Genomic DNA, 53,388 nt, shown 5'->3' with positions numbered 1-53,388 from the left:
GTTCAGTATGGTCCAAATATTTTAGCTTCAGCTATTTACTGTAAAAATCACCATTTTATCCCCTATGAAAGGATTTCTGAATTTTTTGAGGATATTATGGGAATAAAAATCTGTCCTGCTACGATAATTCGAGCAGAAAGAGAATGTTTTCAGAATATAGAGGAATTCGAAAGCGTTATTCGGGAGAAATTAATGATTTCTCCTGTTGTCCATTTTGATGAAACTGGTATGAAGATCGAAGGAAAAAGGCACTGGCTTCATGTAGCTTCTAATGATAAATACACATGTTATTTTCCTCACTCAAAAAGAGGAGCAGAGGCAATAAATGCTATGGGAATTCTTCTGGAGTTTAAGGGAGTAGCAGTTCACGACGGATGGAAACCTTACAACATTTATGACTGTGATCATGCTCTCTGTAATGCTCATTTACAGAGAGAACTTGCTGGAATTGAAGAGAACTATAAACAGCAGTGGGCTAAAGAAATGAATGAACTGCTCACTGAGATGAAAAAGTATACCGACGAATGCAAGGAGCAAGTCAAAGAACTGGATTTTGAGCAAATTAAAGCATTGGAAGAAAGGTTCGATGCTATCATAATTAAAGGAATTGAAGAAAATCCACAATCTCTAAATCCTGAAAAGCAAGGAAAACGTGGAAAGAATCCAAAAACTAAAGCAAGGAATCTGCTGGATAGGTTTATAGAACATAAAGAAAAGATCCTGAGATTCCTGACAGAYTTGAAAGTTCCGTTTGAGAATAATCAAGCAGAAAGAGATATCAGGATGATGAAACTACAGCAGAAGATATCAGGAACTTTCAGAACAACACAAGGAGCGGAAGCTTTCTGCAGAATTAGAGCTTACATCTCTACAATTAGAAAGAACGGATTACCTGTTTTGGAGGGTATTATAGCGGCGCTCAAGGGAGCGCCGTTAACTATACTCTGAATAGTTACGAATGAGCAACAAAACCACCCGTAAATCATAACCATTCTTTAAAATGAACACATTTATTACTTTTAACTGTCATCGTTGGGTAGTTACTATATAAGAAGATGAAAACGCATGAACCAAAACGGAAAGCACATTTCGACCTGCATATGGGACTCAGAAGACGAGGAATATAACATAAGAGTTGTCCCGAACTATTTGGAATTCGTTAACAACATTTTCAATCTGCAAAATTTCGATTTCAGATTCAGCCGATCATCCCAGAGTAAACATTCATTGGTGGTATGAAATGGCTCTCAAAAAATCCGAACTTTACTCTTCTCTCTGGTCCAGTTGTGACGAACTGCGAGGTGGAATGGATGCCAGCCAGTACAAGGACTATGTACTCGTCCTGCTGTTTATCAAATACGTCAGCGACAAATACGCTGGAGTGCCATTTGCCCCTATTACCGTCCCTGAAGGTGCGAGCTTTCAGGATATGGTTGCACTCAAAGGAAAACCGGATATCGGCGATCAGATTAACAAGAAAATAATCGGTCCGCTGGTCAATGCAAACAAGCTGTCTGACATGCCGGACTTCCACGATGCTACCAAGCTTGGCAGCGGTAAGGAACAGGTGGACAGGCTTACCAACCTCATTGCCATTTTCGAGAATCCTGCCCTTGATTTCTCGAAGAACCGTGCCGAAGGTGACGATATCCTGGGCGATGCTTACGAATACCTGATGCGTCACTTTGCAACGGAGAGTGGCAAAAGTAAAGGTCAGTTCTATACTCCTGCCGAGGTCAGCCGTATCATAGCACAGATTCTCGGCATCCGCCAGGCCAATACCACAAATGCCACCACGGCCTATGATCCAACATGTGGTTCCGGTTCGCTGCTTTTGAAGGTCGCAGACGAGGCAAAAACCAAGATAACCATGTACGGCCAGGAAAAAGACGCCGCCACATCCGGCCTTGCCCGCATGAATATGATCTTGCACAACAACCCTGAGGCGCTTATCATGCAGGGTAACACTCTCACAGATCCCAAGTTTAAGGATGGAGAGACGCTCAAGACCTTTGACTACGTTGTTGCCAATCCACCATTCAGCGACAAGCGCTGGAGCACCGGCCTCGATCCACTTCACGATTCTTACGAGCGTTTCAAGCCCTTTGGTGTTCCGCCTTCCAAGCAGGGAGATTATGCTTATCTGCTTCATATTGTTCGTTCGCTCAAAAGTACGGGCAAAGGGGCATGCATCCTGCCACACGGTGTGCTGTTCCGAGGGAATGCAGAGGCTGATATCCGCCGTTCTCTCGTACGCAAAGGCTACATCAAGGGAATCATAGGCTTGCCAGCCAACCTTTTCTACGGCACCGGCATCCCGGCATGTATTATTGTTATCGACAAGGAAGAAGCTCAAAACCGCAAGGGCATTTTTATGATCGATGCTAGTGCGGGTTTTATGAAGGATGGTCCCAAGAACCGCCTCCGTGCCCAGGACATCCACAAGATAGTAGACGTTTTCACCCGGCAGGCTGAGGTCCCGAAATACTCGCGGATGGTCAGCCTGGAGGAGATCGAGAAGAACGAGTTCAACCTCAACCTTCCACGCTATATTGACAGCCAGCAGGCAGAGGATCTTCAGGATATCGAAGGCCATCTGCATGGAGGCATTCCCTGTGTCGATGTCGATGCACTCCAGCGTTACTGGGCTATCTGTCCTCAGCTTCAGCAGACACTGTTTAAAGAGAAAAGCCCTGGTTATCTGGACCTTGCAGTGGACAAGGCAGCCATCAAATCCACCATTTACGAACATCCTGAGTTCGCTGACTTCATCGACGGTATGAATGCACATTTCGCGACCTGGCGTGCGACAACTTCTGCTATGCTTCGGCAGTTACAGACCGGTTGCCACCCAAAGGAAGTCATAGCCGAGCTATCCGAAGACCTGCTCGCCCACTACGCAGACAAGCCGCTCATCAGCCAATATGATGTCTATCAGCACCTGATGGATTACTGGGCTGAAATGATGCAGGACGACTGCTACCTCATCGCTGACGAGGGATGGAAAGCTAAGACTTATCGTATTATCGAGAAGGACAAGAAGGGAAAAGAAAAGGACAAGGGCTGGACCTGCGACCTTGTGCCAAAGCCGCTTATCGTTTCTCGCTACTTTGCCAAAGAACAGGAAGCTATCGATAACCTCACTGCTGAGCTGGAAAGCATCACTGCCAGCATGACAGAGCTGGAAGAGGAACAGGGCGGCGAGGAAGGAGCTTTCTCCGAACTTGACAAGGTGAACAGGGCTAACATCAGCTCCCGCCTGAAGGATATAAAAAGTGACCGGGAAGCAAAGGAAGAAGCCGCTGTGCTCAACGACTGGCTGAAACTCGCCAATGAGGAAGCCGACCTCAAGAAACGCCTCAAGGAAACCGAGGCAGCGCTCGATTCAAAAGCATGCGCTTACTACCCCAGGCTCACCGAGGATGACATCAAGACGCTGGTCGTGGACGACAAATGGCTCTTTGCGCTGGATTCTGCCATCCACGGTGAGATGGACCGGATCAGCCAGTCTCTTACCCAGCGCGTTAAGGAGCTCGCCGAACGCTACGAAACCCCGATGCCGCAGATGACCGACCGCGTGGCCGAACTGGAGGCAAAAGTAAACAGGCACCTGGAGAGTATGGGGTTCAAATTATGAGCAGCAAGACAGGCATTTTACTCACTGATAGTTGTCCTGAGTTCCGATTTAGTCAGCAGTCTACTGACCAATTGCCCGAATCCCCTATCAACCCCGTCGAATTCGACGGGTTTAAAATGCAGACAGAGCTGTGTAATCTCGAACCGGAACAGGAGGAAAGGTTATGAGCGCGGAATGCAGCGCCGGGAACATCCCGTCCGGCTACAAACAGACAGAGGTTGGGATTATACCGGAGGATTGGACACAAAAAACCTTGGGCGAATTCATCTCCCTTCAACGTGGTCATGACCTCACGGAATGTGAACGGAGACCGGGAGAAGTTCCTGTAATGGGGTCAGCCGGACAGAATGGATTCCATGACACACCACTCGTAAAAGGGCCAGGAGTCGTGCTCGGTCGCAGTGGTGCATCATTTGGGCAGGCGCATTACTGCAAGATAGACTTCTGGCCGCACAACACCGCACTATACGTTACAGATTTTCGCGGTAACGACCAACTTTTTGTTTTCTATTTTCTCAAGTCACTCGACTTTAGTAGGCACAATTCAGGGGGTGCCCAACAATCCTTAAACCGGAATTTTATTGCTCCTATTCCGGTAGCGGTGCCTCCACCGGCCGAACAAGAAGCTATCGCCAAAGGATTGAGCGATGCGGATGTCCTCATCGAATCCCTGGAGCAGCTCATCGCCAAGAAACGCCAGATCAAACAAGGCGCCATGCAGGAGTTGCTTACTGGGAAGAGGCGGCTGCCGGGATTTAGTGGAGAATGGGAAACAAAGTTACTTAGAAATACAGCAATTCTCAAAGCTCGAATCGGATGGCAGGGCTTGACAACCGATGAATACCTGGATTCTGGAGATTATTATCTTGTCACAGGAACTGAGTTCAAAGATGGTTATATCGACTGGAGCAATTGTCATTACGTTACTGAATCACGCTACAAGCAGGACAAGAACATCCAGTTGAAAAAACATGACGTTTTAGTGACTAAAGATGGCACCATTGGAAAAGTGGCATTAATTAATCATCTACATAAACCAGCGACTTTGAACAGCGGGGTTTTCGTGATTCGACCAATTGAGGATGCTTTTCATCCCGAGTTTTTCTATTACCTACTCTGCTCGAATATCTTCACGGAATTCCTAGTTCAGCTCAGCGCTGGATCGACAATTAACCATCTCTATCAGAAGGATTTCGTTAACTTCACCTACAAAACGCCAGCTACAATCAAAGAACAAATCTCCATCGCCACCATCCTCTCCGACATGGACTCAGAAATCACCGCGCTGGAAGAAAGGCTTGCCAAGGCCCGCCAGCTCAAGCAGGGCATGATGCAGGAACTGCTTACAGGGAGGATTCGATTGGTATGACCGAGGCGGTGAGCGCAAATGGAGACGTCGATGTTTCGGTAAAAAGTTTTGCGTCGTTGTTCAGAGACGCGAAACGCCCTCTTGCAATTGATACTTATCAGCGCCCCTTTGTATGGGGTACAGATAAGGTGAATCAACTCGTCGCCGATATAGATGAGTATTGCCACAAAACCAATTCATCGAGGATATCTCTCGATTACTATATGGGTGCGATACTGCTGCATGAGGATATAGAAAAAAATAGACTTTTTATTATCGATGGCCAACAGCGACTTACCTCACTCTGTTTGTTGTACCACTTCATTATGGATGGATTGCCAGAAAATCAGGCGCTACACTACCATTCACCGATATCGGTAGCAAATATTAAACAAGCTCAGGAACTCTTTGAGCAGTCCAGCCTGCGACAACATGGAGCTAACTTGTTCAATCATATTTGTTTCACTGTTATCACGGTTCAGTCCGAGGATCTGGCCTTTAACTTTTTTGATACACAGAATAATCGCGGAGTGCCCCTTCAGCCCACTGACTTGCTGAAAGCCTATCACCTGCGAGCAATTAACGGAAGAGACCACATTCTCTTGCAAACTAACTGCGCCGAGCGTTGGGAACGACTGCAAGGTCGTAAACAAATTCTCGGCCACGGGGCAGATTTTGCGCCCACTTTGTTTCATCAATTTCTCTGGCGTGCAAGGCGTTGGACAGGGCAGAAGGAGATCAAACGCGAATCTTACAACGATATTATTGCCGAATTTCAGAATGATGCCATCCGTTCTGAAGCTCCAGATTCTGTGCCCCTTTACACTTCCAGAAGCAATCGGCTTGGATCTACGCTTACCCTCCTGCCACAAAAAGGTTACAGGTTGGAACCACTATCGATTCGCTTGAGCAACGATGCAGCAGAGCTACCGTTTGCCATCCGCCAGCCCATCAGTATGGGCATTGGATTTTTTCTCTATGCGGAAAAATATACTGCTTTAATCAAGCAATTGCTCGAAGACGAGCAACCAGATCCGGAAGTACACGCTTTTCGTAATCTTTACGATCAAGTGATTGCCGACATATCGTTATACCTACGTGAACTGTTTCTGTTGGCCAGTGTGATGTATATTGACCAGTTCGGCCATCACCAGCTCTTCCACTTTGCCCTCTGGCTCGATCATGTGCTGGGTGCTATTCGTCTTGAGAAACAATACATCTTCAAGGAGGCACCACTCATATTCTTGCGCGATTCACCATACAACCTGCTGGATGTCATTACCAGTGCATTTCGCCCCGAAGAAGTTATCGCCTATCTGAAGAAAGATCCGAGGGCTGTGTCGGCCTATGATAAAGAGAACATAGTTACTGGAAAAGGAGTGCAGGGCCGCTACAAAAAGAATGTACTGGTCTACTATGGCTATTATGACAAAATGGATAATCTAAAAGGTAAAGCCCATTGGATAGACGAAAAACTCATAGAGGAGAATCAGGTATGAGCATTCGCTCCGAACTGATAACTTTAAGTGACATTGTCGAGACTAACTCTTTTTTTACCATACCTATTTACCAGCGTATGTATGTCTGGGGCGATGATCAGGTCAGAACTTTATTGTCAGATTTACTCACTGCATACCAGGAAAAAAAAGATATTTTTTACCTCGGCAGCATATTGGTTGTAGAAGGAGATGAGATAGATAATGGGCGGAACTTTGAGCTGATCGACGGTCAGCAACGCCTCACTACACTCTGGATGATGAGTCTTGTCTGGCAGAGAGAACTCAAACAGTTTCAATATCGTCAGGGAAAATATGCCAGGCAATTTCGTGTTACCTTTTCGATTCGTCCAGAGATCAATAAGTTTTTCGCTCAATGGATGGACGACCTTGACACACCGTTGGCAGGAAATCATCTTATAGTGGATACACTGGCAACTATCGAATCTTTCCCAAAGGAACATAAAGACCTTGATCTCGAAGACTTCACTCGCTTTATTTTCGAGAAAGTGCAAATGGTTGTCACTAATGTTCCGGATGAAACCGATCTCAACAAGCTCTTTGAAGTGATCAACAATCGCGGTGTTCAGCTCCATAATCATGAAATCCTGAAAGTCAGAATGCTAAGTGCCCTCGAAAATGCCGCTGAACGTGAGCGTTACTCACTCCTATGGGATGCATGTTCTTACATGCTTAGATATGTGGAAAAGAACTTGAAGGAGATTACAAATCTCAAGATTTCTACACTTTTCGATAACGAAAAAAGCATCAAGGATATGGAAGCTCTTGCCTGTGCCAGCAATGTTCTTGACATGCTCAAACAGCAACAGGCAGATATGATAAGGGAAGAAGCGCTGAGTCTGGAAGAAATTATTTCCATGAAGCAAGCAGTTCAGGAAACAAAGGAAACCAGCCAAGATGAGGAAATTTATGAATCCGATGACGTTCGCAGCATCATTACCTTTCCGATGTTGCTACAGCATACCTTGCGTATCTGGCTACATAAACACGAACAACCTGATCTACCTAAAATTCTGGACAAGGAACTGCTAAGTCTCTTTGAAGATCATTTCCGCTGTGATGGGATCAAGCGTATCGAGGCGGTAACATCATTCATTGAGCTCTTGTGGGAAATTCGTTACTGTTTCGATAAATATATCATCAAATGGGTGGGCAATGGAGAAGAAGAATATCATCTGATCTGCAAACTGCGCCTTAATCCTTCTACATCAAAAGGAAAAACATACTACAGCTTAGTTCGACAGCAGCCTGCAACTAACGAAGGCTTTGCTTTACTGCAAAGCATGCTCTATCACTCTCAGCAGATCACGACACATTACTGGCTAACGCCCCTGCTCGCCTATATTCATGACCATCCAGGAGAGATTGATCAGCATTACGCTTATCTGATGAATCTGGATAATCACATGTTTTGTAGCATTGATGCTGACTCATTAATTGTGCAAAGTTGGAGTTTTCTGAAGCAGCCTTGGAAGCATAATGAACTTATCGATGCCAGCACTGTTTTGGCGCAGCCTCTTGGGGTCAACTTTCCACACTACTGGTTTTACAAGCTGGAATTCGTTCTCTGGTTTAGCAAGCTGACGGAGATCACCGGCGCTCATAAGGGTACATTCCGTATGACTGCCAAGAATTCGGTTGAGCACATCTGGCCTCGGAATCCAGAAACTGGAAAAGATCCCCAGTGGGTAGAAGAATTGGATTGTTTCGGTAACTTGGGGCTTGTCTCCCGCAGTCTTAATTCTGAATACGGGCGAAAACCATACCACGAAAAGAAAGCTCATTTTCAAACAAGGAATAAAGATCGTATTGATTCCTTGAAGATGTTCCTCGTATATGATCAAAACGAAGAATGGACTCCTAAGAGATCTCAAGAACACCAGCAACAGATGATCAAATTGATAGATAATTACCTTAAAAGAGACTTGAAAGGTGATGCCCATGCATAACATCGGCAAGTCTGAGCGCGAAACACAGGACCGAATAATCTCTCTTTTTCGTGACGAACTTAATTATAGCTACCTTGGCAACTGGATTGACCGGGAAAATAACAGCAACATTGAGGAAGGACTACTGACTGTCTACCTGACAGGGAACGGTTATACCCCAAAACAGATCAGTGTGGCACTCCACCTGCTGAAAAACGCAGCGAACCGCCATAACCAGAGCCTCTACAATAACAATAAAGCCGTTTATAGCCTGCTGCGTTATGGAGTCCCTGTAAAGACCGAGGCAGGCAAGGTTACAGAGAGTGTCAACCTCATAAACTGGCAGGAGCCGGAGAAGAACGATTTCGCCATTGCCGAGGAAGTAACTCTCATAGGTAACCGTGAGCGTAGGCCCGATATCGTGCTCTACGTGAACGGCATCGCCATCGGCGTGCTGGAATTGAAGAACAGCCGCGTGAGCATCGGTGACGGCATCCGCCAGAACCTGTCCAACCAGCAGCCTGAGTTCAACAGGTGGTTCTTCAGCACCGTGCAGTTCATCTTCGCAGGCAACGATTCCGAAGGCTTAAAATATGGCACCATCGGCACGCTGGAGAAGTATTTCCTCAAGTGGAAGGAAGACGAAAAGGATGACAGCCGCTTCAAGCTCGACAAATACCTGCTCAAGATGTGCAACAAAAAGCGGCTCATCGAGCTGATGTACGACTTCGTGCTCTTCGACGGCGGTATTAAGAAGCTTCCAAGAGTGCACCAGTATTTCGCTATCAAGGCAGCGCAGAAGCATGTACGGCAGCACAAAGGCGGCATTATCTGGCACACACAGGGCAGCGGAAAAAGCATCGTCATGGTGCTGCTGGCCAAATGGATCCTGGAAAACAACCCCAACGCCCGGGTGGTTATCGTCACCGACCGCGATGAGCTGGACAAACAGATCGAAGGGGTCTTCACCGAAGCTGGCGAGGCTATCAAAAGAACCACCAGCGGCAGCGACCTTATGAGCCAGCTCAGCCAGGCCAGGCCACGCCTGCTATGCTCTCTGGTCCACAAGTTTGGCCGTAAGGGCGTGGACGACTTCGATGCGTTCATCAGGGACCTGAAATCCCAGCCTGGAAAGACCGTGGGCGAGGTTTTCGTCTTCGTAGACGAATGCCACCGCACCCAGAGCGGCAAACTGAACCAGACGATGGAGGCAATCATGCCAGATGCTGTCTTCATCGGTTTTACTGGCACGCCGCTGCTCAAGAAGGATAAGAAGACCAGCCTGGAAGTCTTCGGCGGCTACATACACACCTACAAGTTCAGCGAAGCTGTAGAGGACAACGTGGTGCTCGACCTCGTTTATGAAGCCCGGGACATCGACCAGAATCTCGGTTCCGAGGCAAAGATCGATGCGTGGTTTGATGCTAAGACCCGGGGACTCAATGACTGGCAGAAAGACGAACTGAAGAATCACTGGGGCACCATGCAGAAAGTGCTCAGTTCACGCTCTCGCATGGAACGGGTAGTAAGCGACATCATATTTGACTTCAGTGTTAAGCCACGCCTGTCAAACGAACGCGGTAACGCCATTCTCGTAGCATCCAGCATTCACGAAGCCTGTAAGTACTTCGCTCTGTTCCAAAAAACACCTTTCAAAAGCAAATGCGCCGTGGTGACCTCCTACAACCCACAGTCACAGGACGTAACAAAAGAGGACACAGGCGCAAACACCGAGACAGATAAAGAGTTCATTTACAACACCTACACAGAACTGCTCAAAGATATCGAAACCAATCCAGGCATGACAAAAACAGAGGCTTACGAAGAGCAGGCGAAAACCCTTTTCACCAGAGAACCGGCTAATATGAAGCTGCTCATTGTTGTGGACAAACTGCTTACCGGCTTTGATGCCCCTCCCTGTACCTACCTCTATATAGACAAGTCAATGCAGGACCACGGTCTGTTCCAGGCAATCTGTCGCACTAACCGGCTGGACGGCGAAGACAAGGACTTTGGTTATATCGTGGACTACAAGGACCTGTTTAAAAATCTGGTCAACGACAAGGGTACCGGAGCACTTCAGGTTTATTCTTCCGAGCTTGACTACAGTGCTGGCGGTGCCACCCCTGAGGTTTTAATGCAGGACCGCCTGAAAAAAGGCAAGGAACGCCTTGACAATGCTCTGGAGACTCTGGCCCTGCTGTGTGAACCTGTTGAACCACCAAAGGGAGAGCTGGAACACATTCACTACTTTTGTGGCAATACGGAAATCCCAACTGACCTCCAGGAACACGAACCGCAACGGGCCGCTCTCTACAAAGCTACTGCTTCGCTGGTTCGCACCTACGCCAACATTGCCGATGAACTGGAATCCGCCGGATACAGCAGCTCAGGCATCTCCCGTATCAAGCAGCAGCTGGAACATTATCTGAACATCCGCGAAATCATCCGTAAAGCCAGTGGGGAAAGCCTCGACCTGAAAGCCTACGAGGCGGACATGCGCCATCTAATCGACACCTACATCGAGGCAGCCGAGCCCAGGAAAGTCTCATCCTTTGAAGATATGCCGCTGCTGGACCTGATCGTAAAAACAGGAATCGACAAAGCCATCGCAACCCAGCTCGGCGGATTGAAGGGCAACAAAAACGCCGTGGCAGAAACTATCGAGAACAATGTCCGCAGCAAAATAATCAAGGAGCACCTGAACGATCCGGCCTACTACGAGAAGATGTCAGCCCTGCTGGATGAAATAATAGCTGCCAGGAAGGCCAGAGCCATCGAGTATGAAGAGTATTTAAAAATGATCGCCGATCTGGTAAAGCAGGTGGAAGCCGGACATGAGGACGATATCCTCGAAGTGTTGAAGACAAGCCCTGCACTGAGGGCGCTTTACAACAACCTGCAAAACGACGGGAAAAGGTATGAGGGCCAGGTAGAAGAAAGCGGCGAATACATAGTCCCCGGCGATCAGGTTCTTGACCTGGCACTGAGGCTCGATGAAACCGTAAAGAGAGTCAGATCCGATGACTGGCGCGGTGTTGAACCTCGCGAACGGGTGATTAAGAAAGCTATGTACGACATCCTGAATGATGTATCCGAGGTAGAGCGTATCTTCATAATCATCAAGGCACAAAAGGAATACTGATGACCACGCAGATCGAACTCGGGGATATCACAGTAGACGTGGTGCTCAAGGATATCAAAAACATTCACCTGAGTGTGTATCCGCCCAACGGCAGAGTCAGGATATCCGCTCCCTTGCGAATGGATATAGATACTATTCGCATTTTCGCCATCTCCAGGCTGGGCTGGATCAAGCAGCAGCAGAAAAAATTCCAGGAACAGGAGCGTGAAACTCCTCGTGAGTATCTGGACCTTGAAAGCCATTACGTGTGGGGGAAGCGCTATTTGCTCAAAGTGATCGAAGTCAATGAAGCACCGTCTGTCGAATTAAAACACAGCAAGATGATCCTGCGGGTGCGTTCAGGAACAGATGATAAAAAGAAGCAGGCTATTATTGATGCATGGTATCGCGATCAGCTCAAGAAAGCTGTGCCACCGTTAATTGCCAGGTGGGAACCGCTGCTGGGTGTGAAGGTAGAGCGGTTCTTTGTACAGCGGATGAAAACGAAATGGGGGAGCTGTAACCACAAAGCACGCAATATTAGACTCAATACCGAACTTGCCAAAAAACCAAAAGAATGTCTCGAATACACCGTCGTACATGAAATGGCACATCTGCTGGAGCCGACGCACAATTCTCGCTTTATCACGCTAATGGACCAGTTCATGCCAAAATGGCAATTCTGCAGAGACAAACTGAATCAGTTACCTGTCAGCCATGAGAACTGGATTTATTGATACAATTTCCTGGAATTTTGTTTCAAAATATCTTTTCAAATTCCTAGCTGCAAACATTTTAAATTTTCTTTTTACCTTTTTGAAAAGGATCTTCAGAAAGGCTGGAGGAACCGTCCTATTATAGTCAACACAGAAAATATTTGCACAAACAAAAACTATAGCCCTAAGTAATATCCCTGGAGAGTTCAAATGAAAATATAATCCACTGAAAATATGGAAAACACGGAAATACATCTGCCCGTATTTCCTTTCTTCCGTGTTTTCCATATTTCCATATCTTTCCATATTTCCATGTCTTTCCATATTTCCGTGTCTTTCCATGTTTCTGTGTTTCCCTGTTTCCCTGTTTCCGTGGTTATAGTGTTTTGATTGAATTTTTCCTTACCCATCTGTATTTTAGGGATATACTGTTTAAAAGCGTATAAATTATGTGTTAGCTACAAATGGATTGGACGGAGCGCAGTCCTCAGGACGGTTGCAAATTTTGAGAGAGATAACAAAAACGATTATATCTCAAAATCCTAAATTCTTGTTTTTCCGAAAATGTATTATGTTGTGCTCCTGAATGATAGATAAAGGTGAAAAGAAAATGTTTAGTGTCACAATTGGAAACTACGGAATAGTAAAGATTAACAGACTTCCGGAGAACGCGACTGAATATAATCAAATAATCGATGCAAGAGAAGGAAAAGAATCTTTTATAATTGATAAATCTATTAAAGTGTTCGATGTTAGAAACGGGGAGTTGGATAATGATCTGATACCCGTATCCGAAGAGAAAAACGGACCATCCAGGCCCGAATGGAGATTTATTTCAGATTTTTGTTTTCCTATCTATGATGAAAGTAATAATTATCTGGGATATTATGAGATGGAGAATTTTATAAGAAGTGTTAAAAAATAACTGAAAAAGAGAAGGCAAGGACAAAAATAAGAAATAACTCTGAAAGCAATCTACCCGAAATGCGGAAAAGAGTACTTAAGATTGCAGGCAGGAGAAATGGGATACTATGGAAGCGGATAGGGCTTTACTGTCCTTCTCCTTCCTGTGACTTTATTATAAAAGATTTAGGGAATTGACTGATGAAGAAGATATTCAAACGTAAAGTGAAAATTACCACATCTGGTAGCATCCCGTTTGTGTTCCTATGTAATCTGATAGGACATAACTATAAAACATTTCAAGGTTTTGCAAATGATAAATCAGTTGAATTGATTTGTGTTCGATGTGGAAAAAGGGTTTAATTGTGAAAAATTAAACAGTAATTTCTTTTTTCTTTCCTTTTTGTCCTGTAAACTGGCCTCCGGCTCTGCCCGGATCAGCTGGATATCTGGCTATAATCAATAAGTAAAGACTTTTTCTAATCAGGACAACATCCTATAGAAAATTAAACTCTTTTTATTACTTAATGAGCTCATCCTAAAATAATTTTATTTCTACATCAATAAGACTTTCAGAGCTATTTTCCCAATTAAAAGATTGATTGATTGATTATTCCAGATTAGAGATTTAGGGGCTTAATCCTGAGTTTTAGGATCAGCTTAATGTATATAATTCATATGGAGACTATAATTGCGGATTAAAATGTTGTTTCCGTGAATAAGGAAAGTACCTCTCAGGCATGTAAAGGATTGAATGTCTGTTTTTTATCTTCTCACGTTTTTTGAATACCAGCAGTAGAACATGAGTCAGGGTTAACTGGAGGCAAGTTTTAACTCTATTAACAAAGTTCAATCTAAAAATACATTTAAGTTTATTAATCGAAAGGATTTAATACATTTAAACATAAATTCCAAAGTGATTCGGGGAAATGGGGGTTCAAATTCTGGACATAATGCTAAAACTTCAGGACGCTGCCAGCAGCTTGCAGGACACTGTTAAAAACTTCAATTCAGGCCTGCTTCAGGGCAAAAAGAAAGAGGAAGAGGAAACCTGCCCGCACAGGATAAAACAGACTAAAAATAGAAAAACAATAATTGTCAACTGCAGAGAATGTGAAGCCGGGTCTTCTCTTAACGATTCACACTGCAGAAAGAATATCTTTGAAATCCTGCAAAAGGAAATTCATGCTGACTGTCTTGTACTCTCAAAGCTTTATGAAAGGGACTATGAAGGGAAATCCCTGTCTTTACTTTATACTCTTGCAGGATTCAAGGGAACCATTGTAGCATATAGGAGCACGGAAATTGTTCCTGATACATGTGCCCGGCAGGAGAAGAAAAAGTGTGAGCTGGAGAGAAAAGAAATAATTGCTTCTCTTGCAGAAACCGTGGAAACTGACCCTTTAAAAGCCCGGCTGGAATTAAGGGAGGTCATTGAGGGGGGAATATCCGGAAGAGTTCCTCATGCAACTCCTGTCTGCCTTGCATGCTCTGAAGGTTTCTACCATATCCTGGATGAAATCGAAGAGAAAATTTCCTGCTTTCCCGAAGTCTCTGTTCTTAAAAAGTCCGGTTATTGTCTGGCAACGGGCTGGTCAGGAGAATTAGAGAGTGTGGAAGAAAAGGAAAACCGTGCCGAAAAAAAGATAGAACGCTCTGAAGAAAAATTATGGAAAAAGGCAAAGGGAAAGATAGGAGGGAAAGAGGGAAAGAAAACAGGAAGCCTGATAGAAAACGTTTCAGGAGAAGCAACTCCTGCGTCTCTATCCTGGTTAATTCCGCATATAACTCCATTTACAGATAAGAAGAAAAAGGAGAAGAAGGACAGATTTGCAAATAATCTCTCAAAATCCACATATTTCACATATAATTTTTTTGACTACGAAAGCGAGATCAAATCCCATGTAAGACCACCTTTTTCCAGTTCGAGGATTTACACTGAAGCCCCTGAAAATACAGAATTTCTCGAATGTTATGATATAAACGGCAGGGAGGGAAGAAATCTTGAAGTCTCCATTTACAGCTATACCGACAGGCCTGAAAAGCTTTACATGATCCGGCCTCCCGAATACAATATGCGTCAGGAAGAACTGAGATTGCTTGAAAAAGTCAGGAGAAGAATGATCCTGCACAGACCAAAGGACCTTGCCTTTGCAGACCCGACAGGAGCCAGGGAGTATTTCAAACGCATGGCAAAAGCCCTTCTGGCTGAAGAACTTCTGGAAAGCGGGAAAGCCTGCAGCCCGGATAAACTTGAAAGCTATGCCGACCTTCTTGCAAGGTATACGAACGGGCTCGGGATCGTGGAAGATCTTCTTTCGGATCTCAGGATAACGGACGTGTACATCAATGCCCCTGCTGACACTAACCCTGTGCACGTTGTGATGGAGGGAGAGGAATGTACAAGCAATGTTTTTCTCTCTCAGGACGACCTTGATGCCCTTGTCTCAAGGTTCAGAACTATCAGCGGCAGGCCCTTTGGAGAGGCTGTCCCTGTGCTTGAGCTTAACCTTGAGGCCTTCGGGGTAAGAGTATCCGTAATAGGAGACCCTCTCAGTGCAAACGGGCTTGCGTATGCCTTCCGAAAACACTCCCTAACGCCCTGGACCCTGCCGAAACTGATCAATACAGGCTCGATTTCTCCTTTTGCAGCCGGATTTTTAAGTTTTCTTATGGACGGGCAGGCTTCGGTTCTTGTCGCAGGAGAAGTGGGAGCCGGAAAAACATCTCTCCTATCGGCAATGCTGCTTGAAATCCCGCAGAAGTACAGGATCCTTACAATCGAAGACACGCATGAACTCCCTACAGAAGAGCTCCAGGACCTAGGCTGGAAGGTGCAGGGAATGAGTTCTCACTCTTCTGTCCTGAAGTCAGGGGCGGAAATGAGCCCTGAAACCGCGCTTCGGGCTGCCCTGCGACTTGGGAGCTCGTCTCTGGTGCTGGGAGAAGTAAGGGGACCGGAAGTAAAAGTGCTCTACGAAGCTATGCAGGTAGGAAATGCTGGAAATTCAGTAATCGGAACTATCCACGGCTCATCCGTTGAAAATGTTTATGAGAGAGTCGTACACACCCTTGGGGTCCCTCCTGCTTCTTTCAAAGCAACTGATGCGGTAATAATCTGTTCAGGCATCAGGCTCGGAGGAAGTATGAAAAAGTTAAAGCGGGTTAGCCGGATTGCAGAAGTGACCAGCGCAGTTATGGAAGATCCTGAACCTTCTGAAATCTTCACCGATATCATGCACTACGATGCCTCTCAGGACTGCCTGCTTGCAGGAGAAGTCCTTGAACAGGGGCAGTCCGAACTTATAGGAAAAATTGCCCGGAAATGGGGAATTACCATTGACAGTGCCCTTAAGAATATCGAACTCAGGACGAGAATAAAAGAAAAAATTGCAGCTGAAGGAGTTCACAGCCCATTCCTGCTTGAAGCCGAAGCCGTAAGTGAAGCAAACAATATGTTCTGGCTGTTTTCGGATTCCATCAAATCAGATAAAAGGACTCAGGCAGAGAACAATACTAAAGCAGGCAACAGTAATAAAATAAGTAATAAGACTAAAGCAAGCAACAGGTCTGGCTTTGGAATCGACTCAGATAATCCGGAACCCAGCTCAGGAGCCAATCTCGAAGAGCTGTACAGGCAGTGGGAAACCTGGTTTGGAAATTTTATAAGGGAGCGGACCGAAACAGGAAAACGGCTATCGGAAGGAAAACGGCCATCGGAAGAAAAACGACCATCAGAGGATAGACAACCGTCGGAAGAAAAAAGGCTATTAAAGGAAAAACAACTGTCAGAGAAAAAACAACTATCAGAGGAAAAACAGCTGCCAGAAATAAATACAACTGTGTGAGGGCAGGAAAATGGAAGAAAGCAGCTGGTACGTAAAAGCCTGCAAAACTACAGCAAAGCAGTGGGGATGGACTGTTCCCGATCCCCAGGCTTTTAGCAGGAAATGTGAAAAAAGTGTGAGTCCTGAGTACAGGGATGCCCTCAGATTTACAGGTTTTGACCTGGAAGCTTATGAGACGGTGCTATTTTCTTATGTGGGGACATTTGTAACCTTAATTTTGCTGCTCGGGATAGACCTTTTCCTGCTCCTCTCCAGGAGTTTCGATCCAAAGACTCTTTCCATTATGGGAATCCTGACTCTGATCATTCCGCTGGCAGTTCTCTGCTACCTGAGCGAATATGTGAAAATAAAGGCAGGATTTATGAAAATATCCTCCCTTGGAGACATCCCTGAAATCTTAAGTTATATCATCATGTCAATGAAGCTGGTCCCAAACCTCGAGCATGCCGTGCTGTTTGCAGCCCGAAACTCGGAGAAGCCGCTTGCAACTGATTTGAAAAAACTGACATGGGACCTGAATCTGAGGCTCTACAGCAGCATGGACGATGCCCTTCTCTCTTTTGCCGACCTGTGGGGCAGAAATAGCGAATACTTCAAACGTTCCCTGCATCTGATCAAGAGCTCCACAGCCGAACCCGATGAAGCCCAGAGGGTAATTACTCTGAACAGGGCTCTCGATATCAGTCTTGAAGGCACTGAAAGCCTGATGGAGTCTTTTGCCGAAAAGCTAAAAACCCCAAGCTATGTACTTTATTCGATCTTTATCCTGATCCCACTTGCCCTGGTCGCTCTCCTGCCTGCGGTCACGGTTGTAGGGATGAAACCCGAGATTATAGACCTTGTCCTCCTCTATGACCTTGTTTTTCCCGTCCTTGCAGCAGTCTACTCAGAATATATCCTGATGCAGAGGCCTGCTGCCTTTATCCCCAGGCAGATCCCGGATTCCCATCCTGACCTTGCAGACATAAGGCAGAAAAAGCGATTTGCCATACTATCCGGAGCCCTGGTCTGCGTTCTGACCGCTCCTCTGGGATATCTTCTTCTGGCTTCTGGAAACCCCGGCGGAATAGTGTCTACAACTCCTCTCGGAGGATATCTCCTTCCAGCCCTTCCTTTAGTTGTAGGCGGCACTGCAGGGCTCTCAATTTATCTGTACTTCTCATCTATTCCGTATAAGAAAATAAGAGACCGGATAAAACAGATGGAACAGGAATTTGCAGACTCCCTCTTTGTGCTCGGCAGGAGGATCTCGGAAGGAAAAGCACCTGAAGAAGCCTTTGCCCATACTTCAAGGACTATGGAAGGCTCGAAAATCGGGGAAGCCTACGAGGAAATTTCCATGAACCTGCTCAGCATGAGGACGAATCTCAAAGATGCTATTTTTGACGAAGAATTCGGGGCTTTCAGATATGTTTATTCGGAGAGGATAAGGAACACAATGCTCCTTTTTACGGAAAGCGTCCATAAAAATCACGAAGCTGCTGGAGCTTCAATTGTTAAGCTTGCAGACCACTTAAAAGAACTCAGTGCCGTAGAAGAGCGCATAAGGCGTTCCCTCTATGACGTTACATCAACAATGCGTTCTACTGCTGCAATTTTTGCTCCCCTTATTGCAGGAATTACGCTTGCCCTTTCCGAAGTTATTACAAAAATTTTAAACCAGGTAGCAGAAAGGGTAAGCAGGGTACCCGCAGACCTGTCCGGAATGCCTGTCGAAATCAGTCCCGAAAGTTTTTCCCAGTCTATTCCTCCGGACCAGTTCCTGCTCGCAATTGGAGTTTACGTTATCCTCATCAGTGCTATCCTCACACGCTTCGCAGGAGCCATAGAATATGGGGGAGAACGGGAGCAGCTGAAGTACGATCTCGCCTGCATGCTCCCGATTACAGTCCTTATCTTTGCGGTCTCAGCTGCTGCTTCAAGGATTGTTTTCAGTGGGCTGGTGTGAAATGGAATTAAAGTTTCCAACAGGTGGTCCTTGAGATTTCAAGCTACGACGGTGACGTAGTTCGACTTTTTCATCGTATTACTACTTGCTTTATCTGTTAATGTTAAAGTAACGTCATATACACCAGGACCAGTAATGTGTGCGTTGCATTCATGGCGTGTTTTGAATTGACGTCGTCGCCAAAGTCCCAGAGCCAGGAAATAGGGGCCGGGCCAGTGCTGGTATCAGTAAATAATACAACTAGAGGTGTCGGACCCGAAGTAACGTTTGCAGAGAAATCTGCCAATGGCACACTCGGGTCTGTTACCGTGATATAATTATGTTTTGTTATCATAGACTGTCCGCCAACGTCATATGAGTGAAGTCTAACAGTATATTTTCCCGGTTTGCTGTACGTATGTACAGGAGTCCTGTTACCCGAATATGTTCCATCTCCAAAATTCCATTCCCATCCATACGCATAATCTCCGGTAATAAATAGTACTGTAAGGGGTGCAGTTCCGGATGTCACATTTGAGGTAAAATTATCAGGGTAGATAGGATAATCATCAGCATTGACAATTACATAACCGTGTTTAGATAGTGTATCACTGTCTATCTCATTTCCTACAGTCAATGTAACTATATATCCACCTGATTCATTGTATATATATGTTGGATTTTGAGCTGTCGAAGTGACACCGTCTCCAAAGTCCCAAAGCCATGATGTAGGCGATCCTGTGCTGTTATCGATAAATGACACGGTTTCATTTATGAGAAGTGATCTTGCATAGATGCCAGCTTGATACACCTCTGGAGAAAAAAAATCTGCTACTGGTGCTTGTGGAGGAGTGACAGTAATACAATTTGATTTATTCAGCGTACTACTGCCTTGGGCATTGGTTACTGTAAGACTAACGTCATATGTCCCCGGTTTTGTGAATGTATGTGTAGCTGTTTGAGCATGCTTTGAGTTAATACCGTCTCCGAAGTCCCAATACCAGGATGTGGGAGTTCCACCACTGCTATTATAAGTGAATAATACTGTTAACGGCATATTTCCGGATTTAGATGTTATATTAGTAGAGAAAGAAGCAAAAGGCATTGCAGGTTTGGCTGAGAAATCGTACGTATAGATGCTGCAATAGTACATATTTTCCCTGTCATTACGATAATCTTCCCACACTATCCTGTCACCGTAAATAGCAGGACATGATGCTGATCCGCTGGTAGTAATCTGAGTTTCCTTATTTGTGGAGAGATCATACATGTAGATATCCCAGTTTCCATTGCGATGGTCCTGCCACACTATTCTGTCACCACAGAGAGCAAGATTCCTGCCAGCATAGATAGCATGATGGTCCTCATGTGATCCATTGAAAGTTATCTGAGTCTCCATAGATGTGGAGAGATTATACAAGTATATGTTGTTATTTTCCATGTATACAATCCTATCATCGTAGACTTTAGGATTCGATGCTGATCTATTGGTTGTAACTTGAGTTTCAGTGAAAGTCGATAGATTATACATGTAAATATCACCATATTTCCATCCATAGCGATAGTCCTGCCATACTATCTTGTCACCGTAGATAGCAGGGTTCTTGGTTGATCGGTTAGTTGTAATTCTAGTTTTATTGCAGGTGGATAGATCATACATATAGATGTCCTCATTTCCATCGCTCCAATCTATCCATAATATTTTATCACAATAGATAGCTAAAGAATACTTTGCTCCCTGGTTTTCTAGGTCAGGAATCGAAAGCAAGGTTTTGTTATCAGTAGAGATATTATACAAATAGATATTTTGTCCTCCAGATTCCCATACTATTTTATCGTCATATATAATGGGAGATGAATAAACTGGATCTATGGCGATCTGTTTCTCTTTGCCTGTAAGTAAATCTCGTATGTAGATACTTCCATCGAAGTAGCTATCCAACCATATGATTTTATTTTCATAGATAGCTGGGCAAAAACCTCTCTCGTCGTCTGAAGTAATCCGAACCTCCTGTCCGGCTGATACCATAGTTGAGATTAATAACAAAAATAGAAAAGCTAGAGAAATAGAAAAGCATCTAATTTTCATTTATTTTACCCCCAATATATCATCCATAGAGATCAAACAATTTTGAGCTCCACTATAATAATGATAATTAATTACTGGTTTTAATGTATTTGTATTAATTTATATTACTTTTTTATTTAGTTACATCTTATTAAATTAATGAAATATTCAGTAAATAAATAGTCACCTATGAATCAACAAATTTTCTTGTTAGATTCACACAAATAAAATAATAGAAGGAAGAGTGTACTCCTGATGGATAGTATCCGACTGATGTCGAAATTAATGTCAATTTGCGACTATCGTTTTATTGTGGGCAAAAAGATTAGATGCAGTTGAAGTACGACCTTGCCTATATGTTTCAAATTACAGTTCTCATCTTCAAGTTCTCAGCTGTCGCTTCAAGGGTTATTTTCGAGGGGCTAATGTGAGATTGAATAGTTAACTGGAAAATAACTGGAAAAATGGAGTAAAAAAGCCAAGAAGTAGCTGAAAAAATAAAAACGTAAGCTGAGAGGGTTAATTCCCTCTCTGTTTATCACATCAAATCTAGCATTCAGTCTTCTTTTTACTTTCTTCTATACAGGAACACCACAAGCAGGCCGGTTAATCCGCAAATAGTTCCAAAGCCCGGCGCGCTCATACTTTCTTTCGGACCGGTTTCCTGTCCAGCTTCAAGTCCTTCGCTTCCCATATCAGTTTCATCGACAGCCCTGGTCTCTGATTCAAACTTTACTCCAGTTTCAGTTTCTTCTGAACGGCTTTTTGTCTCTCCTGTAATAGCAAAAGAAGAGAATTCCGGGATTTTGGCTGTGAAGTACAGGAATTTGTCATCTTCTCCTGATTTATCGGTTGATAATTGCTCCCATTTTTTATCACTGTACTGGTTCAGAGTGATAGAGGTCTGATCTATATCTTTTTCCTGCATCCATGACTTTTCAACCCTGAAGCAGACTTCAGAATTTTCAATGTTCTTTGAAGTTGCAATTCCGCCATTTCCAACCCATATATTAAATGATTTGTAGACTTCTTCGGAGGGCAATTCTGAAACTATGGAGGATTTTTCTTTCAGCATCTCGGCAATGGCTGTGGTTTTACCCATAGTCCTCTTTGCATCAAAGCTTGCATATACAACACAGGTTGCATTCTTTTTGAAATCAAATCTCGTCTCTTTTCCGTTGGTAATGAAGACCTGGCAAAGCTCTTTCACCTCAACGTTTTTTGCAGGCTCGGGAGAACCACCGCCACCACCGCTTCCGCCACTGCTGCCGCTGCTCTTGCTGCTGCTTCCCCCACTGTTTGAGTTACTGTCACCGCTCGAGCTGCCTTTCAGTACATTTATTGTAGTAACTTTATAAGAGGTGCCATTTGCATTGGTTATTGTCAGATTAACGAAATACGTTCCCGGAACTGTATATGTATAAACAGGATTTAGATCGCTGGACTCAGGCTTCCCGTCATTATTAAAGTCCCATACCCTTGATACTGCATTCTCGGAAAGGTCACTAAACTGCACAGAAAGGGGGGCGTAACCTTCGGAAACATTCATGCTGAAGTTTACAATCAGGATGTCAAAATCTGGAATAGTCGGATCTTTGACTGTGATATAATTGTATTTTGTTATTATAGACTTGCCGCCGCGGTTATCCATAGATAATGTTACTGTGTATTTACCTGGTTTTTCATATGTGTGTGTTGCATACGGTGTTGCAGAATCGTTAGCATCCACTACATAAGTCTGAACTGTCCCGTCACCAAAATCCCATTCACGCCATATAGGATAATTTGGAAGTTGTGCATCCAGATCATCCAGAAATGTTACTGTTAATGGTGCCTTTCCTGATGTTACATCAGATGAGAAATATGCAGGAGTTGCGGCTTCATCCTTTATTCCCATGAGCACATAACCGTATTTGCTTATCGTATGGCTACCATTAGCATTTTTCACGGTTAAGTTAACAGTATACCCGCCTATTTTTCCGTATGCATGAGTGGGATTCTTCTGTGTTGATATGTTTCCGTCCCCAAAGTCCCAGAACCAAGAAGTCGGCAAGCCTGTACTGTTGTCAAAAAATGAAATAACTTCATTTTCAAAAATTCCCTGATCATTAATTCCATTCAGCACTCGCTCAGCTTCCGGAGAATAAAAATCGGCAACGGAAAACACCATTGCAGAGGGTGATGTGACTGTGATATACCCGGGTCTGGTTACGGAATTGTTACCGGCGGAATTCGTTACCGTTAAAGTAACGTTATATGTTCCCGGACTCGTAAATGTATGAGTCGCATTCATGGCATGTTTGGAATTGATGCCATCCCCGAAGTCCCAGAACCATGAAGTAGGAGTTCCACCAGTGCCGGTAGAGGTAAATAACGCAACCAGAGGTGCAGCTCCGGAAGTTACGTTGGCTGTGAAGTCAGAAACAGGTAATACCGAGTTGTACTTAGCTGTTAATGGTAGATAGTCGTAGTTCTTTTCAGATATTGCATAAGCTGAATCTGCAATACCGTCTCCATTTGCATCAATAGCAGTCTGAGAGAACCCGGTTCCATCCGGCTTTGCCCAGTAATTACCTCCAATATATGGTCCACCAATTATGTTTGTACCTTCAGTGAGTGAGCTGTTCCAGACATATGTGTCTTCATAGTCTCCAAACTTCACATTCACTGTGTTGTTGAAATAATTGTTATAGGCTCCTTTAGATTCTAAAGAACCAGTCACTTTAAGCCCACAGTCTGAGCAGTAGGTTATTTTATTTCCAATTAAATTTGCACCGCCAGTTTCTCCGGCCAATACCCCTACACCACAATTTGTAATTTCGTTGTTTTCGATATCATAAGATAAGCCAGAAACATGTATTCCGACTTCACAGTTGCTTATTTTGTTACCACTAATGGGTGGTACATTTCTTTCATCGTAAACATAGATTCCTGTTGAGCAATTAGAAACTTCATTATTTGTTATTTCATTGTAATCACCACAACAGGCTACATCTATACCATAGCCAGGAGCACCACCTGAAATCCTGTTAGCACCACCTGAAATCCTGTTTTCAGATATAACAATACCAGAACTTTCAGATGTTACAACAACACCCCCATTTTCAATAATGTTGTTTGTTATATGGCACATATTATTCCTGTAATATTGATCATTGCCTAACATTAAATTGACAACCGTAACAGGACCATCTATATTAAAACCAGTTAGGGTTATACCAACATTGCTTAGAATGATAGTTGCCACAGTGCTGTCTGATGGTTCAATAAACACGTTATTTGTTTCTGGTTTAATTGTTAGCCTTGCTTTTGAAACATTTATGTTTTCAACATAAGTTCCAGGTTTTATTATAATTACATCTCCAGCTTCTGCACCATCTATAGCTTCCTGTATTGTAGAAATTTGTCCACTTCCGCTGCCCACTATAATATCTCTTGCCGATACTGTGGATGGTACTCCCATCAGGAACACCAAAGTAAAAACTATAAATAGAGTTTTACCCTTCACTTTATCTCCCCCACATAGATTTTATCTTTCAAAGCTAAAATAGTACATCCTGTACTATCGATATTATTCGACCCACACTATTAAATTACTTTGAATTAATATATTTACATTTCTTTAAATGTAAATTATATAAGATTAATTACACATCCTATAAATAACCAGACATGTCCTCAATAATAATTCTGTAAGTAAATTCCTTCTGACCTTTGCTACTTACCAACTTTGATTCAAAACTAGAGTGGTCGAAGAAAGAGATGTGTAAAAATGTAAAAAAATCAAAGTTGCGCTGGCGCACCCCGCTGCAAGCAACGGGGTATGTTCGCGCCACCGCTCCAAATTCCGTTAAAGGAGATAATATCCCTAAACAATTTAGTTTGAGCAGAAGTTAACAACCAAAAAATGGGATTGATAAATCATATTATCATTAACGGTTACCGGGGAAGTTTTCCATCCCCGCAGCAAGCTAGCGGGGTATTCGACTGAAATAAAGTTAGAAACATGGGAAAGAAGGTAAATAAAAAAGGAAGAACCGAAAAAGAGGAAGAAATCTAGAACAGGAAAATTAAGAAAACATGAGATGAACAGAGAAGAAAGCACACGAAGTGCAGTTCAAACTATCTCTGCTACTTTCTTTTTAGATGCTTTAAAAGCTTCATTTGCCCTTGACTCGGTAAGGCCGGCTCCCATTGCAATTTTAAGGGCGGTCTCATCTGTGATCAGGTTCTCAGGTGCATGGGTATCGGTGTTTACCACAAGAGTTGCGCCGATTTCGAGGGCAAGCCTTGCAACATGCCCGTTAGTCCTGTTGTGTCCGTTCCTTGCAGTGATTTCAAGAAATACATTGTTTTCTGCCGCAGTCTGGACATCTTCTTCGGAGATCAGGCCTGGGTGAGCTAGGATATCTACATACTCACAGGCAACCGAAGCTGCGTTTGTTCCGGGGGCAACAGGCTCGGAGATGGTTTCTCCGTGAACGACCACAATTTCCGCGCCCAGTTCTTTTGCTTTCTTTGCCAGGGGAGCGATTTTTCTCGGAGGGACGTGCGTCAGCTCGACTCCGGGCAGGACGCGGATATCCCATTCATTTTCCAGGTATTTTGCTTTCTTTGCAGCATCAAGAAGCTGTTCGAGGTTTGTATAGTCTGCATGGTCGGTAATTGCGATTGCCTCGTAGCCGTGGATAACGGCCCGCCGGACAAGTTCACTGGGGAGTAGTTCCCCATCACTGAAAATAGTGTGAGTGTGAAGATCAATCAACTGGGATCACCGTGTTTGAAACTCGTTTTTATATGTTATTGTTTGACTTTTTTGACTGCTGAATTATATAGATCACTTAGTTCACTTATTAACCGAACTCCCTAATAAAATTACTCTGGCTTCTCGGATTTTCCAAGCCTTTCTATGACATCTGCAAAAGCAAAATTCGGCTTGACATCAGTTATACTGATCTTTACCTTTTCTCCTACCTCAACTTCCTTTACGAAGACCACAAAGCCTTCAATAAGCACTGCCCCGTCTCCACTTGAGCCGAGATTCTCGATATCCACAACGAATTTATCTCCTTTCCTGAGGGGAGCTGTAAGGAATTTCTTTCCTATAACGTAAATCTCTGCACTCTGCGACCTGGACGCTTGCGGGGAGTAAGCCTTGACGTGGACAAAGTTTTCTCTGACTGTGCTCAGGTAATCGTTGAACATGTCTCCCTGAAAGACCTTAACCACAAACTTCCCATTTGGCTTGAGTATTTTCTTTGCACACTCAAGTGCTGAGGTGGCAAGCTCGATTGACCGCGCGTGGTCGTAAGACCAGTTACCTGACAGGTTGGGAGCTGCATCACAGAGCACCACATCAGCGCCTTTAGCCCCGACAATCTTGATAATCTTCTGTATTGTCGAATCAGCGTTTATGTCGCCCTGAATCGTCTCGACTCCTTCAATAGGGTCTATCCTCTGCAGGTCCACACCAAGAACCTTCCCTCCGGAAAGCTCTTTTGCAACCTGAAGCCACCCGCCCGGAGCCGCACCCAGATCAACAACCGAGTCCCCTCGATTGATAATTTTATGTTTCTCATTGATCTGTTTGAGCTTGAAGGAAGCCCTGGACCGGTATCCATCCTCTTTTGCCTGGTGATAATAATAATCTCTTCTATCTCTTGCCATTGCTACCTTCCCTGCACTGAAAGCTCATATAGCTTGCGCAGAAGTCTCTTAGCTTGCGTAAAAGTCTTTTTATTGACCTTAGGAACGTATAATCCTGATCAGAAAGATATAATTTTCTATTAAATATATAATTTATGATATTTTAACACGCAGGTAATCTCCGATTAACTGATTTATACTGTTCAGGAATCTCTGAAAATGAGACCTTCCTATTTAGGACCCTCCTGCTTAGGACCTTCCTGCTTATATTTTTCACTCCACCTTACATAGCTAAAACCGGCACTCCAGTCAGGTAAGAAAGAACAGCCATCTACCCAAAGGAATACCCTCTCATAACGTTTATAACGGAAACTGATTTTAGATTCGCAGAAGGACGTCTCCACCAGCTTGTCTAATGAGTAGCCGAAAAAAGAGGAAAGAAATAGAGGGCAGGAAGAAGAAGAGACTAAAAAGCAAAAAACAAGATAGAAAAGCAAAAAAAAGCAATAAGAAGTAGTAAAAAGCGATAAAGATAGACGTGAAAAAAGTAGTTCTCACGTGATTTAATTCAGTATTTATTGCATTTCCAACAGGTTTTTCATATCACTTTACTTTCTGGCTTTTATTTTTACCTTTTTTCTTTTTTTGAGGCATACCTTTCTCCTTCGTCGAGAATGACAAAAAATGTTCAATTCAGTGAATAACGTTGCACGGGTTAGAAAAGATCCGAAATATCTTCAATTCAGTCTTCTTAAGCAAAGTTCACTGCTATAACTTATAAATTAGTCCTCCTGAGCTCAGCCTATTGCTACACTTATAACTTAGTCCTCTTGAGCGCAGCGAAAAGGACCGCGTACTCCCGAGGCGCAATTCGGGCGACACAACGCGGATGATTAGGAAATGATGCTTCAGAGCAAATATCTTCTACAGCTCAAAACCGTTCTGAGAATTTCCTCACCACCCGTTTTCTCAACCTTAATATCAGTCGGTTTTTCGATTATCTCAAAGTTCAGAGGGAGGCGCTTCTGGGCTTCCCTTATAAGCTGGGAATCTCCGCTCATGATGACGCAATCTATTCCGGGATTTTCTTCGAGTACTTTATCCAGGGCTTCAAAGACCTTGTCCATATGATGGGCAATGTCCTCTTCCCTGAGGCGTTCAAAACGGCGCTGAGAAAAGCCTCCTTTGCTGTGTTTTTCCTTTACACTGCTTTTGATGAACTCTTCCGTATCAAAGACCCGGGCATCGGGAGCAAAACCTATGAAAGACTCGCCTGCATGCAGGACAAGGACAAGCATGCGGTAGTCCTTATTCAAAATATCTTCAAGGAATGAGGTTTCAAAATTATTTCCAAGCTGCCAGGATGAAGAAGGGACTGGAAAAGGTGGGACAATAGCTTCGCAAATCATGCGGTGAATATCATAGAAGAGTATAAGACCAGTTTCCGGATCAAGCCTCTCAAGGAGAATAAGGGATTCTTCTCTTACCATATCAAGAACCTTTTCACTCAGTACGCTTGAAAGGCGTGCGCCTGGAAGCAGGTAAGCAGTCAGAAGATCGTCTGAAGGAGCGTGGAAGGAACTGATTTTGGAAAGGTAAGCTCGAATAGCCGAAGGGCTTAGAGTTTCAACTCCGCGAAACTCCAGTTTATCAGGGGCTTTTTCCCTGATTGTTTCAAGCTCATGCGAAAGGGTCTGGGTCCGGACAAGCTCCTGATTTAACCGAGATTCGGCTTCCTGCCTGTCCGCAACTGCTTGCCTCGCAAGGGCTTCTCTCTTTTCAAGCTGGTTTTTCGTACCCCGAAGGTCAATTTCGAGTTCAACTATCCTGGAGTTGAGCCGGTCAACCTCAAGTTCCAGCCGGCCTTTTCCGGAGATTTTCCCAATAATGGTGCCCAAACCTTTTTTTCCATCTGCGGCAACTTCTCTCTGTGCAGTTTTTTTATCTGTCATCTGCCTTCCTGCCCTTTCTCATAATATGTTATCCAATCCAGGAAACTCCCAAAAGCAACTGGACTGTATAATATTAGTAATACCTTATTAATTGTGCGAATTACCGTACCGGCGCTATAAGCCAGTCTATAAGCCAGTTATAGGCCACGGGAAACAGTACTGAAAATATTATATAATTAATACCGTATTTATGACACATAATAAATATTAAACTCCCGGCTATACCTGATAATAAAGCTATATTTCCTGCAAAACTTACCAATAAAATGCAGTCTCTATCGAATTTAACCGTTCTTATATTTCGAAAGTTTTAAGAATATCATATTTAATGTCACTGTGATTTCAGGATTTTTTTCAAAAAAGTGAGCTCATTTCCATACTTAATTCTTATCGATTACTTCGGTGCCTGAATGAAAAAACCATTGAAAGAGTCTCAAAAGCAGGAGGATCAAATGAATCCTTGCCAGAAAAATCCAGACGCTTCCGCACTGGAGCCTGAAAACTCAGGTCAAAACAACTCAGGTCAAAACAATTCAGGTCAAAATGAATCTGATGGAGTAAAATTAGAGGACTGGATGGACAGGCGAAACCCCGCTCGGAATAAGGCTGAAAAAATCCACCCCACCCTATGGATACAGGGACAAAGGAGTTCTTCCCTTGCCGGAAAAACGATTGTCCTTGGTGTTACAGGGAGTATAGGAGCAGTCAGGGTAGTTGAACTCGCAAGGGAACTGATACGGAATGGGGCAGAAGTCCATGCAGTCATGACTGAGGCTGCAATGCATATCCTGCACCCTGACGCCCTGCACTACGCTACCGGGAACCCTGTTATTACGGAACTCGGAGGCAGGGTGGAGCATGTTGAGTTCTGCGGGTTTAAAGGCAGAGCAGACCTTCTCCTGATAGCACCGGCAACAGCAAACACCATAGGAAAAATCGCGTACGGAATAGACGATACCACGGTTACCTCTTTTGCGACAACTGCTCTTGGCTCCGGCATTCCTGTAATGATTGTCCCGGCAATGCATGAGTCCATGTACAGGCATCCGGCTGTAACTGAAAATGTAGCGAAATTGAAAAGCTGGGGAATCTCCATGGTAGGCCCGAAGTTCGAAGAGGGCGTTGCAAAAATCGCCTCGAACGAAGAAATAGTGCTCGAGGTAGAAAGGGTTCTTGGAAATCGGAACCTGGTAAACCGGAAGGTAATTATTACAGGCGGCTCCACAGCCGAAAGCCTTGACCCTATCCGCATCCTCACAAACCGGGCTTCCGGAAAGACGGGCAGGGAACTTGCCCTTGAAGCTTACCGCAGCGGAGCTGATGTAACCCTGGTGCACAGGGACAGGCTCGGGATTACAGGGATCAGGGAGATCTTTGCCGAAAGCGCCGCAGAAATGACCGAATCCGTGCTCATGGAGCTGCAAAATGGGTATGATGTCCTGATCAGTTCTGCAGCAATTGCAGACTATACAGCCGAACCTTCTCCGGATAAAATCAAATCAGGAGGAGAGTTTGTACTCAAACTGAAGCCCACTCGAAAATTGATAAAAGAATGCAGGGAAAAATACTCTGACCTGGTGATCATAGGCTTTAAAGCCGAGACAGGCGTTGGAAGGGAAGAGCTCCTTAAAAGAGCAGCTGCAACCCTCGAAGGGACAAAACTCGATATGATCGCAGCAAACGACGTCGGAAAAGGTGGAATGGGCACTGAAGAAAATGAACTTTACCTGCTTGGGCGGAGAAAAGCCGAAACCAGGCATGTCACCGGAAACAAGCGCAAACTTGCAGCCTGTATCCTTGAGGAGGTAACCGGGATTTTAAACTCACGACAGGTTCTCTGACAGACCTGATCGATTTCTGGAAATTAAGACAAACTAACCGGAGCCGGCACAGTACCTGATCTGCTGTATCGGCTGATTCTGCAAATTGTCCTGCGCAATTTCTACAAAACAGAAATTTCTACAAACAGAATTTCACAAAACGAAAATGAACTTTGAAAAATAGTTTAAACAACAAAAAAGGCGTTTTCTATGTATACATACGAGAGTGAAGGGGCAGACTTTTTAGCAAAAGCATATGCTCCAGGTCATATTACAGGTTTTTTTCAGATCCATGAGCATAACGACCCTCACCATAAAGGATCTACCGGCTGCGGAATTGTCCTAAACGCAGGAGTTACGACCGAGATAAAGGCTGGAAAATCCGTGGAAAAGACCGAGATTTTCCTCAATGGAAAGAAGGTTGAAGGCAAAACCACCCGTACGGTGGTAGATATGATGGCCGATGTGCCTGTAAGAGTAAAAAGCTGGGCAGAAATCCCGGTAGGATGTGGATTCGGAGCCTCGGGAGCAGGAGCTCTCGGTACAGCTTACGCTCTTAACAGAGTGCTTTCCTTGAATAAAACAGTAAAAAGCCTGACTGAATATGCTCATGTAGCTGAAGTCATTAACTGCAGCGGGCTTGGGGACATTGCAGCCCAGTCCAATGGCGGAGTGGTGATCAGGCTGCAGCCCGGAGGGCCCGAATTCGGAAGTATAGATCGAATTCCTGCTCCTGAAGCAAGAGTTTTCTGCATTGCACTCGGGGAAATTTCTACAGATTCTATCCTGACAGATGGAGCTGCAGTAGGAAAAATTAATTCTGCAGGAAAAGCCGCAATGTCCGAATTGCTTAAAAAACCCACTCTCGAAAACTTTATGCAGCAGGCAAAAGACTTTGCCAGCAGTACGGGTCTAATGAGTAGTACGGCAAGGGATGTAATTGAGGCTGCAAATGCAAGCGGAGGACTTGCTTCTCAGGCAATGCTTGGAGATACGGTTTTTGCAATCGCCCCCTACAGCCAGGAGTTCCCGCTCTATGAAGCACTTCAGGAATTCGGGCAGGTGCTGGAATATGGCATCAGTACCTGCGTACCGAGATTACTTTATGACTGAGCTTCAGGTGAAGCTCTTTTTTTAGCTTTTATTTTTGAATATTTTGTACAATTCCTTTATGATAATATATCATGCGTTTACGTCATGCACCGATGCTTATCAGGCTCTTACCCTGTTACAAAGTCTTCTGCAGCTTGGGGTCAGAAAGCATCCGAAAACAATTATTAGACAAAAAGAGCTGAAGGAGGCTCTCCGCGGAGAAAGCACCCACAACTTAAATAGTATCGGAATAAAAAAAGGTACTGAGCCGCACAAATTGCCCGCATCTCAGGGCAGAGGCCTTAGAGTTCCAAATCAGAATGTAATACGAGATTAATCTGACAAGCAAAAAGGTAAGCGACATTTATGACTGATATACCCCAAGACCACCCGAGGTATGAATCCCTGCTCGCCCGTGAAAAGGTTGCAGCCGGGGTAAAAATGGGAATTACAAGTATCCAGGGACTTATTGCCCAGGGAAGAGGAGAGAGCTTTGATTACCTTATAGGCGAGCGAAGTACCGAATCTGCCCTGTATGCGGAAAGAGCTGCAGTTGCTGCACTACTTCTAGCAGAAAACCCGGTTATTTCTGTAAACGGTAATGTCGCAGCCCTGGCTCCTGAAAAAGTCGTTTCCCTGGCAGATATTACCGGAGCCAGAATCGAAGTAAATCTCTTTCACAGGACCGACACGCGGGTACACCTCATTATAGAACACTTGAAGGCAAACGGAGCTTCTGAGGTGCTTGGAAAGAATCCGGACTCAAGCCTTGAGCTCTCTCACGATAGGAGGCTTGTGAGCAGTAAAGGGATCTATACTGCGGATGTTGTGCTTGTTCCCCTTGAAGATGGGGATCGCTGTGAAAAACTTGTAGAAATGGGAAAGACTGTCATAACAATCGACCTGAACCCTCTTTCACGGACCTCGAGAACTGCCACAATATCAATTGTAGACAATCTTACAAGGGCTCTCGGAAATATGGCAAAACTTGCACAAGAAATGAAAAAGGAAAAGAAAGAAGAACTTGTGGCATTGATCACGACTTACGATAACAAAAAAGCCCTCTCCGGAGCGATTTCCGAAATTCAGGAACATCTCAAGACCATGGTTGCAGAAGCAGAATATTAAAGGTAGAATATTAAAGGTAGAATATTTACATGGACCTGATAGAAAAAACGAGGGAATTTGCGGCTACTTTTCATGAAGGGGAACCCAGTTCCCATGATATGTCCCATATAACCCGCGTAGAAGCCCTTTGCAGGGAAATCCAGAAAGAAGAAGGAGGAGACCTTTTCACTCTCCGGCTCGCAGCACTTCTTCATGACGTAGGAATTATCAAAGAACATGAGGAGGGAGGAGACCATGCCCTCTACAGTGCGGAGATAGCTTCCGAATTCCTGGGGAAGGCAGGTGTTGAAAAAAGGACTGTTGAGGCTGTTGCATATTGCATCCTGACCCACAGGTTCAGCGGGGGAAAAAGCCCGGAAACAATAGAAGCCAGGATCCTTCAGGATGCCGACAGGCTTGATGCCCTGGGAGCAATTGGAATTTTCAGGTCCATCCTTTCAATGGGGGCTCTAAGGATGTTGAAGCACACGACAGGGATAGATAAAGGAGCTTCAAAAAAGACTGTCTATGTCCAAGACCCTGTTGAAGGTTTTAACGAATACATGCACTACAAGCCTTTTACAATTCCTGAAAAGTTGAATACCGGTGCAGCAAAGAGGATCGCAGAAGAAAGGCTGAAAATAATGCAGCTCTACCTTGAGGCTTTGAACCTTGAAACCGAAGCTGGAAACCGAAGCTGGAAACCATAGTCAGAGGATAGAGGTTCGAGAAGATAGCTAATTTCAATTTTAAGGATTCGGAGCAAAAAAACCTCGATTAGGATCTGGGAAAAAAATCCCAGCACTCTAAAAACCGGACTTTCTTCAGAAATCTGAAAGCTTCATGATTTACCAGCCTGAAACATGTTTAAAGATGATATAAAGACCTGTACTTTATGGGGATTACAGGAGAATCAAGGACAATTCTCAGGACAACTTTTTTTAGGATAACCTCGTAAACTCGTGTTCATCATCTAACAGGTTGCAGTTCAATAAATTTGCAGTCAATAAACTTGCAGTTTAAACTGATGGATATGATCATATGGCTGACATAATCATAAAAAATGCTTACGTTTTAACGATGGATCCTGATGCTGGAGACCTTAAAAATGGGACCGTCGTTATTGAAGACGGAAAGATCACGGAAATTGGGGAAAAAACAAAAGAAAGTGCCGAAATCGTGATTGATGCTAAAGGTTCGGTAGTGATGCCAGGGCTTGTGAACACGCACACCCATGCAGCAATGACCCTTTTCCGGGGTTATGCCGATGACCTTCAGCTTGCGGAGTGGCTTCAGGGACATATCTGGCCTGCCGAAGCCCAGCTGAAGGCAGAAGATGTATACAAAGGAAGCCTGCTTGCATGCCTGGAAATGATCAAATCCGGCACGACATCCTTTGCAGATATGTATTTCTTTATGGACGAGACAGCAAAAGCGGTTGAGGCGTCAGGGCTCCGGGCCTCACTCTCCCATGGCCTGATTGAACTCTGGAATAAAGAAAAAGGAGAAACTGACCTTAAGGAAGGAAAGCGCTTTGTCAGAGCATGGCAGGGAGCAGCAGGGGGCAGAATAAAAACCATGTACGGACCCCATGCCCCGAATACATGCTCGGACGAGTTCCTTGCAAAGGTTAAAGAAGAAGCCCGCAGGGACGGGGCAGGCATCCATATCCATGTCCTGGAAACCGAAGCCGAACTGAATGCAATGAAGGAAAGGTACGGGAAGTGCTCGGTTCATCTGCTCGATGACATAGGGTTTTTCGGACCTGATGTGCTTGCAGCCCACTGTGTATGGCTTTCGGATGGCGATATAGAAGTTTTAAAGGAAAGGGGAGTAAATGTATCTCATAATCCCATAAGCAATATGAAACTTGCATCCGGGATTGCACCTGTGCACAAAATGCTGGAAAGAGGAGTGAATGTCAGCCTTGGGACGGACGGCTGTGCCTCAAACAATAACCTCGATCTGTTTGAAGAGATGAAAACCGCTGCCCTTTTGCATAAAGTGAACACTTTCAGCCCTACTGCCCTCCAGGCTCGCCAGGTACTGAAGATGGCAACTGTTAATGGGGGGAAAGCTCTTGACAAGGAAACCGGCATGCTTAAGGCAGGAAAGAAGGCAGACCTGATCATAGTTGACATGAAAAAACCGCACCTTATCCCATGCTTTGATGTTCCATCCCACCTGGTGTACTCTGCAAGAGGAAGCGATGTCAGGACAACAATTGTAGATGGAAAAATCCTGATGGATAATTACAGAGTTCTCGTGCTGGATGAGGAAAAAGTGATGGAAGAAGCCAAAATGGCCGCAGAAGAGCTTGTAGCAAGGGTAAAAGCCTGAAAAGCATCGCGGCGTATGAAGTAAACGCGTGAAATATTATCATACAGGAATAATAAATACTTGAAAATCGAACTTAACACCGGTCCGCTTTGACTGTCGGCAACCGGAGTTACAGTTTGGGTGAACTCATAGAAACATTTCAAATAATCAAAGTACCATCAATATTCAATCTTTTCATTCAATTATTAGATTCAATAATTCCATTCAATAATTCCATTCAATCATTCAACTCAACCATTAAATTATTTTATTCAATCATTTATCTGATATGACGGGATCACCATGACCGAAAAAGAACTCATAGAATCCGGAAACATGAAAATGGAATGGGCAAGAAGCCACATGCCTGTGCTTGCGATCATCAGGGAGAAGTTTGAGGAAGAAAAACCCCTGAAAGGGCTTAAAGTAGGGATGGCCCTTCACGTAGAAGCAAAAACCGCAGTTCTTGTTGAAACCCTGGCTGCAGGCGGCGCACAGGTTGCAATTTCAGGCTGCAACCCCCTGAGTACACAGGACGATGTGGCAATGGCTCTCGATACCCGGAAAAATATAAGCTGTTTTGCAAGATACGGGTGCTGTACGAGCGAGTATTACGAAGCAATAGATAAAGTCCTTGACATTGAGCCTGACATCACAATCGATGACGGAGCAGACCTTATATTCAAGCTTCACAAAGAAAGGCCACATATGCTTCCGAAGATTCTCGGAGGCTGCGAAGAAACCACCACAGGAGTGCACAGGCTTCATGCCATGGAAAAAGACGGCGCTCTTAAGATGCCTGTGATAGCCGTAAATGATGCCATGACCAAGTACCTTTTTGACAACCGCTACGGGACAGGCCAGTCAGCCTGGGACGGGATAAACAGGACCACAAACCTCCTTGTGGCAGGCAAAAATGTTGTTGTTGCAGGCTACGGCTGGTGCGGGCGCGGGGTTGCAATGCGGGCTGCAGGCCTTGGAGCAAATGTAATCGTCACTGAAATAGACCCCATACGAGCCCTTGAAGCCAGGATGGACGGATACAGGGTTATGAAAATGGCAGATGCTGCGAAAATAGGAGAGATCTTCGTGACTGCCACAGGAAACCGTGATATCCTTACAGCCGATCACTTCAAGGTCATGCAGGACGGGGCAATCCTTGCAAACTCAGGACATTTCAATGTGGAAATCGACATGGAAGCCCTTGCCTCCCTTGCAAAATCAGTCAAAACTGTAAGACACAATATCAAAGAATATGATATCGGAAACAGGCGCATTAACGTAATCGCCGAAGGCAGGCTTGTAAACCTCGCTGCCGGTGACGGGCACCCTGCCGAGGTCATGGATATGAGTTTTGCAAACCAGGCCCTCTGTGTGCGCTATATTGCTGAAAACAAACTTTTGAACGGAGTCCACGGGGTCCCCAGGGAACTTGATACCTACGTGGCAAAACTGAAACTCGAATCGATGGGAATAAGCACAGACGAGCTCACTTCCAAGCAGGAATGCTACATGAGCGGCTGGGAGTGCGGGACATAATTTAGAGAAGAAATAGCAGAGAATATTTTCAGCAAGATCAAACACTGTATGCTTCAGATACTCTTAGTGCGGTAAATATGACTCTATTTCCATTCATGGAAAAGCGAAAATATTTACCCACTTAAATTACAAAATAAAATCAAAAAATAATTAGTTACAAATATACCCTATAGCATCATTTTTACAAATTGCAATCTTATTAAGAGAACACTTAAACCGATAATTCAATTGAGAGAACATTTGTAATACTGTTTTAGTTCACAAAATATCCAAATTGAAGATAAAAGTTACCTTATTTTTTGAGAATGTATAAACTTCTTTTACTGAAAAGGAATTTGTAAATCTATATGCATAAGAATCTGGTGCAAATTTTTAAGTCCAGCCACGAATGCTGAATTGCGGGTCTGAAATGGGATAATGCTGGAATAAGCCCAAAGAAGGGTATGGGATGAAAGGACAGCTGAGAAAGTCTGGGATTGGTATTATTGGAGATGTGTCATGGGGAACTCATTTCTGCCAGTTCTACCAGACAAAAGAAGATTTGATGGAAATATCCGTCCCTTATTTTAAAGCAGGGCTGGAAAATAACGAGCTTTGTGTATGGATCGCATCACAACCTCTCGAAACAGAGGAAGCAAAAGAAGCCCTGGAAAGAGCTGTCCCTGATCTTGGCATTTATCTGGATAGAGGGCAGATCGAAATTATTCCTGAGACTCATTTTTATTTAGAAGAAGGGAATTTCGACCCTGACAGGGTCTTAAATGCAGGGGCTGAAAAGCTCAGTCACGCTATAGCGTGCGGATACAATGGACTAAGGATGAGTGGAAATATTTCCTGGCTGAAGAAAATAGACTGGGACAAATTCACTGGCTACGAAGAAAAAGTAGATAGTGCCATTGGCAACTTCAGGATAATAGCTATGTGTAATTATTCTCTTGAGAAATGTGGCGCAACCGAAATAATTGATGTTGTGGCCAACCATCAATTTACTTTAATTAAAAGAGCAGGGGTATGGGAGCAGATAGAAAGCCCCAAACATAAAAAAACTGAAAAAGCATTGCAGGAGAGCGAGGAAAAATACCGCTACATAGTAGAGACAGCAAACGAAGGTATATGGATATTTGACGCTGAAGCCAGGACTACTTATGTTAATGAAAAAACGGCGGAAATGTTAGGCTACAGACAGGAAGAAATGATTGGCAGATCTTTATGGGACTTTGCCGATGAAGAAGGTAAAGCTATCTTCAAACAGAGTCTGGAAAAGAGGCGGCAGGGTATCAGTGAAGTCTATGAATCCAAATTAATACATAAGGACGGCTCTCCCTTATGGGCACTTATATGTGCTAAAGCTTTATTAAACAAAGACGGCAAGTTTACAGGCTCCCTGGGCATGTTCACCGATATTACCAGACGCAACCAGGAAGAACAACGTATACGCAGGTACAACCATATTCTTGAGGGAATCTACAGGATCTTCAGCAGTGTAGTGCAGACAAAAACAGAAGAGGAACTGGGAAGTGCATGTCTGTCTGTAGCTCTGGAAGTGACAGGCAGCCAGTTTGGCATTATTAATGAAATGGGAGCAGACGGGCTACTTCACGACGTCGCAAAAAGCGAACTGGCATGTGAACAGTGCTTTATGTATGACAGGACAGGGGATAGGCTTCCTTCGAGTGGTTATGCTGTCCATGGTTTATACGGCAGTGTCATTAACAATGAGAAAGGCTTCTTTACCAATGATCCACAGTCACATCCTGACAGTATAGGCGTACCGCCCGGTCATCCACCGCTAGTGTCTTTTCTTGGAGTGCCCCTTATCCAGGACGGAAAAATGGTGGGCCTGATTGCAGTCGCAAACCGTGAAAACGGCTATAGCTGCGAGCAAAAGGAGGATCTCGAAGCTATTGCGCCTGCAGTGACTCAGGTACTGCAGAGGAAAAAGGCGGAAAAGGAAAGAGCGCAGGCTGAAGAAGCCATGATTCGAAGTGAGAATAAGTTCCGTACATTGGCTGAAAATTCTCCTGACCTGATTGCGCGTTTTGACAGACAAAAGCGCCACCTGTATGTTAATCCTGCCAATATAGAACCTTATGGCCTGCCTCCTGAAGAAATCATTGGAAAAACCAATGGTGAACTGGGAATGGATCCAGAACTGGTCGAATTCTGGGAAGAACATTATGAAAATATTTTTACTACCGGAGTTTCTGAAACAATGGACTTCCGTTATACATCACCTGATGGAAAGAAATACTACTTTAATACACAGGTAGTCCCAGAGTTTGTTGATGGCAAAGTAACCTCCGTTCTCGCTATTTCCCACAATATTACAGACATTAAAGAAACAGAAGCTAAGTTAAAAGATACACTCGACAACCTGGAAAACATGGTTAAAGAACGTACCAAAGAGCTTGAAAGGGCTTATAAATTATTGAAAGAAAGTGAAGAAGGGCTTGCTGAAGCCCAAAAAATGGCTCACCTTGGAAGCTGGGACTGGAATTTAACCACTGGCGAACTGTACTGGTCTGATGAAAAATATCGAATTTTTGGATACAGCCCTCAAGAATTTACCCCTACCTACAATAATTTTTTAAGTTATATACATCCGGAAGACCAGGAGTGTGTGAAGAATGCAATCGCAGAGGCATTAAATGGGGAAGCTTACAGCATTGATTACAGGATCATCCGGGTTAACGGGGAAGAACGGGTGGTACACGGACAGGGCGAGGCTATTTTTGATGAAAAGCATAAGCCTGTTCGGATCAGGGGAACGGTTCAGGACATAACAGAACGGAAAAAAACAGAGGAGATGCTGAAGGAAAGCGAGGATAAATTGAAAACTCTTTTCGAGCTCTTGCCTGTTGGGGTTTCGATTATTGATAAAAAGAGAAACTTCCTTGATGCAAACCTTGCCTTAGAAAGAATCCTGGATCTATCCAGGGAGGATCTGTTTAACAGGAATTATAGAGCGCGAAAATATCTCCGATCAGATGGGACAGAAATGCCTTTTGAAGAGTTCCCAAGTGAAAGGGCTCTGGAAGAGAAAGGGTCAGTCCAGAGTTGCGAGATAGGGGTAGTAAAGGAGAACGGCAGTATTATCTGGACGGATGTGAGTGCAACTGTTCTACCTTTTTCAGATGGGCAGGTAGTTATTACCACCAGGGACATCACTGAGAGCAAAAAAGCAAAAGAAAAACTCCAGAAAGCTGAAGAAAAGTACCGGATAGTTACAGAACAGACAGGGCAGCTGGTATACGATTATGATGTGGAGAAAGATGTCGCTGACCTGGCAGGCAATATCGAAGAGGTAACAGGATTTACTCCTTATGAAGTTGGGAGCATTAAACTGAATTTCTGGATTTCCCGTATTCATCCGGAAGATCTGAATAAATTCCTGGAAAATCATAAAAAATATTTCGGGTCAGATGGAGGCTCTTACAGGACAGAATACCGTTTTAGAAAAAAGAATGGGGAGTATATTTATCTTGAAGATAACTGGACTTTCTTCAGAAGCGAAAAAACCAGTGTAAACAGGATTCTTGGGGTAATTAAAGATATTACGGAAAGAAAAAAGGCAGAAGTAACTTTCGCAAACATCGAAACTGCCCGCAAAAAAGAAATTCATCATAGGATCAAGAATAACCTGCAGGTAATTTCTTCCCTGCTGGATTTGCAGGCTGAAAGTTTCAGATTCAGAGAACATGTTGAGGATTCGGAAGTCCTGAACGCTTTCAGGGAAAGCCAGGATAGAGTAGCGTCCATTGCGTTCATCCATGAAGAGCTCCATGAGGGCAGGGGAAACGATACACTGAATTTTTCACCATACCTTTACAGGCTTGTTGAAAACCTTTTCCAGACCTACAATCTTGGAAATGTTAATGTCAGCTTGAACATGGACCTGGAAGAGAACATTTTCTTTGATATGGATACTGCTGTCCCGCTGGGGTTAATTGTGAATGAGCTTGTTTCAAACTCCCTCAAATACGCATTCAGGGGTAAAGATAGAGGAATTATCCGGATCAGGCTAAGCAGGGAAAAAAACAGAGAACTTATAAGTGACAATCGTGGAAGTAAAGAAGAAGGTGACAATAGAAGTTTTATCTTAACGGTTTCGGACAATGGGATAGGTATGCCTGAAGGCTTCAGCATGGAAAATTCTGATACTCTGGGCATACAGCTGGTTACCACCCTTATAAACCAGCTAGAAGGCGAACTTGAATTGAAAAAAGACTCTGGAGCCGAATTCAATATAAGGTTCGCAACATCTGAAAAGAAGTAATGGGCTCCCTCAGACAAAGAGCTTTCCAGAGGGCTTATTCTCCTTATAAGAGGATTCATTCCCCTTATAAGAGGATTTATTCCCCTTATAAGAGGATTCATTCCCCTTATAAGAGGATTTATTCCCCTTATAAGAGGATTCATTCCCCTTATAAGAGGATTTATTCCCCTTATAAGAGGATTTATTATCCTTATATTTCATATGTTGAATCCGGAAAGGAAAAGAATTTCGAAACCCACACCCGAACGGAAATGATATATGAAAGGCCGGAGCGCGGGACATAATTTTGAAAAAAAGCAGCAGAGGATAATTTCAGTAATTTCTAAACCCCGCATTCTTCTGGATTTTTAGTGTGGTAAATATAACTCAATTTCAATTCATGGAAAAGTGAAAATATTTACCCGCTTAAACTGTAAATAAGACAAAAAATAACCAAAGACAAAAAATAACCAGTTACTAATACTTATAATATCATTTTTTACAGGCTGGGAATTCCTATTAAGAAATTATTTAGGCTAACAATCCCTTTTGATAGACAGTTATAATTTATTTTATTCACAAAAACCTAACAGCTTATAAGGTCACCTTACTTTTTTTAATATATCCAGGCTTCTTTTTACGGGAAAGAAATTCGCATAAAACCATAAACATAAGAACCTGGTACACGTTTTAAGTTCAGTAATAAATTATTATAGAATATGCGTTTGAAAACAGGATGGTATAAGCCCGAAGAAGGTATGGGATGAAAGGACAGCTAAGAAAGTCTGGGATTGATATTATTGGAGATGTGCCATGGGGAACCCACTTCTGCCAGTTCTACCAGACAAAAGAAGATTTGATAGAAATAATCGTCCCTTATTTCAAAGCAGGGCTGGAAAATAACGAGTTATGTCTGTGGGTCACTTCAGAACCTCTGAAAACAAATGAGGCAAAAGAGGCCCTCGAAAGAGCTGTCCCTGATCTTAAGATTTATCTGGATAGAGGGCAGATCGAAATTATTCCTGAGACTCATTTTTATTTAGAAGAAGGGAATTTCGACCCTGACAGGGTCTTAAATGCAGGGGCTGAAAAGCTCAGTCACGCTATAGCGTGCGGATACAATGGACTAAGGATGAGTGGAAATATTTCCTGGCTGAAGAAAATAGACTGGGACAAATTCACTGGCTACGAAGAAAAAGTAGATAGTGCCATTGGCAACTTCAGGATAATAGCCCTGTGCAGCTATTTTCTGGAGAAATGTAGCGCAACAGAAATAATCGATGTTGTTGCCAACCATCAATTTACTTTAATTAAGAGAGCAGGGGTATGGGAGCAAATAGAAAGCCCCAAACGCAGAAAGGCAGAAGAGGCAGCTCTTCAAGCCGCAAAAAATTGGGATTACACATTTGATGCTGTGCCTGACCTTATAGCCATAATTGATACTGAATACCGGATTGTCCGCGTAAACAGGGCAATGGCGTCAAGATTGGGCACAACGCCAGAGAAGTGTACAGGTTTAACCTGTTATCGTGTTATCCATGGGACAGACGAAACTCCCTCTTTTTGTCCGCACAGGCAGCTACTTATGGATGGGCTTGAGCACAGTACAGAGATTTATGAAGAGAGTCTGAACGGGTGTTTTTTAGTAAGCGTCTCACCGCTCCATGACTCAAAGGGACAACTTATTGGGAGTATACATGTTGGCCGTGATATCACTGAGCGGAAAAGGGCTGAGGATGCACTCCGTCAGAGTGAACAGCGCGTCAGGCTAAAGTTGGAGAAAATTCTCTCACCTGTCAGTGAGACGGATAACTTCGAGCTTGCTGAGGTTGTCGATGTCCCGGCGATTCAGTCTCTCATAGACGGTTTTTATAAGCTTACTCAAGTTCCCGTAGGTCTGAACGATCTTAAAGGCAATGTTCTGGCACGTGTCGGATGGCAGGATATCTGCACAAGATTTCATAGAGTCCACCCCGAAACCTGCAGGCACTGTATAGAAAGCGATATAGAGCTATCTAAGGGCATTTCTCCGGGAGAGTTTAAGCTGTACAGGTGCAGGAACAAAATGTGGGACATAGCTACCCCAGTTATGGTGGCAGGTCAGCAAGTCGGCAGCATCTTTTCAGGGCAGTTTTTTTTTGAGGGCGAGCCTCTGGACTATGAGATTTTCCGATCACAGGCAAGACAATATGGCTTCAATGAGGATAAATACATAGCAGCGCTTGAGAAAGTTCCGAGGCTAAGCAGGGAGACTGTGGATATAAGCATGGCTTTCTTGATGGGGTTTGCAAACATACTCTCGCAACTAAGCTATAGCAATATCAAACTGGCCCATTCGCTGGCGGAACGAGACACCCTGGTGTATGCATTGAGGGAAAGTGAGAACAAATTCCGCACACTGGCTGAAAATTCTCCTGATATAATCAGCCGATTTGATAGACAAAACCGCCACATATATGCTAATCCCGCTGCTGCGGGACCTTATGGCCGATCTCCAGAAGGAATTATCGGGAAAACTCATAGCGAACTGGAAATGGATCCCGAGAAAGTAAAGTTCTGGGAATATCACCATGAAAAGGTCTTTGCCACAGGAAAACTCGAAACAATGGAATTCGAATACATATCGTCTCAAGGAAAAAAAATACTACTTTAATACACAGGTAGTACCCGAGTTTGTTGATGGTAAAGTGTCATCTGTTCTTGCTATTTCCCACGATATAACGGATATAAAAGAAGCAGAATCCCAGTTGAAAGATACTCTGGATAACCTGGAAGATCTGGTTAAAGAGCGCACAGCAGAACTTGAGAAAGCATATAAATCATTGAAAGAAAACGAGAAAGGTCTTGCTGAAGCTCAAAAAATGGCTCATATCGGGAACTGGGAATGGGATATTGCATCTGATAAAACATACTGGTCTGAGGAAATGTATCGTATTTTCGGAAGAGATTCTAAAAAAGCAGCACCCTCTTACAATGAATATTTATGTTACATACATCCCGATGATCGAGACTACTATTGTGATGCCATTAAAAAAGCTGTAAAAGGAAAACCATTTGGTGTCGACTACAGGATTGTCCTGGCTAGCGGAGAAGAGCGTATAGTCCACTTAACATCTGAATTTGTTCTGGAGAATAAAAATATCCCTGTTCGAATAAAGGGGGTAGTTCAGGATATTACTGAGCGTAAAAAAGCTGAAAAAGCTCTGGAAAACTTTGAGATTGCCCGTAAAAAGGAAATTCATCACAGGATTAAGAATAATCTGCAAGTAATTTCGTCCCTGCTTGACCTCCAGGCTGATAAGTTCAGAGGTAGGAAATACGTTGGGGATTCGGAAGTTTTCAATGCTTTCAGAGAAAGTCAGGACAGAGTAATATCCATTGCCCTGATCCATGAAGAGCTGCATGAAGGTGGAAGAACCGACACATTGAATTTTTCGCCATACCTTCAGAGACTTGTTGAAAACCTTTTCCAGACTTATACTATCGGAAATGCTGATATTAGTTTAAAAGTCGATCTGGAGGAGGATACTTTCTTTGATATGGATACTGCCGTCCCACTGGGATTAATTGTGAATGAACTTGTTTCAAACTCCCTCAAGTACGCATTCCGGGGTAGAGATAAAGGAGTTATTCAAATAAAACTGAGCAGGGGAAAAAACAGAGAAACTGTAGGCTGCAGAGATGGAAGCAAAGATAAGAGACGTGAGAATAAGAGTTTTATCTTAACGGTTTCGGACAATGGAGCCGGTATACCTGAGAGTTTCAGTGTGGAAACCTCAAGTACACTTGGCATACAACTGGTAGCCGCTCTTGTAGACCAGCTAGATGGCGAACTTGAATTAAGAAAAGATTCTGGAGCTGAATTCATCATAAGGTTCGCAGTACCAGAGGAAAAATAAGGGAAATTCTCAGGCAAAAAGCCCTTCCAGGGGTTTTATTCTTTTATAATTTCATACGCTGATTCCAGAAAGAAAAAAACTTCAGAACTCACATACAGACAGGAATGCTATATGAGCGGTGGGAGTGAGGACGTGATCAGAAAAGAAACAAAAATGACAATTTTTCAGTAAGCTGAAACTCTCGACCCTATATAACTGCAGTAAACATGGAATTGCTTTCCATTTTTGAGGAAGTAAGAATATTTGCTGCACCTAATTTTTAATAGTTTTGGGTGAAAGCTAAACGCTTCCAATTATTATAATAAGTGATTTATATGTTAGCTATTCATGCTAAAGAGCATAACTGAGATATGATTTCTTTTACAAACACTTAAATAAGAAATAGATTTCTTATTTTTTAGAAATATTAAAATTCACTTTCCTTGAAAGTGAACTTGCTCAAAATAACAAATATAGAAATAACTATAGAAATACATTATAGGAAGTCGTAATATATTCCTGAGAACCTGCCATAAAGAGCTGTGGAACTTGCATAGAGAATAAGAGGTTTGAGGCTCTGCAGCCCTAATTGCACCTTGGGACCAGAAAAATCATAGATTTTTCGTTTAGCCTCACTGCACATTCACAACAGCACGCTACCTCTCTAACCGAACTCGAGATAACTGATACGCAGAGCTGCAGTTTTCCGTACCGTCCGTATTTTCCGTGCTCTCCAAGGTTTGCACCTTTATTTATATGCATAGTGGCGGACAGAACTGACATTGTGAACTTTTGCCAGTCTGGTTGTGTGTTTCCTGAAAAAAATAAGTATAAATATCATTCATAATACGGCAAAGAGCTGAAAAAAATTCTGATTTAGAGAAGAGAAATCAGCAGCAGCCTCCTAAATATTATTTTTTAAGTCACTCTTAATGTATAGAGAAATGTGGAATGGAAGAAAAAATTAGGAAAACTGGGGAAAGAAAAATGAGAACATCCGGTATTGATATTATTGGGGATCTTCCCTGGGGGACGCACTTCTGCCAGTTCTACCAGACAAAAGAAGATTTAACGGACGTGCTTGTCCCTTACTTCAGAGCAGGACTGGAAAATAACGAATTTTGCATGTGGGTCACATCACAGCCACTCGGTGTAGAAGAGGCAAAAGAAGCCCTTAGAAAGGGAATTCCTGATTTTGATTTTTATATACAGAAAGGGCAGATTGAAATTATTCCCTACACTCACTGGTACGTAAAAGAAGGTATATTTGACTCAGAGAGAGTTTTAAACGGCTGGGTTGAAAAACTCAACAATGCACGTGCCAATGGATATGATGGGTTAAGGTTGAGCGGGAACACTTTCTGGCTGGAAAAAAAGGATTGGAATAATTTCGTTGATTATGAAGAAGAAGTGGACAGCGTCCTTGGTAACTACCGGATGATAGCTCTCTGCACCTATTGTCTTGACAGGTGCAACGCAACAGAGATAATCGACGTGGTCAACAATCATCAATTTGCTTTGATTAAAAGGGATGGGAAATGGGAGCAGATAGAGAGCTCCAAACGCAAGAAAGCAGAAGAAGCCGCTCTTCAAGCCGCAAAAGATTGGGAATATACTTTTGATGCTGTGCCAGATCTGATAGCCATAATCGACGATAAATATAGAGTTGTTCGTGCAAACAGAGCCATGGCGGCAAGATTGGGAGTGACACCAGAAGAGTGTGTAGGGTTGACATGTTATAGTGTTGTCCATGGAACCAACGAGCCCCCTTCTTTTTGCCCGCAAAGACAGTTGCTTAAGGATGGGCTTGAACACAGCACAGAAATCTGCGAGGACTGCCTGGGGGGTTATTTCTTAGTAAGCGTCTCGCCACTTCACGATTCAAAAGGAAACCTTATCGGGAGTGTGCACGTTGCCCGTGATATCAACGAGCGCAAGCAGACTGAAGAGAAATTGATCAGGAGAGAAAATGAATTCCGTGCATTGGCTGAAAATTCTCCTGACGTAATTGCCCGTTTTGACAGACAGAATCATCATTTATATGTTAACCCTGCAGCTGCGGAACCTTACGGGCACCCTCAGGAAGAAATCATTGGGAAAACTCATAGTGAGCTGGGCATGGACCCTGAAAAGGTAAAGTTCTGGGAAAAACACCACCAGAAAGTTTTTACCACCGGAAAACCCGAAACAATGGAGTTCCGGTACATATCACCTCAGGGGAAAGAACACTATTTCAATACACGAATAGTACCCGAATTTGTTGACGGCGAAGTTACCTCTGTTCTTGCGATTTCCCGTGACATTACAGACATAAAAACAGCAGAGGCCAAGTTGAAAGGAGCACGTGACAATCTAAAAAAATTAGTCGAAAAAAGAACAATGAAGCTCAGGAAAGCTTACAGGTTATTGAAAGAAAGTGAAAAAGGTCTTGCTGAAGCTCAAAAAATGGCTCACCTTGGAAACTGGGATTGGAATATTGTAACTAACGGGTTATACTGGTCTGATGAAATCTATCGTATTTTTGGACGCACCCCTCAGGAATTCGACGCGACTTACAATGCATTTTTAAGTTATATACATCCGGACGATCGAGAGTATGTGGATAATGCGGTAAAAGAAGCTTTAAATGGAAAAACCTACAGCGTTGACCATCGGATTATTCTAGCTGACGGGGAAGAACGCATAGTACACGAGCAGGCAGAAGTGATTTTTGATGAGGATAATATCCCTATTCAAATGAAAGGGACAGTTCAGGATATTACTGAGCGTAAAAAAACTGAAAAAGCGTTAGAAGTTGCAAGTAAATATAATCGTACTCTGATCGAAGCCAGCGTAGATCCTCTCGTTACAATCGGGTCTGACGGAAAAATAACCGATGTTAACCACTCTACAGAAATAGCCACCGGTTACTCCCGAGATGAATTAATAGGCACCGACTTCTCAGACTACTTTACTAAGCCTGAGAAGGCCAGAGAAGGTTATAAACGTGTGTTTGAAAAAGGATTGGTGCGGGATTATCCATTAGAAATTCGACGTAAAGATGGACATATAACACCTGTTCTGTATAATGCGTCTGTTTATCGGGATGAAGCTGGAGAAGTTATTGGTGTTTTTGCCGCAGCGCGTGATATAACTGAACTTAAGAGAGCAGAAGAGAAAATTCAGATACTTGCGAATGCTGTAGAATCATCAGACGATGCCATTATAACTATGTCTCTAGACGGCATTATTATTAGCTGGAATAACGGGGCAGAACAAGTCTATGGGTATTCCGTTGAAGAAATGCTGGGAAGAAACATATCAATACTTGAACTTAATAATCACAAAGGAGAAATAAAACAGTTAATTGAAAGGATTAAGCAAGGAGAAGGAATCCGCCACTACGAAACTTTGAGGTTAAAAAAGGACAGCACGATAATAAACGTCTCAATAACTCTTTCTTCGGTTTTTGATTCATCTGGGAAGCTTGCGGCTCTCTCAGCTATTGCCAGAGATATTACTGAAAGCAGGAAGTCAGAAGAAGCTTTGAGGTTATCAAATATTTATAACCGTAGTCTGATCGAAGCCAGTTTGGACCCTCTGGTAACCATTGGTCCTGATGGAAAAATTACTGATGTAAACGAAGCTACAGAACTCGTTACTGGTTATTTACGGGATGAACTAATTGGTACCGATTTCACGGACTATTTCATAGATCCTGAGAAAGCCAGAGAAGGATATAAACACGTATTCCAGGAAGGACTGGTGCGGGATTATGCGCTTGAAATCCAGTGCAGAGACGGACATATAACACCTGTTTTATATAACGCTTCTGTTTATCGGGATGAGTCTGGTGAGATTATTGGTATTTTTGCAGCTGCACGTGATATTACTGAGCTAAAAAAGGCAGAAAGAATGTTAGAATTGAAATTAGAAGAGCTTGCCCGATCAAACGCAGATTTGGAACAATTTGCTTACGTATCATCCCATGATTTACAAGAGCCCTTGAGAATGATAGCAAGTTATCTACAGCTTTTACAAAGAAAATATCAGGGAGAACTGGATGATAAGGCTGATAAATACATCTATTTTGCTGTGGACGGAGCCTCACGTATGCAGAACCTGATAAATGATCTTTTGGAATTTTCCCGCGTAACCACCAAAGCAAGAGAATTCGAGCTTACTGATTGCGAATTCGTTTTAAATCAAGTACTATCTGATTTAGAGGCGCCTATAAAAGAAAGCAGAGTTGCTATATCTTATGATCCTTTACCCGAGATAATGGCAGATTATATTCAGGTGACTCAGGTATTTCAGAATCTGATCAGCAACGCAATAAAATTCTGCAGTAAAGAAGCACCAAAAATCCATGTTTCCGCAGTGAAAGAAAGTAGTCAGTGGTTATTTTCAGTGCAGGATAATGGAATTGGAATCGATCCTAAATACTCGGAGAGAATCTTTGAAGTTTTTAAAAGACTGAATAAAAGGGAAGAGTATCCAGGAACAGGAATAGGGCTTTCAATTTGCAAAAAAATCGTAGAAAGACATGGAGGATACATATGGGTAGAATCTGAATTGGGCAAAGGTTCAACCTTTTACTTTACTTTACCAATCAACTTTAAAGAATCTCATAACCTAACTTTAAATACTTAAGAAAAATTATTATTATTATTATTATTATTATTATTATTATTATTATTATTATTATTATTATTATTATTATTATTATTATTATTATTATTATTATTATTAKTAKTAGTAGTAGTAGTAGTAGTAGTAGTAGTAGTACCACTATTAGTATTATTACTACCACTATTAGTATTATTACTATTATTACTATTAGTGTTATTATTAATATTCTGTAAAAGGTAAATTAAGAAAACGGATGAATAAAGAGCGTGACAGATCGAAATACTAACCCCCCTAATCCTCTATGAGGCAGAACAAAAACTGATATTGAACGCTCTTAAGAAGAACAATAAAGGTAAAGTTTTATGGTCAAAAGCCTGGTTTAGAAGGTTTAATCCAAGTTCTGATTGATTTTATAAAAAATTCAAGATTTTATTTTATAACTAATCAACTAAGGAAGTCTCACAAATGAGAACAAAAATAGCAGCTAAACCAATCGAAATTCTTTTAGTAGAAGACAGTAAAGGCGATATTGGATTAATTGAAGAAGTCTTCGAAGAGGCAAAAATTAGAAATAATCTTCACATTGCAGAGGATGGAGAAGAGGCAATTTTATTTTTAAATAATGAAGGACAGTTTTCAGATGCCCCACGCCCGGATATAATTCTTCTGGATTTGAATTTGCCTAAAAAAGATGGACGCGAAGTTCTTGAGGAAGTGAAGGGAGACGATAACCTTAAAAATATACCAATAGTGGTTTTAACCACTTCGAAAGCTGAAGAGGACATACTCAGATCTTATAATCTTCATGCCAATGCATATATTACTAAACCTGTTAACTTTGATCAATTTATAAAGGTAGTTAAATCCATAGAAGACTTCTGGCTTGAAGTTGTGAAACTACCATCGAAATAAGATCGATGCAACCCGGATAGGACGGTTTGGTATGAATAAAAAGGTTGAAATACTGCTTTTCGAGGATAATCCCGGGGATGCCAATCTAATAAAAGAGTTACTCGAGGATTTCGCTGATTTCACATTTGAACTTGAAAATATCGAAACCCTTAATGAGGGTCTGAACCTTCTTAAAGAGCGTCCGTTTGATGTTATACTATCAGATCTGGGATTGCCAGATAGCGATGGTATCGACACTTTTCTTGATATTCATGCAGTAAACCCACGAATTCCCATAATAATTTTAACTGGCATGAATGATGAAAAAACTGGAATTGATGCTGTAAAGGAAGGTGCCCAGGATTATTTAGTCAAGGCACAGGTAGATGGCAGACTATTGAACCGTTCTATCCAGTACTCCATTGAACGTAAAAGAGCAGAAGAAGAACGTCAGAAAAGTGAGGAAAGGTACCGAATCGTTACAGAACAAACAGGTCAGCTCATATACGAGTACGATATCGAAGAAAATCAAATTTACTGGGCAGGCGCAATAGAAAAGGTTACAGGATATACTCAGAAAGAATTACTGAACATCGGAGTTGACCTATGGATAAATAATGTCCATCCTGATGATCGAAGAAAAGTGTGGAATCAAAAGATAGCAGACTGCGCCCGATATATAACAAATACTGAAAATAAGAAAGATTTTCAGATAGAGTATCGTTTTAAACGGAAAGATGAAAATTATATCTATATCGAAGATCACGGAGTCTGCCTTCAAAAAGGAAATTATCTCGTAAACAAAGTCCTTGGGACAATGAAGGATATAACAGAGAGAAAAAAAGCCGAAAATGTCCTGAAGAAAATTGAAGATGCCCGTAAAAAAGAAATTCACCACAGAATTAAAAATAACCTGCAGGTAATCTCATCTCTGCTCGACCTTCAGGCTGAAAAAATCGCTGGCAGCGAAGTCTATAACACTTCAAAGGTCCTCGCAGCCTTCAGAGACAGCCAGAATCGAGTTATTTCTATGGCTTTGATCCATGAAGAGCTGTACGGATCCAGAGAAGCCAGTACTCTTGATTTCGCAGTGTACCTGCATAAACTGACAGAAGATCTTTTCAGATGCTATAATGTTGGAGCCTCTGGAGCCCACATGCTTCTGGAAATAGAGGAAAAAACTTTTTTTGACATGGATACTGCAGTTCCATTAGGAATGATTGTTAATGAACTCGTTTCAAATTCCCTCAAACATGCATTTCCGGAGAAGAAAGCAGGAGAGGTTCAGGTTAAACTGTGCAGAGAAAGAAACGGAGAATATGAAAGCTGCAGAATTGGAAGCCAAGATGGAGAGTGTAAGAGTAACAGTTATATTCTAACCGTTTCGGACAACGGAGTGGGTATTCCCGAAAACGTTAATCTAGAAGACTCTGACACTCTTGGGATACAGCTGGTAACAATCCTCGCAGACCAGTTAGAAGGCAAACTTGAACTGAATAGGGATTATGGAACGGAATTCTGTATAAAATTTGCAATCGAAGAAAAGCAGTAAAAAATTTATTATAAGAAAAATTGTTTACCTGCGTCTTTTCATATTACACTGTTCTAAGATCAATAAGTTTCCTGCTTTTTAGGAGTAAGTTCCTTCTCAACAACACCCTGTTGATACTTGACCGAAATTAGGTATTAATTTTAGTTTTACTGATTAATTTTAGGCTCATTGATTAATTTTAGGCTTATTGACTAATTTTCAGTTTCATTGATTAGTTTTTAGTTTCACTGCATAATATTCATTAATTCACTTTTGCGTTTTCATGTAACGCCCTTCGACCGTGGATATTCTTTTCAAGCGCATAAAACAAATATCTAAAGACAAGGCAGATTATCAGATTCATTATAACTACAAAAACACTGCCTAACTGAAAATGAACTATCCAGAAATATAACATCTGAGTTAAAAATACGTTCCATGAAACCTTTCACATTTCTGCAACTTTGATAACACAGGTCCTGGTTTTTCTGAAATGGCATTCCAGCAACAAATAGAGAAGCTGTACAGAAATAAGCTGGGGTCTGGTAAGGGGCTTCCAAAAGCCAGGTCCGAATGCATTGTACCCAGGATGTACAGGGCATACATAGCCAGAAACAAACATAAAGAGAGGCTTACCTGATCAATATGGAAACCTCCATATATTGAAGTAAGACATGAAGGAGATAATGTATGCATGGTTAACTGAAGTTATAGCTAATCCTTTGAGAGTATCAATTCTACTATCTCTCACTTTAAGATAGCCTTATGAAAATTAGCATCAGATGATTATAAATATAATTATAGAGCTTTTTATAGAGCTTTTGGAAAAAATGGAGAGCTCCGCCACAGTAGTTATTAAGGTTCCAAGGAATTCTAAATTAAAGATTCTAAATTGAATTAAAGAATCTAAATTGGATTAAAGATTTTAAATTGGATTAGAGATTTTAAATAGGATAATACATTTGATTAATTGATGCTTCCTTTCTGGAGGGGACTGTCGGGAAAGCGGCAAGTTATTTAAAATCGGGGCAAAATTTTCCGTTTACCCGAATATATGGAGGAATAATTCAGTTTTTGGCCTTACTTTTAAAAAAATGAAAATTCTCGTACATATAACTTTCTGGCAAAATCAGAAAGATATTTGTATTAATTCAACACTTAATAAATAAATTTAGATCAGTATTTAAGAGGCATGAGCAAAAAAAGTAAACTCACCATAAGTTATAAATAGTATAGCTATAATTAGAGGGTTGCACCGGTGAAAGAGGTGCTCCCTGATGCAGCGGGGCAGCAGGGTGGCATGCTAAAAAATTAGCCTTCAGTGGTGCAAAATACAGAGGTGGAGAGATAAACAAACTGGGCCCGTAGCTCAGTCAGGCAGAGCGACTGGCTTTTAACCAGTCGGCCTAGGGTTCAAATCCCTACGGGCCCGCCATGTTCTTATTACAACTACAACCGGCGGATAGGCCATCCGCAGGAAATGTCCAGCAAGTTTTTTGAGATGCTTTATTTTTGGAGGAAAGGATTTGACAAAGTTCAGCCTGCTCGACCATGATTCAGTCCCTAAACATGAAATAATTGCAGAGGGCGAATTAAAGTCTGTTTTAAGCAAATATTCAATTGAAAAGGAACAGCTTCCGAAAATTAAAGTACAGGATCCTGTTAGTAAAGAAATAGGAGCTGTCGTCGGAGATGTTGTGAAAATCACAAGAAAAAGTCAAACTGCAGGGG

The 53,388-nt window shown here is 42.9% G+C and carries 31 protein-coding genes, 1 tRNA gene and 1 pseudogene (1 of these 33 running past the window's edge); 26 read left to right on the top strand and 7 right to left on the bottom strand.

The genetic code is table 11. The features are described 5' to 3' along the window. From FXV91_RS13740 to FXV91_RS13705, 8 genes are all read left to right on the top strand, one after another. Nucleotides 1-948, top strand: a 948-nt coding sequence (locus FXV91_RS13740; RefSeq protein ID WP_229391240.1) for an IS66 family transposase, incomplete at its 5' end; no start/stop codon positions are given. A gap of 292 nt (nucleotides 949-1,240) precedes the next feature. After that, nucleotides 1,241-3,637, top strand: a complete 2,397-nt coding sequence (locus FXV91_RS13735; protein ID WP_229391238.1) for a type I restriction-modification system subunit M — start codon at nucleotides 1,241-1,243, stop codon at nucleotides 3,635-3,637. Further along, nucleotides 3,634-3,804 carry a hypothetical protein gene (locus FXV91_RS13730; protein ID WP_229391235.1) on the top strand — a complete coding sequence of 57 codons (171 nt, stop codon included), beginning with the start codon at nucleotides 3,634-3,636 and terminating at the stop codon, nucleotides 3,802-3,804. The genes FXV91_RS13735 and FXV91_RS13730 overlap by 4 nt, the downstream gene beginning before the upstream one ends. Continuing rightward, a complete protein-coding gene (locus tag FXV91_RS13725) occupies nucleotides 3,801-5,006 on the top strand; it encodes a restriction endonuclease subunit S (RefSeq protein WP_229391233.1) in 1,206 nt (401 codons plus the stop codon). The genes FXV91_RS13730 and FXV91_RS13725 overlap by 4 nt, the downstream gene beginning before the upstream one ends. Further along, a complete protein-coding gene (locus FXV91_RS13720; protein WP_229391232.1) occupies nucleotides 5,003-6,484 on the top strand; it encodes a DUF262 domain-containing protein in 1,482 nt (493 codons plus the stop codon). The genes FXV91_RS13725 and FXV91_RS13720 overlap by 4 nt, the downstream gene beginning before the upstream one ends. Next, the gene (locus FXV91_RS13715; protein ID WP_229391230.1) at nucleotides 6,481-8,451 is read left to right on the top strand and encodes a DUF262 domain-containing protein; all 1,971 of its coding nucleotides are present in this window, start codon (nucleotides 6,481-6,483) and stop codon (nucleotides 8,449-8,451) included. The genes FXV91_RS13720 and FXV91_RS13715 overlap by 4 nt, the downstream gene beginning before the upstream one ends. After that, on the top strand, nucleotides 8,444-11,575 hold the full coding sequence (locus FXV91_RS13710; protein ID WP_229391227.1) for an HsdR family type I site-specific deoxyribonuclease: 3,132 nt from the start codon (nucleotides 8,444-8,446) through the stop codon (nucleotides 11,573-11,575). The genes FXV91_RS13715 and FXV91_RS13710 overlap by 8 nt, the downstream gene beginning before the upstream one ends. Next, complete coding sequence (locus FXV91_RS13705) at nucleotides 11,575-12,291, top strand: SprT family zinc-dependent metalloprotease (protein WP_229391226.1); 717 nt, start codon at nucleotides 11,575-11,577, stop codon at nucleotides 12,289-12,291. The genes FXV91_RS13710 and FXV91_RS13705 overlap by 1 nt, the downstream gene beginning before the upstream one ends. On the opposite strand, the gene FXV91_RS13700 is transcribed toward FXV91_RS13705, so the two are convergent. Next, nucleotides 12,259-12,612: a hypothetical protein gene (locus FXV91_RS13700; protein WP_229391223.1), complete on the bottom strand. Its 354-nt coding sequence runs from the start codon at nucleotides 12,610-12,612 to the stop codon at nucleotides 12,259-12,261. The genes FXV91_RS13705 and FXV91_RS13700 overlap by 33 nt on opposite strands. A 244-nt stretch (nucleotides 12,613-12,856) precedes the next feature. Between FXV91_RS13700 and FXV91_RS13695 the strand changes: the two genes are divergently transcribed. The 3 genes from FXV91_RS13695 to FXV91_RS13685 all read left to right on the top strand — a co-directional run bounded on the left by FXV91_RS13695 (nucleotide 12,857) and on the right by FXV91_RS13685 (nucleotide 18,969). Then, nucleotides 12,857-13,195, top strand: coding sequence for a hypothetical protein (locus FXV91_RS13695; protein WP_229391222.1), 339 nt, complete (start codon nucleotides 12,857-12,859; stop codon nucleotides 13,193-13,195). A 907-nt stretch (nucleotides 13,196-14,102) separates the two neighbouring features. Next, entirely contained in the window at nucleotides 14,103-17,021 is a 2,919-nt protein-coding gene (locus FXV91_RS13690) for a type II/IV secretion system ATPase subunit (protein WP_229391221.1), read from the top strand. A gap of 10 nt (nucleotides 17,022-17,031) precedes the next feature. Further along, complete coding sequence (locus FXV91_RS13685; protein ID WP_229391218.1) at nucleotides 17,032-18,969, top strand: hypothetical protein; 1,938 nt, start codon at nucleotides 17,032-17,034, stop codon at nucleotides 18,967-18,969. Between the two features lie 103 nt (nucleotides 18,970-19,072). Here the strand turns inward: FXV91_RS13685 and FXV91_RS20115 are convergent, their stop codons facing one another. The 5 genes from FXV91_RS20115 to FXV91_RS13650 all read right to left on the bottom strand — a co-directional run bounded on the left by FXV91_RS20115 (nucleotide 19,073) and on the right by FXV91_RS13650 (nucleotide 28,614). After that, entirely contained in the window at nucleotides 19,073-21,037 is a 1,965-nt protein-coding gene (locus tag FXV91_RS20115; RefSeq protein WP_275948902.1) for a PKD domain-containing protein, read from the bottom strand. 547 nt (nucleotides 21,038-21,584) lie between these two features. Next, complete coding sequence (locus tag FXV91_RS13665; protein ID WP_229391215.1) at nucleotides 21,585-24,524, bottom strand: PGF-pre-PGF domain-containing protein; 2,940 nt, start codon at nucleotides 24,522-24,524, stop codon at nucleotides 21,585-21,587. 609 nt (nucleotides 24,525-25,133) lie between these two features. After that, nucleotides 25,134-25,781, bottom strand: a complete 648-nt coding sequence (locus FXV91_RS13660) for a histidinol phosphate phosphatase domain-containing protein (RefSeq protein ID WP_229391213.1) — start codon at nucleotides 25,779-25,781, stop codon at nucleotides 25,134-25,136. Nucleotides 25,782-25,891: 110 nt separating this feature from the next. Next, complete coding sequence (locus FXV91_RS13655) at nucleotides 25,892-26,683, bottom strand: 23S rRNA (uridine(2552)-2'-O)-methyltransferase (RefSeq protein WP_229391212.1); 792 nt, start codon at nucleotides 26,681-26,683, stop codon at nucleotides 25,892-25,894. Between the two features lie 887 nt (nucleotides 26,684-27,570). Further along, nucleotides 27,571-28,614, bottom strand: a complete 1,044-nt coding sequence (locus FXV91_RS13650) for a Vms1/Ankzf1 family peptidyl-tRNA hydrolase (RefSeq protein ID WP_229391209.1) — start codon at nucleotides 28,612-28,614, stop codon at nucleotides 27,571-27,573. Nucleotides 28,615-29,189: 575 nt separating this feature from the next. Here FXV91_RS13650 and coaBC point away from each other — a divergent pair. The 9 genes and pseudogenes from coaBC to FXV91_RS13605 all read left to right on the top strand — a co-directional run. Continuing rightward, complete coding sequence (gene coaBC / locus FXV91_RS13645) at nucleotides 29,190-30,455, top strand: bifunctional phosphopantothenoylcysteine decarboxylase/phosphopantothenate--cysteine ligase CoaBC (protein WP_229391255.1); 1,266 nt, start codon at nucleotides 29,190-29,192, stop codon at nucleotides 30,453-30,455. 189 nt (nucleotides 30,456-30,644) lie between these two features. After that, nucleotides 30,645-31,547, top strand: a complete 903-nt coding sequence (locus FXV91_RS13640) for a pantoate kinase (RefSeq protein ID WP_229391208.1) — start codon at nucleotides 30,645-30,647, stop codon at nucleotides 31,545-31,547. Between the two features lie 345 nt (nucleotides 31,548-31,892). Next, a complete protein-coding gene (locus FXV91_RS13635; protein WP_229391206.1) occupies nucleotides 31,893-32,654 on the top strand; it encodes a 4-phosphopantoate--beta-alanine ligase in 762 nt (253 codons plus the stop codon). A gap of 29 nt (nucleotides 32,655-32,683) precedes the next feature. Further along, nucleotides 32,684-33,343, top strand: a complete 660-nt coding sequence (locus tag FXV91_RS13630) for an HD domain-containing protein (protein WP_229391203.1) — start codon at nucleotides 32,684-32,686, stop codon at nucleotides 33,341-33,343. Nucleotides 33,344-33,674: 331 nt separating this feature from the next. Then, nucleotides 33,675-34,973: an amidohydrolase family protein gene (locus FXV91_RS13625; protein ID WP_229391200.1), complete on the top strand. Its 1,299-nt coding sequence runs from the start codon at nucleotides 33,675-33,677 to the stop codon at nucleotides 34,971-34,973. 282 nt (nucleotides 34,974-35,255) lie between these two features. Continuing rightward, a complete protein-coding gene (locus tag FXV91_RS13620) occupies nucleotides 35,256-36,491 on the top strand; it encodes an adenosylhomocysteinase (protein ID WP_229391198.1) in 1,236 nt (411 codons plus the stop codon). A gap of 448 nt (nucleotides 36,492-36,939) precedes the next feature. After that, the gene (locus FXV91_RS13615) at nucleotides 36,940-40,767 is read left to right on the top strand and encodes a PAS domain S-box protein (protein WP_229391195.1); all 3,828 of its coding nucleotides are present in this window, start codon (nucleotides 36,940-36,942) and stop codon (nucleotides 40,765-40,767) included. A gap of 742 nt (nucleotides 40,768-41,509) precedes the next feature. Continuing rightward, nucleotides 41,510-43,399, top strand: coding sequence for a PocR ligand-binding domain-containing protein (locus FXV91_RS13610; protein ID WP_229391193.1), 1,890 nt, complete (start codon nucleotides 41,510-41,512; stop codon nucleotides 43,397-43,399). Between the two features lie 28 nt (nucleotides 43,400-43,427). Then, a pseudogene (locus tag FXV91_RS13605) lies at nucleotides 43,428-44,645 on the top strand (histidine kinase dimerization/phosphoacceptor domain -containing protein); the annotation flags it as partial. A 564-nt stretch (nucleotides 44,646-45,209) separates the two neighbouring features. Here FXV91_RS13605 and FXV91_RS13600 read toward each other — a convergent pair. Beyond that, on the bottom strand, nucleotides 45,210-45,386 hold the full coding sequence (locus tag FXV91_RS13600) for a hypothetical protein (RefSeq protein ID WP_229391190.1): 177 nt from the start codon (nucleotides 45,384-45,386) through the stop codon (nucleotides 45,210-45,212). A 225-nt stretch (nucleotides 45,387-45,611) separates the two neighbouring features. Between FXV91_RS13600 and FXV91_RS13595 the strand changes: the two genes are divergently transcribed. The 6 genes from FXV91_RS13595 to FXV91_RS13570 all read left to right on the top strand — a co-directional run. Further along, entirely contained in the window at nucleotides 45,612-49,256 is a 3,645-nt protein-coding gene (locus FXV91_RS13595; RefSeq protein ID WP_229391184.1) for a PAS domain S-box protein, read from the top strand. A gap of 444 nt (nucleotides 49,257-49,700) precedes the next feature. Next, nucleotides 49,701-50,147: a response regulator gene (locus FXV91_RS13590; protein ID WP_229391183.1), complete on the top strand. Its 447-nt coding sequence runs from the start codon at nucleotides 49,701-49,703 to the stop codon at nucleotides 50,145-50,147. A gap of 31 nt (nucleotides 50,148-50,178) precedes the next feature. Further along, on the top strand, nucleotides 50,179-51,678 hold the full coding sequence (locus FXV91_RS13585) for a histidine kinase dimerization/phosphoacceptor domain -containing protein (RefSeq protein WP_229391181.1): 1,500 nt from the start codon (nucleotides 50,179-50,181) through the stop codon (nucleotides 51,676-51,678). A 472-nt stretch (nucleotides 51,679-52,150) separates the two neighbouring features. Then, nucleotides 52,151-52,297: a hypothetical protein gene (locus FXV91_RS13580; RefSeq protein ID WP_229391179.1), complete on the top strand. Its 147-nt coding sequence runs from the start codon at nucleotides 52,151-52,153 to the stop codon at nucleotides 52,295-52,297. A gap of 718 nt (nucleotides 52,298-53,015) precedes the next feature. Beyond that, nucleotides 53,016-53,092: transfer RNA gene (locus FXV91_RS13575), tRNA-Lys, on the top strand. A gap of 91 nt (nucleotides 53,093-53,183) precedes the next feature. Continuing rightward, nucleotides 53,184-53,388, top strand: partial view of a DNA-directed RNA polymerase subunit H gene (locus FXV91_RS13570; RefSeq protein ID WP_229391176.1) — the 5' portion only. 32 nt of this gene lie beyond the right edge of the window; the window shows 205 of its 237 coding nt (coding positions 1-205); its start codon is at nucleotides 53,184-53,186; its stop codon lies beyond the right edge, outside the window.

It is taken from the genome of Methanosarcina sp. DH2, from assembly GCF_020804225.1.
Lineage (GTDB): Archaea > Halobacteriota > Methanosarcinia > Methanosarcinales > Methanosarcinaceae > Methanosarcina.
The sequence above is the reverse complement of the archived record's forward strand: the minus strand, read 5'-3'. Positions and strand labels throughout refer to the sequence as shown.

Coding starts and splice junctions, on each gene's coding strand:
- FXV91_RS13730 (WP_229391235.1), top strand. CDS start 3,634: ATGAGCAGCAAGACAGGCATTTTACTCACTGATAGTTGTCCTGAGTTC.
- FXV91_RS13720 (WP_229391232.1), top strand. CDS start 5,003: ATGACCGAGGCGGTGAGCGCAAATGGAGACGTCGATGTTTCGGTAAAA.
- FXV91_RS13715 (WP_229391230.1), top strand. CDS start 6,481: ATGAGCATTCGCTCCGAACTGATAACTTTAAGTGACATTGTCGAGACT.
- FXV91_RS13710 (WP_229391227.1), top strand. CDS start 8,444: ATGCATAACATCGGCAAGTCTGAGCGCGAAACACAGGACCGAATAATC.
- FXV91_RS13600 (WP_229391190.1), bottom strand. CDS start 45,386: ATGCATATAAATAAAGGTGCAAACCTTGGAGAGCACGGAAAATACGGA.
- FXV91_RS13615 (WP_229391195.1), top strand. CDS start 36,940: ATGAAAGGACAGCTGAGAAAGTCTGGGATTGGTATTATTGGAGATGTG.
- FXV91_RS13625 (WP_229391200.1), top strand. CDS start 33,675: ATGGCTGACATAATCATAAAAAATGCTTACGTTTTAACGATGGATCCT.
- FXV91_RS13630 (WP_229391203.1), top strand. CDS start 32,684: ATGGACCTGATAGAAAAAACGAGGGAATTTGCGGCTACTTTTCATGAA.
- coaBC (WP_229391255.1), top strand. CDS start 29,190: ATGGACAGGCGAAACCCCGCTCGGAATAAGGCTGAAAAAATCCACCCC.
- FXV91_RS13580 (WP_229391179.1), top strand. CDS start 52,151: ATGGCATTCCAGCAACAAATAGAGAAGCTGTACAGAAATAAGCTGGGG.
- FXV91_RS13695 (WP_229391222.1), top strand. CDS start 12,857: ATGATAGATAAAGGTGAAAAGAAAATGTTTAGTGTCACAATTGGAAAC.
- FXV91_RS13640 (WP_229391208.1), top strand. CDS start 30,645: ATGTATACATACGAGAGTGAAGGGGCAGACTTTTTAGCAAAAGCATAT.
- FXV91_RS13655 (WP_229391212.1), bottom strand. CDS start 26,683: ATGGCAAGAGATAGAAGAGATTATTATTATCACCAGGCAAAAGAGGAT.
- FXV91_RS13700 (WP_229391223.1), bottom strand. CDS start 12,612: ATGGAAAGACACGGAAATATGGAAAGACATGGAAATATGGAAAGATAT.
- FXV91_RS20115 (WP_275948902.1), bottom strand. CDS start 21,037: ATGAAAATTAGATGCTTTTCTATTTCTCTAGCTTTTCTATTTTTGTTA.
- FXV91_RS13705 (WP_229391226.1), top strand. CDS start 11,575: ATGACCACGCAGATCGAACTCGGGGATATCACAGTAGACGTGGTGCTC.
- FXV91_RS13610 (WP_229391193.1), top strand. CDS start 41,510: ATGAAAGGACAGCTAAGAAAGTCTGGGATTGATATTATTGGAGATGTG.
- FXV91_RS13635 (WP_229391206.1), top strand. CDS start 31,893: ATGACTGATATACCCCAAGACCACCCGAGGTATGAATCCCTGCTCGCC.
- FXV91_RS13590 (WP_229391183.1), top strand. CDS start 49,701: ATGAGAACAAAAATAGCAGCTAAACCAATCGAAATTCTTTTAGTAGAA.
- FXV91_RS13620 (WP_229391198.1), top strand. CDS start 35,256: ATGACCGAAAAAGAACTCATAGAATCCGGAAACATGAAAATGGAATGG.
- FXV91_RS13725 (WP_229391233.1), top strand. CDS start 3,801: ATGAGCGCGGAATGCAGCGCCGGGAACATCCCGTCCGGCTACAAACAG.
- FXV91_RS13595 (WP_229391184.1), top strand. CDS start 45,612: ATGAGAACATCCGGTATTGATATTATTGGGGATCTTCCCTGGGGGACG.
- FXV91_RS13690 (WP_229391221.1), top strand. CDS start 14,103: ATGGGGGTTCAAATTCTGGACATAATGCTAAAACTTCAGGACGCTGCC.
- FXV91_RS13735 (WP_229391238.1), top strand. CDS start 1,241: ATGGCTCTCAAAAAATCCGAACTTTACTCTTCTCTCTGGTCCAGTTGT.
- FXV91_RS13585 (WP_229391181.1), top strand. CDS start 50,179: ATGAATAAAAAGGTTGAAATACTGCTTTTCGAGGATAATCCCGGGGAT.
- FXV91_RS13650 (WP_229391209.1), bottom strand. CDS start 28,614: ATGACAGATAAAAAAACTGCACAGAGAGAAGTTGCCGCAGATGGAAAA.
- FXV91_RS13685 (WP_229391218.1), top strand. CDS start 17,032: ATGGAAGAAAGCAGCTGGTACGTAAAAGCCTGCAAAACTACAGCAAAG.